This window comes from Gryllotalpicola ginsengisoli DSM 22003, from assembly GCF_000419445.1.
GTDB classification, from domain to species: Bacteria; Actinomycetota; Actinomycetes; order Actinomycetales; family Microbacteriaceae; genus Gryllotalpicola; species Gryllotalpicola ginsengisoli.
On record NZ_AULK01000003.1, the window covers coordinates 111,872 to 167,736 of the forward strand.

The 55,865-nt window shown below is 71.0% G+C and carries 54 protein-coding genes and 1 tRNA gene (2 of these 55 running past the window's edge); 34 read left to right on the top strand and 21 right to left on the bottom strand.

The genetic code is table 11. The annotated features are described in order from the left end of the window. From H563_RS0107265 to H563_RS15495, 3 genes are all read left to right on the top strand, one after another. Nucleotides 1–1,276 carry the 3' portion of a Gfo/Idh/MocA family protein gene (locus H563_RS0107265; protein WP_027479212.1) on the top strand. 50 nt of this gene lie to the left of the window's left edge, so the window shows 1,276 of its 1,326 coding nt (coding positions 51–1,326); its start codon lies off the left edge, out of view; its stop codon occupies nucleotides 1,274–1,276. A gap of 62 nt (nucleotides 1,277–1,338) precedes the next feature. Next, nucleotides 1,339–1,914: a DUF308 domain-containing protein gene (locus H563_RS0107270; protein WP_022881943.1), complete on the top strand. Its 576-nt coding sequence runs from the start codon at nucleotides 1,339–1,341 to the stop codon at nucleotides 1,912–1,914. After that, the gene (locus H563_RS15495; RefSeq protein WP_022881944.1) at nucleotides 1,911–2,219 is read left to right on the top strand and encodes a hypothetical protein; all 309 of its coding nucleotides are present in this window, start codon (nucleotides 1,911–1,913) and stop codon (nucleotides 2,217–2,219) included. The genes H563_RS0107270 and H563_RS15495 overlap by 4 nt, the downstream gene beginning before the upstream one ends. Before the next feature lie 160 nt (nucleotides 2,220–2,379). Here the strand turns inward: H563_RS15495 and H563_RS18375 are convergent, their stop codons facing one another. The 4 genes from H563_RS18375 to H563_RS0107295 form a co-directional block, all read right to left on the bottom strand. Next, the gene (locus H563_RS18375) at nucleotides 2,380–4,230 is read right to left on the bottom strand and encodes a hypothetical protein (protein WP_022881945.1); all 1,851 of its coding nucleotides are present in this window, start codon (nucleotides 4,228–4,230) and stop codon (nucleotides 2,380–2,382) included. 104 nt (nucleotides 4,231–4,334) lie between these two features. Next, entirely contained in the window at nucleotides 4,335–5,876 is a 1,542-nt protein-coding gene (locus H563_RS0107285) for a hypothetical protein (protein WP_022881946.1), read from the bottom strand. A 113-nt stretch (nucleotides 5,877–5,989) separates the two neighbouring features. After that, nucleotides 5,990–7,396 (bottom strand): adenylosuccinate lyase, encoded by a 1,407-nt coding sequence (gene purB / locus H563_RS0107290; RefSeq protein WP_027479213.1) that lies wholly within the window; start codon nucleotides 7,394–7,396, stop codon nucleotides 5,990–5,992. 8 nt (nucleotides 7,397–7,404) lie between these two features. After that, nucleotides 7,405–7,938 carry a low molecular weight protein-tyrosine-phosphatase gene (locus tag H563_RS0107295; protein ID WP_022881948.1) on the bottom strand — a complete coding sequence of 178 codons (534 nt, stop codon included), beginning with the start codon at nucleotides 7,936–7,938 and terminating at the stop codon, nucleotides 7,405–7,407. A 150-nt stretch (nucleotides 7,939–8,088) separates the two neighbouring features. Here H563_RS0107295 and H563_RS0107300 point away from each other — a divergent pair, with 150 nt between their 5' ends. Further along, a complete protein-coding gene (locus H563_RS0107300) occupies nucleotides 8,089–8,325 on the top strand; it encodes a hypothetical protein (protein ID WP_022881949.1) in 237 nt (78 codons plus the stop codon). Next, nucleotides 8,322–9,569 (top strand): alpha/beta hydrolase family protein, encoded by a 1,248-nt coding sequence (locus tag H563_RS17315; protein ID WP_022881950.1) that lies wholly within the window; start codon nucleotides 8,322–8,324, stop codon nucleotides 9,567–9,569. The genes H563_RS0107300 and H563_RS17315 overlap by 4 nt, the downstream gene beginning before the upstream one ends. Nucleotides 9,570–9,581: 12 nt before the next feature. Here the strand turns inward: H563_RS17315 and H563_RS0107310 are convergent, their stop codons facing one another. Beyond that, a complete protein-coding gene (locus H563_RS0107310; RefSeq protein ID WP_022881951.1) occupies nucleotides 9,582–9,980 on the bottom strand; it encodes a phage holin family protein in 399 nt (132 codons plus the stop codon). 40 nt (nucleotides 9,981–10,020) lie between these two features. On the opposite strand from H563_RS0107310, the gene H563_RS0107315 reads away from it, so the two are divergent. The 8 genes from H563_RS0107315 to rpsN all read left to right on the top strand — a co-directional run bounded on the left by H563_RS0107315 (nucleotide 10,021) and on the right by rpsN (nucleotide 15,252). Beyond that, on the top strand, nucleotides 10,021–11,079 hold the full coding sequence (locus tag H563_RS0107315) for a histidinol-phosphate transaminase (protein WP_022881952.1): 1,059 nt from the start codon (nucleotides 10,021–10,023) through the stop codon (nucleotides 11,077–11,079). Between the two features lie 97 nt (nucleotides 11,080–11,176). Further along, nucleotides 11,177–12,100, top strand: a complete 924-nt coding sequence (locus H563_RS0107320) for a metal ABC transporter solute-binding protein, Zn/Mn family (protein ID WP_022881953.1) — start codon at nucleotides 11,177–11,179, stop codon at nucleotides 12,098–12,100. Further along, nucleotides 12,090–12,968: a metal ABC transporter ATP-binding protein gene (locus tag H563_RS0107325; RefSeq protein WP_022881954.1), complete on the top strand. Its 879-nt coding sequence runs from the start codon at nucleotides 12,090–12,092 to the stop codon at nucleotides 12,966–12,968. The genes H563_RS0107320 and H563_RS0107325 overlap by 11 nt, the downstream gene beginning before the upstream one ends. Next, nucleotides 12,965–13,864: a metal ABC transporter permease gene (locus H563_RS15510; protein ID WP_022881955.1), complete on the top strand. Its 900-nt coding sequence runs from the start codon at nucleotides 12,965–12,967 to the stop codon at nucleotides 13,862–13,864. The genes H563_RS0107325 and H563_RS15510 overlap by 4 nt, the downstream gene beginning before the upstream one ends. After that, nucleotides 13,861–14,283 (top strand): Fur family transcriptional regulator, encoded by a 423-nt coding sequence (locus tag H563_RS0107335; protein ID WP_022881956.1) that lies wholly within the window; start codon nucleotides 13,861–13,863, stop codon nucleotides 14,281–14,283. Before H563_RS15510 ends, H563_RS0107335 begins: the two co-directional genes overlap by 4 nt. A gap of 254 nt (nucleotides 14,284–14,537) precedes the next feature. After that, on the top strand, nucleotides 14,538–14,774 hold the full coding sequence (gene rpmB, locus H563_RS0107340) for a 50S ribosomal protein L28 (RefSeq protein WP_022881957.1): 237 nt from the start codon (nucleotides 14,538–14,540) through the stop codon (nucleotides 14,772–14,774). Further along, a complete protein-coding gene (gene rpmG, locus H563_RS0107345; protein WP_022881958.1) occupies nucleotides 14,774–14,941 on the top strand; it encodes a 50S ribosomal protein L33 in 168 nt (55 codons plus the stop codon). The genes rpmB and rpmG overlap by 1 nt, the downstream gene beginning before the upstream one ends. A 5-nt stretch (nucleotides 14,942–14,946) precedes the next feature. Then, nucleotides 14,947–15,252, top strand: coding sequence for a 30S ribosomal protein S14 (rpsN, locus tag H563_RS0107350; RefSeq protein WP_022881959.1), 306 nt, complete (start codon nucleotides 14,947–14,949; stop codon nucleotides 15,250–15,252). A gap of 141 nt (nucleotides 15,253–15,393) precedes the next feature. Here the strand turns inward: rpsN and H563_RS0107355 are convergent, their stop codons facing one another. Beyond that, nucleotides 15,394–16,641 carry an amidohydrolase gene (locus tag H563_RS0107355; protein WP_022881960.1) on the bottom strand — a complete coding sequence of 416 codons (1,248 nt, stop codon included), beginning with the start codon at nucleotides 16,639–16,641 and terminating at the stop codon, nucleotides 15,394–15,396. A 168-nt stretch (nucleotides 16,642–16,809) separates the two neighbouring features. On the opposite strand from H563_RS0107355, the gene H563_RS0107360 reads away from it, so the two are divergent. The 4 genes from H563_RS0107360 to H563_RS15515 all read left to right on the top strand — a co-directional run bounded on the left by H563_RS0107360 (nucleotide 16,810) and on the right by H563_RS15515 (nucleotide 22,145). Beyond that, nucleotides 16,810–17,097, top strand: coding sequence for an HU family DNA-binding protein (locus H563_RS0107360; RefSeq protein ID WP_022881961.1), 288 nt, complete (start codon nucleotides 16,810–16,812; stop codon nucleotides 17,095–17,097). 117 nt (nucleotides 17,098–17,214) lie between these two features. Next, nucleotides 17,215–19,191 carry a cytochrome c oxidase assembly protein gene (locus H563_RS0107365; protein ID WP_027479216.1) on the top strand — a complete coding sequence of 659 codons (1,977 nt, stop codon included), beginning with the start codon at nucleotides 17,215–17,217 and terminating at the stop codon, nucleotides 19,189–19,191. A gap of 197 nt (nucleotides 19,192–19,388) precedes the next feature. Beyond that, nucleotides 19,389–20,690 (top strand): ATP-dependent DNA helicase, encoded by a 1,302-nt coding sequence (locus H563_RS0107370; RefSeq protein WP_022881963.1) that lies wholly within the window; start codon nucleotides 19,389–19,391, stop codon nucleotides 20,688–20,690. A 117-nt stretch (nucleotides 20,691–20,807) separates the two neighbouring features. Beyond that, entirely contained in the window at nucleotides 20,808–22,145 is a 1,338-nt protein-coding gene (locus H563_RS15515) for a serine hydrolase domain-containing protein (RefSeq protein WP_155865076.1), read from the top strand. A 30-nt stretch (nucleotides 22,146–22,175) separates the two neighbouring features. Here H563_RS15515 and H563_RS15520 read toward each other — a convergent pair whose 3' ends face one another. From H563_RS15520 to H563_RS15530, 5 genes are read right to left on the bottom strand one after another with little or no spacing between them, the layout of a single operon-like run. Next, the gene (locus tag H563_RS15520; RefSeq protein WP_081416188.1) at nucleotides 22,176–23,858 is read right to left on the bottom strand and encodes a cutinase family protein; all 1,683 of its coding nucleotides are present in this window, start codon (nucleotides 23,856–23,858) and stop codon (nucleotides 22,176–22,178) included. A gap of 50 nt (nucleotides 23,859–23,908) precedes the next feature. Beyond that, the gene (locus H563_RS0107385; RefSeq protein WP_022881966.1) at nucleotides 23,909–25,396 is read right to left on the bottom strand and encodes a DNA-3-methyladenine glycosylase 2 family protein; all 1,488 of its coding nucleotides are present in this window, start codon (nucleotides 25,394–25,396) and stop codon (nucleotides 23,909–23,911) included. Between the two features lie 42 nt (nucleotides 25,397–25,438). Next, nucleotides 25,439–25,975 carry a hypothetical protein gene (locus H563_RS15525; RefSeq protein WP_022881967.1) on the bottom strand — a complete coding sequence of 179 codons (537 nt, stop codon included), beginning with the start codon at nucleotides 25,973–25,975 and terminating at the stop codon, nucleotides 25,439–25,441. 56 nt (nucleotides 25,976–26,031) lie between these two features. Next, nucleotides 26,032–27,441 (bottom strand): MFS transporter, encoded by a 1,410-nt coding sequence (locus H563_RS0107395; RefSeq protein ID WP_022881968.1) that lies wholly within the window; start codon nucleotides 27,439–27,441, stop codon nucleotides 26,032–26,034. Continuing rightward, the gene (locus tag H563_RS15530; protein WP_022881969.1) at nucleotides 27,442–27,888 is read right to left on the bottom strand and encodes a MarR family winged helix-turn-helix transcriptional regulator; all 447 of its coding nucleotides are present in this window, start codon (nucleotides 27,886–27,888) and stop codon (nucleotides 27,442–27,444) included. Between the two features lie 97 nt (nucleotides 27,889–27,985). Between H563_RS15530 and H563_RS15535 the strand changes: the two genes are divergently transcribed. Further along, nucleotides 27,986–28,450 (top strand): YbhB/YbcL family Raf kinase inhibitor-like protein, encoded by a 465-nt coding sequence (locus H563_RS15535; RefSeq protein ID WP_022881970.1) that lies wholly within the window; start codon nucleotides 27,986–27,988, stop codon nucleotides 28,448–28,450. 160 nt (nucleotides 28,451–28,610) lie between these two features. Here the strand turns inward: H563_RS15535 and H563_RS0107410 are convergent, their stop codons facing one another. Next, entirely contained in the window at nucleotides 28,611–29,165 is a 555-nt protein-coding gene (locus tag H563_RS0107410; protein ID WP_022881971.1) for a YceI family protein, read from the bottom strand. 167 nt (nucleotides 29,166–29,332) lie between these two features. Here H563_RS0107410 and deoC point away from each other — a divergent pair, with 167 nt between their 5' ends. The 5 genes from deoC to H563_RS0107435 all read left to right on the top strand — a co-directional run bounded on the left by deoC (nucleotide 29,333) and on the right by H563_RS0107435 (nucleotide 34,128). Further along, complete coding sequence (gene deoC, locus H563_RS0107415) at nucleotides 29,333–30,043, top strand: deoxyribose-phosphate aldolase (protein WP_022881972.1); 711 nt, start codon at nucleotides 29,333–29,335, stop codon at nucleotides 30,041–30,043. Between the two features lie 97 nt (nucleotides 30,044–30,140). After that, complete coding sequence (locus H563_RS15540) at nucleotides 30,141–31,373, top strand: MFS transporter (protein ID WP_022881973.1); 1,233 nt, start codon at nucleotides 30,141–30,143, stop codon at nucleotides 31,371–31,373. A gap of 81 nt (nucleotides 31,374–31,454) precedes the next feature. Beyond that, the gene (locus H563_RS0107425) at nucleotides 31,455–32,426 is read left to right on the top strand and encodes a MetQ/NlpA family ABC transporter substrate-binding protein (protein WP_022881974.1); all 972 of its coding nucleotides are present in this window, start codon (nucleotides 31,455–31,457) and stop codon (nucleotides 32,424–32,426) included. Beyond that, complete coding sequence (locus H563_RS0107430) at nucleotides 32,426–33,472, top strand: methionine ABC transporter ATP-binding protein (RefSeq protein ID WP_022881975.1); 1,047 nt, start codon at nucleotides 32,426–32,428, stop codon at nucleotides 33,470–33,472. The genes H563_RS0107425 and H563_RS0107430 overlap by 1 nt, the downstream gene beginning before the upstream one ends. Next, nucleotides 33,469–34,128, top strand: coding sequence for a methionine ABC transporter permease (locus H563_RS0107435; protein ID WP_022881976.1), 660 nt, complete (start codon nucleotides 33,469–33,471; stop codon nucleotides 34,126–34,128). Before H563_RS0107430 ends, H563_RS0107435 begins: the two co-directional genes overlap by 4 nt. A gap of 9 nt (nucleotides 34,129–34,137) precedes the next feature. Here H563_RS0107435 and H563_RS0107440 read toward each other — a convergent pair whose 3' ends face one another. Then, complete coding sequence (locus H563_RS0107440) at nucleotides 34,138–35,172, bottom strand: LacI family DNA-binding transcriptional regulator (protein WP_027479217.1); 1,035 nt, start codon at nucleotides 35,170–35,172, stop codon at nucleotides 34,138–34,140. Nucleotides 35,173–35,328: 156 nt separating this feature from the next. Between H563_RS0107440 and H563_RS0107445 the strand changes: the two genes are divergently transcribed. The 5 genes from H563_RS0107445 to H563_RS15550 all read left to right on the top strand — a co-directional run bounded on the left by H563_RS0107445 (nucleotide 35,329) and on the right by H563_RS15550 (nucleotide 42,040). Further along, nucleotides 35,329–36,255 (top strand): carbohydrate ABC transporter permease, encoded by a 927-nt coding sequence (locus tag H563_RS0107445; protein ID WP_027479218.1) that lies wholly within the window; start codon nucleotides 35,329–35,331, stop codon nucleotides 36,253–36,255. 1 nt (nucleotide 36,256) lies between these two features. Continuing rightward, nucleotides 36,257–37,147, top strand: coding sequence for a carbohydrate ABC transporter permease (locus H563_RS0107450; protein WP_022881979.1), 891 nt, complete (start codon nucleotides 36,257–36,259; stop codon nucleotides 37,145–37,147). 63 nt (nucleotides 37,148–37,210) lie between these two features. Then, nucleotides 37,211–38,554, top strand: coding sequence for an ABC transporter substrate-binding protein (locus H563_RS0107455; protein ID WP_022881980.1), 1,344 nt, complete (start codon nucleotides 37,211–37,213; stop codon nucleotides 38,552–38,554). 73 nt (nucleotides 38,555–38,627) lie between these two features. After that, on the top strand, nucleotides 38,628–40,625 hold the full coding sequence (locus H563_RS15545; RefSeq protein WP_022881981.1) for a beta-galactosidase: 1,998 nt from the start codon (nucleotides 38,628–38,630) through the stop codon (nucleotides 40,623–40,625). A gap of 65 nt (nucleotides 40,626–40,690) precedes the next feature. Continuing rightward, nucleotides 40,691–42,040 carry a glycoside hydrolase family 6 protein gene (locus H563_RS15550; RefSeq protein ID WP_081416189.1) on the top strand — a complete coding sequence of 450 codons (1,350 nt, stop codon included), beginning with the start codon at nucleotides 40,691–40,693 and terminating at the stop codon, nucleotides 42,038–42,040. Nucleotides 42,041–42,077: 37 nt separating this feature from the next. On the opposite strand, the gene H563_RS0107470 is transcribed toward H563_RS15550, so the two are convergent. Both H563_RS0107470 and H563_RS0107480 read right to left on the bottom strand, forming a co-directional pair. Further along, nucleotides 42,078–43,649, bottom strand: coding sequence for a glycosyltransferase family 39 protein (locus H563_RS0107470; RefSeq protein WP_022881983.1), 1,572 nt, complete (start codon nucleotides 43,647–43,649; stop codon nucleotides 42,078–42,080). Between the two features lie 129 nt (nucleotides 43,650–43,778). After that, the gene (locus H563_RS0107480; RefSeq protein WP_022881984.1) at nucleotides 43,779–44,780 is read right to left on the bottom strand and encodes an SIS domain-containing protein; all 1,002 of its coding nucleotides are present in this window, start codon (nucleotides 44,778–44,780) and stop codon (nucleotides 43,779–43,781) included. Between the two features lie 175 nt (nucleotides 44,781–44,955). Here H563_RS0107480 and H563_RS0107485 point away from each other — a divergent pair, with 175 nt between their 5' ends. The 3 genes from H563_RS0107485 to H563_RS18380 all read left to right on the top strand — a co-directional run bounded on the left by H563_RS0107485 (nucleotide 44,956) and on the right by H563_RS18380 (nucleotide 48,920). Then, nucleotides 44,956–45,249, top strand: a complete 294-nt coding sequence (locus tag H563_RS0107485; RefSeq protein ID WP_027479221.1) for an antibiotic biosynthesis monooxygenase family protein — start codon at nucleotides 44,956–44,958, stop codon at nucleotides 45,247–45,249. 201 nt (nucleotides 45,250–45,450) lie between these two features. Continuing rightward, nucleotides 45,451–46,743: a bifunctional glycosyltransferase family 2/GtrA family protein gene (locus tag H563_RS15555; protein ID WP_081416190.1), complete on the top strand. Its 1,293-nt coding sequence runs from the start codon at nucleotides 45,451–45,453 to the stop codon at nucleotides 46,741–46,743. Beyond that, entirely contained in the window at nucleotides 46,740–48,920 is a 2,181-nt protein-coding gene (locus H563_RS18380; protein WP_022881986.1) for a glycosyltransferase family 39 protein, read from the top strand. The genes H563_RS15555 and H563_RS18380 overlap by 4 nt, the downstream gene beginning before the upstream one ends. Here H563_RS18380 and H563_RS15565 read toward each other — a convergent pair. Next, entirely contained in the window at nucleotides 48,917–49,708 is a 792-nt protein-coding gene (locus tag H563_RS15565; RefSeq protein WP_022881987.1) for an aldo/keto reductase, read from the bottom strand. The two genes, H563_RS18380 and H563_RS15565, sit on opposite strands and share 4 nt — an antisense overlap. Before the next feature lie 363 nt (nucleotides 49,709–50,071). On the opposite strand from H563_RS15565, the gene H563_RS0107505 reads away from it, so the two are divergent. After that, entirely contained in the window at nucleotides 50,072–50,422 is a 351-nt protein-coding gene (locus tag H563_RS0107505) for a hypothetical protein (RefSeq protein ID WP_155865078.1), read from the top strand. Nucleotides 50,423–50,537: 115 nt separating this feature from the next. After that, nucleotides 50,538–52,199, top strand: a complete 1,662-nt coding sequence (locus H563_RS0107510; protein WP_022881989.1) for an alpha-amylase family protein — start codon at nucleotides 50,538–50,540, stop codon at nucleotides 52,197–52,199. A 306-nt stretch (nucleotides 52,200–52,505) separates the two neighbouring features. Here H563_RS0107510 and H563_RS0107515 read toward each other — a convergent pair whose 3' ends face one another. From H563_RS0107515 to H563_RS0107535, 5 genes are all read right to left on the bottom strand, one after another. Then, nucleotides 52,506–52,907, bottom strand: a complete 402-nt coding sequence (locus H563_RS0107515) for a type II toxin-antitoxin system VapC family toxin (protein WP_022881990.1) — start codon at nucleotides 52,905–52,907, stop codon at nucleotides 52,506–52,508. Continuing rightward, entirely contained in the window at nucleotides 52,904–53,152 is a 249-nt protein-coding gene (locus H563_RS0107520; RefSeq protein WP_022881991.1) for a type II toxin-antitoxin system Phd/YefM family antitoxin, read from the bottom strand. Before H563_RS0107520 ends, H563_RS0107515 begins: the two co-directional genes overlap by 4 nt. Nucleotides 53,153–53,164: 12 nt before the next feature. Further along, nucleotides 53,165–53,238: transfer RNA gene (locus tag H563_RS0107525), tRNA-Gly, on the bottom strand. A 73-nt stretch (nucleotides 53,239–53,311) separates the two neighbouring features. Then, entirely contained in the window at nucleotides 53,312–54,766 is a 1,455-nt protein-coding gene (locus H563_RS17320; protein WP_022881992.1) for a signal peptidase I, read from the bottom strand. A gap of 64 nt (nucleotides 54,767–54,830) precedes the next feature. Beyond that, complete coding sequence (locus H563_RS0107535; RefSeq protein ID WP_022881993.1) at nucleotides 54,831–55,451, bottom strand: hypothetical protein; 621 nt, start codon at nucleotides 55,449–55,451, stop codon at nucleotides 54,831–54,833. Nucleotides 55,452–55,731: 280 nt separating this feature from the next. Between H563_RS0107535 and H563_RS17325 the strand changes: the two genes are divergently transcribed. Continuing rightward, on the top strand, nucleotides 55,732–55,865 hold the start of the coding sequence (locus H563_RS17325; protein WP_022881994.1) for a MarR family winged helix-turn-helix transcriptional regulator. The gene runs 424 nt beyond the window's last position; the window shows 134 of its 558 coding nt (coding positions 1–134); its start codon is at nucleotides 55,732–55,734; its stop codon lies off the right edge, out of view.

Here is a 55,865-nt window from a genome sequence, read left to right on the forward strand (position 1 = left end):
GCTGTACCTCGACGGGATCCTCGCCCGCCCCGAGCTCGCCCGCCTGGTGGCGTGGAGCGACCCGAACCCCGGCCGACAGGACTACTACGAGGCGAAGTTCCCGCCCGGCCGGGCGCCGCACCGCTTCGACCCCGCCGAGCTGGAGACCGCGATCGCCGAGCACGGCGTGCAGCGGGTCATCGTGACGACCCCCGACTTCACCCACGCCGAGTACGTCTCGCGCGCGCTGCTCGCGGGAGCCGACGTCGTGGTGGAGAAGCCGCTCACCATCGACGTGGACGGCGTGCGACGCATCCGTCACGCCTTGGACGAGTCGGGGCGCTCTCTCGTGACCACGTTCAACTACCGGTACAGCCCGCGCAATTCGGCGCTGAAGCGGGTGATCGCCTCGGGGCGCATCGGGCAGGTGACCTCGGTGCACTTCGAGTGGGTGCTCGACACGGCGCACGGCGCCGACTACTTCCGGCGCTGGCACCGCTACAAGAAGAACAACGGCGGGCTGCTCGTACACAAGGCCTCGCACCATTTCGACCTCGTCAACTGGTGGATCGACGCGGCGCCGGTGCGCGTGTTCGCGAGCGGAGGCCTGCGGTTCTACGGCGCCGAGAACGCGGCGCGGCGCGGGCTCGGTCCGCGGCCGGAGCGCGGCACCGGGCATGCGGCGGAAGACCCGTGGTCGCTCGACCTCACCCTCGACGCGAAGAACAAGGGGCTCTACTTCGACGCCGAGAAGTACGACGGCTACCTGCGCGACCGCGACGTGTTCGACCCGGGCATCACGATCGAGGACAACCTGTCGCTCGTCGTCGACTACGACACGGGCGCCTCGATGAGCTACTCGCTGAACGCGCACAGCCCGTGGGAGGGCTACCGCATCGCCGTGAACGGCACCGAGGGCCGGGCCGAGCTCGACGTGGTCGAGCGCGGCGCCGTGCTGCGCGGGCCGGACGGGTTCGTGGTCGTCGACCCCAGCGCCCAGCCGGGGCTGTTCCCCGCCGCCGACGTGCGCCCGCCGTCGGAGCGGCTCCTCGTGCAACGGCACTGGGAGCCGGCCGAGGAGGTGCCGATCGAGGCCGGCACGGGCGGGCACGGCGGCGGCGACGCCCTGATGCTGGACCACGTGTTCGGGCGGGTCTCCTCCGACGAGCCGCTGCACCGCATCGCCGGCGTCGACGACGGGGTGCGCGCGGTGTCCGTCGGCATCGCCGGAAACCGGTCGCTAGAGACGGGGGCCCCGGTCGTCGTCTCGGAGCTGGGGCTCGACGCCGCTCAGTGAAGCCACAACCGCACCGCAACTAGACTGGGGAGGATCCCCGCACGTCTCGAAGGAAGGTGCACGTGGCCGCCCGCTACTGGCTTGCTCAGTTCGCCCGCGCGGTCGTCGCACTCGCCGCCGGCGCTGCCATCACCTTCGATCAGGGCCACTCAGCGGCGCTCGGCCTCGGCGTCTTCTCCGCCTTCGCGATCCTCGGCGGTCTCGTGACCTGCTGGTCGGGTTTCCTGGTGACGGATGCCTCGTTCCGCGCGCTCTTCGCCGTGCAGGGTCTCGTCGGCGTCGCCGCCGGCGTCGTCGCCCTGGTGGTGCGCTCGGGCGGCCTCGGCGCCCTGCTCTACACCGTGAGCGTGTGGGCGCTGATCACGGGCGTGCTCGAGCTGCTGGCCGGCTGGCGGGCACGCCGCCGGCTCGACGAGGCGGCGGCCGTGTCGCGCGACTGGCTGCTCGCCGGCATCGCGACCGTGGTGCTCGCCATCGTCTATCTGGTCATCCCCCCGGAGCACCGTCTCGTCGTCGGGCTGCTCGGGGCCTACGCCGTGATCATCGGCGTGTACCTCGCGATCGGCGCCTTCTCGCTGAAGTGGGCACACCCCACCGCGGCGCTCGACGCGGATGAAGCAACGGAGTCCCACGCATGAGCAACCCTTCCCCGAAACCCGGCCGCACGCCCTCGCGTCGCGAGGTGCTGCGCCCCGCCGAACTGGTCGGAGGGGCGGCGCTGCTCGGAGTGTTCGCGGGGCTCGTCGTGCTGATCGCCGCGCGCTCCCTGGTGGATGCCGGCGTGGCGTTCGGCGTGGCGTTCATCGTCGCGCTGGTGGTCGTCGCCCTGTTCGTGCAGTCGCTGAAGCCCGACGCCGAGGAAGAGGCCGACATCGAGGAGCAGGACGCCGCTCACGGCGGCACCCGCCCGGTGCTCGGCCGCGACGACGAAGAGCACCGCTAGGGGCTTCTGAGCCCACCCTGCGAGTGGCGGGGTGCGCGATTCGTCACGTTTCGACGATGTGGCGTTCTGCACGAGCGCATTTCGACGAATCGGATGCGCGCGCGAGGGCCCGGCGCGACCGAGGTGTCTCGGCCGCGCCGGGCTCGCGCGTTTCAGCGCGTCAGCGGCGTGCCGCCTGACGTGCCGTGCCGGGGCGGCGGCGCAGCACCAGGGCCACAATGCCGAGCAGCAGCAGCGCCAGCGCGGAGCCGAGCATGCCGGCCACGTCGGTGCCGGTGCTGGCCAGGTCGCCCGCCGCGGCGGCGCCGAGCTCGGCGTCCGCGGTGAGGCCGGCGCCCGCGTCGGCGGTGAAGCCGAGGTCCGCCCCCGTGGCCTTCGCTCCGGTGATGTCGGCGGCGGTGACGCCGCTCACGCCGGTGCTGCCGGTGTTCCCGGTGTTGCCGGTGTCACCCGTGTTGCCGGTGTTCCCGGTGCTGCCGGTGTCGCCGGTGTTGCCGGTGTCGCCGGTGTCACCCGTGCCCCCGGTGCCACCCGTGTTGCCGGTGTCACCAGTGTCACCAGTGTTGCCGGTGTCACCCGTGCCCCCGGTGTTCCCGGTGTCACCCGTGTCGCCGGTGCCCCCGGTCCCGCCCGTGCCGGTGGAGGCCGGGTCGCTGTCGCCGAGCACATCCACGAGGGCGGTGTCGACCAGACCGGTGTCGGTGAGGGTGTCGCCGAGATCGCTCACGGCGTCGGTGACCAGCCCGGCCACGTCGCCCTCCTCGAGGTTGTCCACGGCGTCGGTGACGACGCCGTCCACCACCTGGTCGTTGACGCCGTCCACCGCGTCGTCCACGGTCTGCAGGGTGTCGTCCACGGCATCCGTCACGGTGTCGTCGAGCGCGTCGGCGAGGTCGCCGCCGGTGAGCACGGAGTCGAGCACCTCGTCGACGTTCTCGGTCGCGTCGCCGACGAGACCGCCTTCGACGATCGCGCCGTCGCCGACGACATCCGTCAGGCCCGAGTCATCGCCGAGCGCGTCGTCGACCAGGCCCGTGGTGTCGAGACCCGTGACGTCATCCACCAGGCCGGTGACCGGGTCGGTCACCTCGGAGACGACGCTGTCGTCGCCGAGCGCCAGCGGGTCGAGCAGGTCATCGCCCACCAGGTCGTCGACGGGCGAGGTCGACCCGTCAAGCAGGTCCTCGACCGGGGTCGAGCCGACCGCGTCGTCCACGGCGTCCGGAGTGAGGGTGTCGGTGACCTCGGTCAGCCCGGTGTCGGAGAGCACCGGGTCGGTGAGCTCGTCGACCGCGTCTCCGGCGGTGGCGCCCGGGTCGGCGGTCTCGCCGCCGGTCGTGCTGTCGCCGACCGTGTCGACGAGGGCGTCCGACACCAGCCCGGTCACGTCGCCCTCGGAGAGGTCGGTGGTCGCGTCGGACACGGTCTGCTGCACGTTGCTCACCGCATCCGTCACCGTGTCGGTGACCGCGCTGCCGGTGTCGCCGCCGGTCGTGAGCGAGGTCACCGTGCTGTCGACGTCGCTCGCGGCGTCGCCCACGGTGCCGCCCTCGACCAGGGCGCCGTCGCCGAGCACCTGGGTGACGGGGCTGGCGTCGCCGGTCGTGTTCTCGAGCACGTCGCCCACGGCGGTGCCCTGGGCGGCGTCGATCAGGCCGCCGGTGGCGCCGTCGTCGCCGAGCACCGGGTCGACCACGCCGTCGCCGACGGTGGAGTCGACGGGGCCCTGGTCGCTGACGGTGCCGGTCACGGTGCCGATGTCGGTCGGGTCGGTGACCGTGTCGGCGGCGTCGAGCACGCCGTTCACGGTGTCGGTGGTCTGAAGCGCGTCGCCCGTGAGCTGGTCGACGGTGGTGGTCACCGGGTCGGTGACCTGCGTGACGGTCGCCGTGAGACCGTCGAGGGACGATGAGCTGTCGCTCTCGGCCGCGTTCGCCGCAGCGACGCCGGCCAGAGACAGCCCGCCGAGGAAGCCTGCGAACAGCAGGGCCCGGCAGAGGTTCTTGTTCATGGAAAAGTCTCTCCTTGACTGGGTAGGAGGGATCGCAGAGGCGATCCGGGGTCTCGTCTCTCCGCCGCGCACCCGCATCGAGCGGGGGGCAGAGGGCGAGCTACCTAGTCAGGCGAGACGTCGTCGTCGAAGACGGGGGAAAGCGGCGCGGCGTCGGCGTCGGGCCGAGCCGTGAAGCCCGTGGCGAGCACGGCCTGGAACGAACCGCCGCGCACCGCGGCCGGGTCGGTGACGCCCCCGCGCCCGCCGGCGGAGGCGCCGGACGATGCCGCGGCGACCGCGGACTCGGGCGAGGCGGGCGACGGCAGCAGCGGCGCGCCGGGCGTGCCGCTGACGATGACGACGGATGCCGCGGCCGGCGCCGCCGGGACGGCGGCGGTGCTGACGGCCGTCGGGCCGAAGGGCACGACGAGGTCGGCGAACGCGGCATCCGTGGCGCCGGCGGCGTCTGGCGTCGAAGCGGCGGCGGCCTGAGTCGCGGCGGCGCCGGTCGCGGCGGCGACGTCCGCGGACGCGGAGACGCCCGGAAGCTCGGCGGTCGGGTCGGTGCCCGTGGGCGTGCTGACGACCGGCTCGGAGCCGGTCGCGCCGGTCTGATCGCCGGTTCCCGGATCGGGCGACTGCGGCCACGGCAGGGTCGGCAGCGGGGCGATCGGAAGGGCGGGGGCGTCGTCGGCGGTCGTGCCCTGCACGACGCCCGTGACGGTATCCGTGACGGTGCACACGGTCGAATCCAGGGAGTCGGCCAGCGACGACGTCAGCGATGAGACGGGGTCGGAGCCGACGAGGCCTGCGACCACGTCGCCCAGCACCGGAGCCTGCTCGACGGCGCCGACGGTGCCGTCCACGACCCCGGCGACCCCGCCCACGACCGAGCCCACGAGGTGCGCGTCGCCGACGGCGTCGAGGGTGTCGGTCAGCGGCGCGGTCGCGGAGTTCAGCGAGTCCTGCACGGGGGTCGGAAGCACGTTGGTCACGTCGGCGGCGGTGTTCTGCGCGAGCCCCGCCGTGGTGTCGACGGTGTCGTCGACCAGGCCGCCGACGGAGCCGAGGGCGTTCCCGAGGTGGTCGACGGTGCCGCCGAGCAGGGAGTCGTCTGAGGCGGTCGCTGCCGGTGCCGGGTCGGTGGCCGCGGCGGTGGAGGCGGCCGGAGTCGAGGTCTGCGTCGCCGCGTGCGTCGACGTCTGCGTCGCCGATGCGGCCGTCTGGGTGGTCTGGGCCGCGGGGTGGCTCGCGGGCGCTGAGCTCTGCGACGACGTGTGCGTCGCGGGCGCCGCGGCAGTGGAAGTCGAGGATTGCGTCGTCGTCGTGGTCGTCGACGTGCTCGGCGCGGGCGATGCCTTCGCCGGCGCCACCGTGGTGACGACCGAGGTCACCGTCTTGTCGAGTGCGCCGGTGGTGCCGGTGACGAGCTGGTCGACGGCTCCGCCGACGCCGGTGAGGGTCTTGCCGACCACGGCGCCGAGACCGCCGGTCGAGGTTCCGGTGGGCGTCGAGGTCGCCGTCGTCCGCGCTTCGGCGGCGGAAGCCGACTGAGGGGCGAGCGCCTGAGACGCGATGAAGAGTCCCCCGCCGACGGCGGCGGCGATCAGGGCACCACGAACAACGGCATTCAGCCGTGATCGTCCCGCCTGGTCGGCGCCCATCGTGTCCCCCCGTGGAATGTCGGTTCTACCCCAGAGGGTAACCCCGCCTTCGGGGGCAAGCAGCCGGAAGCATCCGCTTCACCCCCGCATTGGGGGTGGGACCATCGGTCTATTCAGAGGCTCTGATTCGCGACCGGGTCGGCGAGGTGGTCGACGAGCGCCGATGCCGCGCCGACGTAGCCGGCCGGGGTGAGCGCGAGCAGCCGCTGCTTCGCCTCGTCGCCGATGTCGAGCCCGGCCACGAACGCGGCGAGCTCGTCGGCGCCGACGCGGTGCCCGCGGGTCAGGTCTTTGAGCACGGCGTAGGGGTCGGCGATCGTGGAGCGGCCGGCGACGACCTCGGCGCGGATGACGGTCTGGATCGCCTCGGCGAGGACCTCCCAGTTGGCGTCGAGGTCCTTGGCGAGCGCATCCGTGTCGAGCGCGATCTCGCCCAGCCCGCGCTCGAGGTTGTCGAGGGCCAGCAGCGAGTGGCCGAAGGCGACGCCGATGTTGCGCTGCGTGGTCGAGTCGGTCAGATCGCGCTGCAGCCGCGTGGTGACGAGGGTCTGCGACAGCGTGTCGAACAGGGCCGAGGAGAGCTCGAGGTTCGCCTCCGCGTTCTCGAAGCGGATCGGGTTGATCTTGTGCGGCATCGTCGACGAGCCGGTGGCGCCGGCGACGGGGATCTGGCGGAAGTAGCCGAGCGAGATGTACGTCCACACGTCGGTGGCGAGGTTGTGCAGGATCCGGTTCGCGTGGGCGACCTTGCCGTACAGCTCGACCTGCCAGTCGTGCGACTCGATCTGCGTCGTCAGCGGGTTCCAGGTCAGCCCCAGAGACTCGACGAACTCCCGGCTGATCGCTGCCCAGTCGGCGCTCGGGTCGGCGGCCAGGTGGGCGGCGAAAGTGCCGGTCGCGCCGCTGAACTTGCCGAGATAGACGGATGCCTCGAGCTGGGCCACCACGCGGTTCAGCCGGTACACGAACACCGCGAGCTCCTTGCCCATCGTGGTGGGCGTGGCCGGCTGGCCGTGGGTGCGCGACAGCATCGCCGCGTCGCGGTGCTGCTCGGCCAGCGCGGCGAGCTTCGCGATCGCCGCGCGCAGCTTCGGCAGCCAGACCTGCTCGACGGCGCTCTTCACGGTGAGCCCGTAGGAGAGGTTGTTGATGTCCTCGCTGGTGCACGCGAAGTGGGTGAGCTCGGCGACGGCGTCGAGTCCGAGCCGGTGCAGCTCGCCGCGGATCAGGTACTCGACCGCCTTGACGTCGTGGCGGGTGGTCGCCTCGATCTCGGCCAGCGCCTGGATCTCGAGGTCGCCGAAGTTCGCGGCGAAGGCGCGCAGCTGCGCGACCTGCTCGTCGCCGAGCGGGGCGGCGCCGAACATCCCGCGCGAGGTGAGGTGGATCAGCCACTCGACCTCGACGTGCACTCGAGCGCGGTTCAGCCCGGCCTCCGACAGGTGGTCGCCGAGGGCGCTCACCGCGGCCCGGTACCGCCCGTCGAGGGGGCTGATCGGCTGGGGCGGCAGGGCGGGCAGCTGGTCGTTCATCGGGTGGTTCCTTTGTCGAGGGCGGGCGCGAGCTGCGCGACGAGTCCGGCGCAGGCGCGCTCGACGAGGGCGAGCACGGTGTCGAACATCGCCTCGTCGGAGTAGTAGGGGTCGGGCACGTCGAGGGTGCGCGCCCGCGGCGCGAAGCTCATCAGCAGGCGCACCTTGCTCTGCTGAGCGGGCTCGGGGGCCCAGTGGTCGAGGATGCGCTTGTGGCTGTGGTCGAGCGCCACGACCAGGTCGAGCGAGCCGAACCACTCGGGGTCGAACTGGCGGGCGCGGTGGCTTGCACCGTTGAAGCCATGGCGCTGCAGAGCGGCGACGGTGCGCGGGTCCGCCGGCTCGCCGACGTGCCAGTCGCCCGTGCCCGCGGACGTCGAGACGACCCGGTCGCCGACGCCGGCCTCCGCGGCGAGCTCGCGGAACACGACCTCGGCCATCGGCGAGCGGCAGATGTTCCCGCTGCACACGAAGCAGACGCGGAAGAGATCAGAGTCCGCCTCGTCGGCTGCGGCGGAGGCGAACGTCACGGGAACCATTGTGCCGCAGCGCCGGTGCGGCGCGACTCGCCCCGCACAGCCGGAGGGCGGCCCCGGTTCTCCACGATGCGCTGCGCCGCGGCATCCGATCGTCGCCGGCCTCGGAGACGATGTGAGTCCGTCCGCGCCGGATGAGGAGAAGTGACCATGATGCGCCTGCCCGACTCCGGGCCCGACCCGGCCGTTGCCCTGCGCGTGCGCCTGCGCGGCGTGCAATCCGAGTGCTATCCGCTGCGGGCGCTGCTGCCGCGACCCGACGGCTGGCACGGGGTGGCGAGCGCGGCTTTCGGGCGCCGCGTCGACGAGGTCGGCGATCGCGTGGTCGCGGTGATTTGGGCCCTCGAGCGCGCCGACGCGGTGCTGGCGGGTGCGTCATGAGCGGCATCGAGGTGTCGGGCGGCGGCAGCTTCGCGGTCACGACCGAGTCGCTGCTCGAGGCGCAACGGATGCTGCGCGAGCTCGCCCGGCGCACCGAGCAGCTCTCCGGCGACCTCGGTGCGGGGCCGGTGCCTCCCGGGGAGGTGGACTGGCTGCTGGCGACGGCCCGCCGCGAGCTGGCCCTCGCCGACGAGCAGGCCCGGGCTCTGGCCGACGGCCTCGGCGAGGCCGCGGTGCGCTACGGCATCGCCGAGCGGCTGTCGACGGCCCAGGCGTGGCTCGCCGCGCACGCGGGCGGCGGCGCCTTCGATCTGGCGGTGCTCGCGGCGCAGGCCGCCGCGCTCGCGCCGGCCGGCCGGAAGCCGTGGACCGACGAGCAATTCGACGCGTGGCTGCGGCGGTTCGCGGAGAGCGTCGACGTGCCGCTCGCGCTGTGGTTCGTGCGCGAGCTGCCCGGCCGCGCGCTCGAGGAGACCGACGTCACGGTCGAGTCGGTCGGCGATCCGGTCTCCGACTCGGCGCCCGCGGGGTTCGCCGACCTCGCCGCGCGCATCCCCGCCGCCGACGAGGGCGCACCGCAGGTGCGGGTGGAGCGCTATGACCAGCCCGACGGCTCTCGGCGCTTCGTCGTCTACGCCGGCGGCACCGTCGAGTGGAACGCGGTGGCCGACGACGAGCCGTGGGATCTCACCTCGAACGCGAGCGGCGTCGCCGGCGAGGCTGCCGCGTCCACGCGCGCGACGATGGCCGCGTTGCAGCAGGCCGGCTGGCAGCTCGGCGACGAGGTGCTCCCCGTCGGCCATTCGCAGGGCGGCATCGTCGCCGCGGGGCTCGTCTCCTCCGCGGCCGTGTCGGCGCCGATGCTGGTCACGTTCGGCTCGCCGACCGCCGGGGTGAGCGTGCCGTCCTCGACCACGAACGTCGCGGTGGAGCACGTCGACGACCCGGTGCCGACGCTCGGCGGTCTGCCGCGGGTGGGCGCGGGCGCCCTCGACCGCGTGGTCGTGCGCGAGAGCACGGATGCCTCGGCGTCAGCCGGCGGCGGCGGAGTGCCGCAGCATCGGATGTCGGGCTACCGGGCCACGGCCGAGCAGATGGACGCCTCATCCGATCGACGCCTGGTCGCCGCGCGGGAGCGGCTCGCAGCCTTCACGGGCGGCGGCACGGCGACCGTCACGCTGTGGCGCGGCGAGCGGGTGTATGTGGCGCCCGGCGCAGGTGCGGGCACGGCGAAGGTGCAGTGAGGGGGAGCGCCGTCAGTCCCTGTCGCGCCGGGTGAGCGGCCGGAAGAACAACCCGACGATCCAGCTGATGACGCCGAGCACGAGGGCGCCGAGCACGCCCCACCAGAAGCCGTCGATGCTGAGCCCGAACCCGAACCAGCTCGAGATCCAGGCGACGAGCAGCAGCAGGATGCCGTTCACGATCAGCGCGAACAGGCCGAGGGTGACGAGGTAGAGGGGGAAGGCGACGATGCGCAGCACGGTGCCGATCACGCCGTTGACGACGCCGAAGATGAGGGCGAGGAAGAGGTACGTCCAGAAGGTCGCACCGCCGGAGTCGGCATCCCACGGCGTCACGTGCACGCCCGAGACGATCAGCGTCGTCAGCCACAGCGCGAACGCGTTGATCAGCAGTTTCACGAGGAAGCGCATGGTTCACAGTGTGCCAGGGGCGCACCGCTACGGTTGAAGCGTGTCGGAGAACGTCAGACTTCGCCCCGAGATCGCCGCGCTGGGCTCGTATTCGCAGGGCCGCTCGCCCTCGCCCGAGGGGTTCAAGCTCTCGAGCAACGAGAACCCGTATCCGCCGCTGCCGGGCGTGCTCGAGGCGGCGATCGCGCGGGCCGAGTACAACCGGTATCCCGACGGGGCCGCGATCGCCCTGCGCACCCGGCTCGCCGACCGGTTCGACGTCGAGTTCGCCGAGGTGCTGGTCGGCGCCGGCTCGTCGTCGCTGCTGCAGCAGCTGATGCTCGCCGCGGCCGGCCCCGGCGACGAGATCCTCTACGCCTGGCGGTCCTTCGAGGCCTACCCGGCGTTCGTCACGGTCACCGGCGCGACGAGCGTGCAGGTGCCGCTCACCGACACCCTCGAGCACGACCTGCCCGCGCTCGCCGCGGCCGTGACCGAGCGCACCCGCGTGGTGCTGGTCTGCTCGCCGAACAACCCGACCGGCCCCACGGTCTCCGCCTCCGACTTCGAGGCCTTCATGGCCGCCGTTCCCGACGACGTGCTCGTCGTGCTCGACGAGGCGTACCGCGAGTTCGTCACCGACCCCGCTGCGGTCGACGGAGAGGCGTATCTGCGCCGCTTCCCGAACCTCGTCATCACGCGCACCTTCTCCAAGGCCTACGGACTTGCCGGCCTGCGGGTCGGCTACGCGATCGGCCCGGCCCGCATCCTCGACGCGGCGCGCGCGACGGCGATCCCGTTCGCCGTCACCGAGCTCGGCTACGCCGCCGCCATCGCGAGCCTCGACCGGCAGTCGGAGCTCGACGAACGGGTGGCCGACATCGTCGCCCGCCGCGACCGGCTGCGCGACGCCCTCATCGGCCAGGGATGGGCGGTGCCGGCGGCGCAGGGCAACTTCCTCTGGCTGCCGACCGGGGAGCACACGGCCGAGGCGACGGATGCTTTCTTCGACGCCGACATCGCCGTGCGCCCGTTCGGCGCCGAGGGCATCCGCATCTCCGTCGGCGAGGAGGAGGCGATCGAGCGCGTCCTCGCCGTCGCCGCGGCGCTTCCCCGCTGAGCGCCGCAAACGCTTTTGACAATCATTATCAATAAGGCGTAGCGTACGAAGCGGCGCGGGTCGCGCCATCCGTTCTCGACTTAGACAGGCCCCCTTCGTGCGCACCTCGAAGCGTTCCGCCCTCATCGTCTCCCTCGCCGCCGCGGGCCTCGCGCTCGCCGGATGCTCGAGCAGCGCCTCCGGGCAGCCCGGCTCGTCCGCATCCGACGGCACCGTCCAGGTCGTCGCCTCCACCGACGTCTGGGGCAGCGTCGCCGAGTCCGTCGGCGGCAGCCACGTGCACGTCACGTCGATCATCGACGACCCCGACAAGGACCCGCACGAGTACCAGGCCGACGCGCGAAATCAGCTCGCCATCTCGAAGGCCGACGTCGTCATCGCCAACGGCGGCGGCTACGACGACTTCGTCACGACCATGGTGAACGCCGCGAAGAGCACGGCGACCGTGCTCACCGCTGCGAAGATCTCCGGCTACGACCAGCACCCGGCCGACGGCGAGTTCAACGAGCACCTCTGGTACGACTTCCCGACCGTGCAGAAGGTCGCCGACAAGATGGCGGATGCCTTCGCAAAGGCCGACCCGGCCGACAAGGCCGACTTCACGGCGGCCGCGGCGAAGTTCGACGGCGAGCTGAAGACCCTCGAGTCGACCGAGGCGCAGCTCAAGAACAAGTACGCGGGCGAGAAGGTGACCATCACCGAGCCGGTACCTCTTTACATGCTCGACGCGATCGGCCTCGACGACGTCACGCCCGAGAAGTTCAGCGAGGCGATCGAGAACGGCACGGATGTCGCGCCCACGGTCCTCCAGAAGACACTGGCCCTGTACACCTCGAAGACGGCGAAGCTGCTCGCCTACAACGAGCAGACCACCGGGGCGCAGACGGAGGCCGTGCTGAAGGCGGCCAAGCAGAACGGCATCCCGGTCGTGCCGGTGACCGAGACGCTGCCGGCCGGGCAGAACTACATTGGGTGGATGACGGCCAACCTCGACGCGATCGGAGCAGCGCTTGCCCGCTGACGCCACGCGATCCGGCAGCGACCCCGTGCTCAGCCTGCGCGGGGCGACGCTCCGCTTCGACGACCGCACCCTCTGGAGCGGGGTCGACCTCGACGTGCAGCCGGGCGAGTTCGTCGCGGTGCTCGGCGCGAACGGCACCGGCAAGACGAGCCTGCTGCGCGTCATCCTCGGCCAGCAGCGGCTGACCCGCGGCGAGGTGCTGTTCGAGGGCGAACCGGTGCGGGCGGGAAACCCGGGCATCGGATACGTGCCGCAGCAGAAGCTTGCCGACGACGGCACCCCGCTGCGCGCGCGCGACCTCGTCGGCCTCGGCCTCGACGGCGGACGCTGGGGGTTCTGGCCCTCGCGGCGCAAGCGCGCCGTCGTCGACCGCCTGCTCGCCGAGGTCGGCGCCACCTCCTACGCCCGCAAGCCGGTCTCCCGCCTCTCCGGCGGCGAGCAGCAGCGACTGCGCATCGGCCAGGCGCTGGCCGCCGACCCGCACCTGCTGCTGGCCGACGAACCGCTCGCCTCGCTCGACCTCTCCAACCAGCGCGCGATCAGCGAACTGATCGACCGGCAGCGGCGTGAGCGCGGCTTCGGCGTGCTGTTCGTCACCCACGACATCAACCCGGTGCTCGGCATGGTCGACCGCGTGCTCTACCTCGCCGGCGGCCGGTTCCGCACCGGAACCCCCGACGACGTGCTGCGCAGCGAGGTGCTCAGCGAGCTCTACGGCTCCCCCGTCGACGTGATCCGCGCCCGCGGCCGGATCATCGTCGTCGGCACGCCCGACAGCGGGCACGCCCCGCACGACGAGCACCACGACGCCGGCCATGAGGAATTGTGCGACCACGACCCGTCCGACGCCGAGGCGGTCGCCCTGTGATCGCGGCCGTCGACTGGAGCCAGGTCTTCAACTTCGCCGACTACGGCGAGCTCATCGTGCTGCTGCGCAACTCGATCATCGCCGGCGCCCTGCTCGGCCTCGTCGGCGGTCTGATCGGCGTGTTCGTGATGAGCCGCGACATGGCGTTCGCGGTGCACGGCATCAGCGAGCTGTCCTTCGCCGGCGCATCCGCCGGCCTGCTGCTCGGCGTCGGCGTCGTGCAAGGGTCCATCATCGGCTCGCTCATCGCCGCGCTGCTGATCGGCCTGCTCGGGGCCCGCGCCCGCGAGCGCAACAGCATCACCGCCGTGCTGATGCCGTTCGGCCTCGGCCTCGGCATCCTCTGCCTCGCCCTGTATCCGGGCCGCAGCGCCAACAAGTTCGGTCTGCTGACCGGCCAGATCGTCGCGATCGACGACCCGCAGATCGGATGGCTCATCGCCGTCACCCTCGTCGTGCTGATCGGCCTCGCCGTGGTGTGGCGTCCGCTGATGTTCGCCTCCGTCGACGCCGACGTCGCGACCGCCCGCGGGGTGCCCGTGCGCGGCCTGTCCATCGTGTTCATGCTGCTGCTCGGGCTCTCGGTCGCGGTGTCGGTGCAGATCGTCGGCGCCCTGCTCGTGCTCTCGATCCTGGTCACTCCGGCCGCGGCCGCCCTCAAGGTCTCCGCGTCCCCGCTGGTCGTGCCACTGCTCAGCGTCGCCTTCGGCGTCACGGCCATGGTCGGCGGCATCCTGCTGGCCCTGGGCTCGTCGGTGCCGATCAGCCCCTACGTGACGACGATCTCGTTCGCCATCTACGCCGCGTGCCGCGCGATCGCCGCGGTGCGCACGCGCCGCTCGAGCGCCCCGCGCCCGGCCCCGGTGCGCGAGGCACAGGAGGGGGCGCTGGCATGAGCACCGCGAAACGCAACACCTGGCAGCGCGAGGCGGTGCGCAAGGCGCTCGGCTCGACCGAGGGATTCATCAGCGCGCAGGCCCTGCATTCGTCGCTGCGCGACCGGGGTTCGTCCATCGGACTCGCGACCGTGTACCGCACCCTGTCGGCGCTCGCCGACGAGGGCGACGCCGACTCGCTGCAGTCCCCCGAGGGCGAGGCGCTCTACCGTGCCTGCACCTCCGCCGGCCACCACCACCACCTGATCTGCCGCAACTGCGGACTCACCGTCGAGATCTCCGCCGATGAGGTCGAGGAGTGGGCGCAGGGCGTCGCCGCGGCGAACGGATTCACCCAGCCGCAGCACATCGTCGACGTGTTCGGGCTGTGCGCGAGCTGCTCCGCGGGCGGCGGCGGGGCGGAGCATCCGATCTCATAGCGGCAGCGCCGGTCCCGTCTCCGTTGACGGCTGCGCCGTGAGTCGACCCGCGGCGGGCGCGTACGGATAGCGCGGCCGCTGCGATTTGGCGGATCGACACGCCGCCCGGTAAGCTGGCTGTTTGTCTGGGTCGGACTCCTCGGCCCGGTTCGTGCATGCCAATCCCCCATTCGCAAGATCAGGTGCTTGGCGTGTGCCGACAAGAGATCTTGGGATGAGCCGTGAAGGCTCATCGGTAGTGATGGAGGAATCACATGGCAGCAGTGTGCCAGGTGACCGGCGCCGTTCCCGGCTTCGGTCACAACATCTCGCACTCTCACCGACGCACCAAGCGTCGTTTCGACCCGAACATCCAGAAGAAGACCTACTACGTGCCGTCGCTGCGTCGTAACGTCACGCTGAACGTCTCGGCCAAGGGCATCAAGGTCATCGACGCCCGCGGCATCGAATCGGTCGTCAAGGACATCCTGGCCCGTGGGGAGAAGATCTGATGGCTAAGCAGCAGGACATCCGTCCGATCATCAAGCTCCGCTCGACGGCCGGCACCGGTTACACCTACGTGACCAAGAAGAACCGCCGCAACGACCCCGACCGCCTCGTGCTGAAGAAGTACGACCCGATCATCCGCAAGCACGTCGAGTTCCGTGAGGAGCGCTAAGCACCATGGCTAAGAAGAGCAAGATCGCCCGCAACAAGCAGCGCGAGGCCGTGGTCGCCCGCTACGCCGCCAAGCGTCTCGAGCTGAAGAAGCAGCTCGTGAACCCGAACGCCACCGACGAGGAGCGCGAGGCCGCCCGCATCGGCCTGCAGAAGCTCCCCCGCAACGCGTCGCCGGTCCGCCTGCGCAGCCGCGACCAGATCGACGGCCGCCCCCGCGGCGTGCTGTCGAAGTACGGCATCTCCCGCGTCCGCTTCCGCGACATGGCGCACAACGGCGAGCTGCCCGGCATCACCAAGTCGAGCTGGTAGACCACAGCACAACGAGCGAAGGGCTCCCCTCAGGGGGAGCCCTTCGTCGTAGGTCGCCCTGCCAAGCCAGCCATCAGCGATTCGGCGGCGTGACGGCGAATCGCGCCAGCGACTCGCGCCGGGCGGGGACCGGCGCGACAATCAGAAGCGGGAGGACCGCTCGACGACCGCGCCGCCGGAGGAGGCATCCCACGTGTAGACGCGCGTGCCGGTGATGAACACCTGCTCGGCGCGGGAGTTCACGTCGAGCGGGTCGCCCGACCAGATCACGAGGTCGCCGTCGAGGCCGGGCTCGAGCGCGCCGACGCGGTCGCGCAAGCCCAGGAACGAGGCCGGGTTGACGGTGAGCGCCTCGATGGCGGTCTTGGGGTCGAGGCCCTCCTTGACGGCGAGCGACGCCTGGTGGATGAGGAAGTTGATCGGCACCACGGGGTGGTCGGTGGTGATGGCCACGCGCACGCCCGCCGCGGCGAGGCGCCCGAGGTTCGCGATCGCCCGCTTGCGCAGCTCGACCTTCGAGCGCGAGGTGAACAGCGGGCCGAAGATCACCGGAACGTCGCGCTCGGCGAGCACGTCGGCGAGCTCCGCCCCCTCGGTGCCGTGGTTGATGACGAGGCGGTAGCCGAACTCGTCGGCGAGCCGCAGCGCGGTGGCGATGTCGTCGGCGCGGTGCGTGTGCTGGTCCCAGGCGAGTTCGCCGTCGAGCACGCGAACGAGCGTCTCCTTGGCGAGGTCGCGGTCGAACGGATCGCCCTTCGCGGCGGCCGCATCCCGCTTCGCGCGGTAATTCTGCGCCTCGACGAACGCGGCGCGGATCACGGCGGCGACCCCGAGCCGGGTCGAGGGCAGCTGTTTCTTGTCGCCGTACACCCGCTTCGGGTTCTCGCCCAGAGCCGACTTGACCGACACGGCGTCGGAGATTACCTGCTCGTCCACCGTGCGCCCGCCCCAGGTCTTGATCGCGACGGTCTGGCCGCCGATGGGGTTGCCGGAGCCGGGCTTGATCACGGCGCTGGTCACCCCGCCGATCAGCGCGTCGCGGAAGCCCTCGTCCTCGATGTTGATGCCGTCGATGGCGCGCAGACCGGCACCGTTCGGGTCGGTCATCTCGTTGGTGTCGTTGCCGGCCCAGCCCTCGGCCTCCTCGTGCACGCCGAGGTGGCCGTGCGCCTCGATGAAGCCCGGGTAGACGGGCTTGCCGCCCGCATCGACGACGGGAACGCCGTCGGGGACGGGCACGTCGGCGCCGAGCGCCGAGATGACTCCGTCGGTGACGACGATGGTGCCGTTTTCGATCTCGTCGGAGGCGACGGGCACGAGGCGGGCGTTGACGATGGCAACGCTGCCGCGCGCGGTACGGATGCCGGATGAGGTGTCTGCTGAGGTCATGAGGCCATCCTTCCATGGCCGCAACACGCCGAACTTCCGCGTGTTTCCGCGGTTCTCTGCTACTTTGGCCGTGGCCAAACCGGCCCGAACGAACCGGCCCGACGGGCCATTACGTTTCACTTCTCAATACGCTGCGGAACGCAGCAGATCGTCCGAGGAGGACACCCCATGGCTGACAAGTCGCTGAACAAGACCGAGCTGGTCGCCGCACTCGCCGGTGAGACCGGTCTGAGCCAGACCGCCGTCAGTGGTGTGATCGACGCGTTCTTCACCACCGTCGCCAAGACCGTCGCCGCCGGCGGCAAGGTCACCATCCCCGGCTGGCTCGCCGCCGAGAGCACCGAGACCGCTGCCCGCACCGGCCGCAACCCGCAGACCGGCGCCGAGATCAAGATCCCGGCCGGCAAGCGCGTCAAGCTGACCGCGGGCTCGAAGCTCAAGGCCGCCGTCAAGTAAGGCAGCACGCGACGCAAAAGGCGCTCACCCAGTGAGCGCCTTTTTGCATGCCTTCCCCACGCGCCGCCGGGCTCCGCGCGGGGCGCCCTCCAAGGTGCCCCGGCCTAGGCTGGTGCGGTGAAGAGCAGAGTGCAGCGTGTCGCAGGACCTGCGGCGCTGGTGCTCGGGGCGCTCGCCGCCGTGATCGCCGCGCTCGCCTTCGGCGGGGCCAGCGCCCCGCTCGCACTGAGCGATCCGGGCCCGGTGGTGCGCTGGGGTCTGCCGATCGCGAAGCTGTTCGTCGACCTCTCCGCGGCCGGCATGATCGGAGCGCTCGCCCTGTCGGTGTTCGCCCTCGCGCCGGGAAAGCCCGAGTTCGACAAGGCGCTGGACGTGGCCGCCGGGTCCGCGGCCGTGATGACCGTGGCATCCGCTGTCGTCACCGTGCTCTCGTTCTGCGACACGGCCGGCACGCCGTTCTCGTTCACCCAGTCGTTCAGCGACCAGCTGAGCCAGTTCGTCACGCAGATCGCCCTCGGGCAGGCGTGGCTGGTCACGACGCTCACCGCGGCGGTCGTGACCGTGCTGTGCTTCGCCGTGCGCGGCCAGATCCTGCTCGTCTTCGTCACGGCGCTCGCGATCGGCTCGCTGGTGCCGATCGCGCTGCAGGGGCACGCCGCCGGAACAAGCGGCCACAACCTCGCCATCACCTCCCTCGGCCTGCACATCGTCGCCGCGACGGTCTGGGTGGGCGGGCTGCTCACCCTCGTGCTGATCCGCGGTGCGCTGCCCGGCGAGCGGCTCGTGGCGGTGCTCACCCGCTACTCGAGCTTCGCGATCGTCTGCTTCGTCGTGGTCGCCTACAGCGGGTACCTCAGCGCGGAACTGCGGGTCGGCACCTGGGCGGCACTGCTCACGCCGTACGGCGCGCTGGTGCTCGGCAAGGTGACCATGCTGATCGTGCTGGGCCTGTTCGGCGCGACCCAGCGCAACTGGCTGATCCGGCGGCTGAGGGAGTCGAACGGCGCCGCTCGGGGACCGTTCTGGGGCATCGTCGTCGCCGAGCTCGTCTTCATGGGCTTCGCCACGGGGATCGCCGCCGCGCTCGCCCGCACGGCGACGCCGGTGAAGCAGGTCGCCGAGGGCACGAGCCCGGCCGAGACCCTCACCGGCCAGCCGCTTCCGCCGCCGGAGACGCTGCACACCCTGCTCTTCGGCGCCGACGTCGACCCGCTCTGGCTGCTCGTGGCGGGCTTCGGCATCTTCTTCTACCTCGCCGGGGTGTGGCGGCTGCACCGCCGCGGCGACCGCTGGCCCGTCGGCCGCACCATCAGCTGGATCTTCGGCATGCTCGTGCTCGCCTACATCACGAGCGGCGGCATCGCCATGTACGTCGACTACCTGTTCTCGGCGCACATGACGATGCACATGGTGCTCACCATGCTGGTGCCGCTGCTGCTCGTCCCTGGGGCGCCGGTCACGCTGGCGGCGCGTGCGATCCGGAAGAGAACGGATGGCTCCCGCGGCGGCCGCGAGTGGATCCTGCTCGCCGTGCACAGCCCCGTCGCGAAGGTGCTGGCCAACCCGTTCGTCTCGGCGCTGCTGTTCGCCGGCAGCCTCTGGGTGTTCTACTACTCGCCGCTGTTCCGCTGGGCCACGGCCGACCACATCGGCCACGAGTGGATGATCGCCCACTTCCTGATCACCGGGTACCTGTTCGTGCAGTCGCTGATCGGCATCGACCCGGTGCCGTACCGCCTCGCCTACCCGTTCCGCCTGCTGCTGCTGCTCGGCACCATGGTCTTCCACGCCTTCTTCGGGCTGACCATCATGTCGGCCTCGGGCATGTTCCTGCCTGAGTGGTTCGGCGCCATGGGCCGCACCTGGGGCCAGACCCCCATGCAGGATCAGGTCACGGCCGGCGGCATCGCCTGGAGCATCGGCGAGATCCCGACGTTCGCGCTCGCCGTCATCGTGGCCGTGCAGTGGAGCCGAAGCGACGCCAGGGAGACGAAGCGGCGGGACCGCGCATCCGATCGCAGCGGCAACGCCGACGTCGCCGAGTACAACGCGATGCTCAAACGGATGGCCGAGCGGGACTCCGCGCACCGCTAGGGCCGTGCGCTACTCGGGTCCGCCGTGCGCGCCTCGGTTCCGTGAAGCGCAATGCGGATCCGAGTAGCGCAAACGCGGGCGGACGTGCGGCGAGACGCTCTTCGAGCCGGCGACTTGCTCGCCGGCGGACGTCGGATTTGCACAAGCCGACCGCGGCGCGCCGGGCGGGGACCGGCGCGCAAAACTAACATGGCACGGTGGCCCCGGCACTCTCGCGCGAACAGCAGGCCGTCTTCGACCTGATCGAGCACGGCCGGGATCACGTGTTCGTCACCGGGCGCGCGGGAACCGGCAAGTCGACGCTGCTGAACCACCTGGCGTGGAACACCGAGAAGCAGCTCGTCATCTGCGCGCCGACCGGGGTGGCCGCGCTGAACGTCGGCGGGCAGACCATCCACTCGCTGTTCCGGCTGCCGATCGGGGTCATCGCCGACCACCCCATCGACCAGTCCGACGAGCTGAAGAAGCTGCTGAACACCATCGACACCCTCGTGGTCGACGAGGTCAGCATGGTCAACGCCGACCTGATGGACGCGATCGACCGCAGCCTGCGTCAGGCGCGCAAGCGGCAGACGCCGTTCGGCGGCGTGCAGGTCGTGCTCTTCGGCGACCCGTACCAGCTGGCGCCCGTTCCGGGCAGCACGGAGGAGCGCGCCTACTTCGCCGACACCTACCGCTCGATGTGGTTCTTCGACGCCAGGGTCTGGCGCGAGGCCGAGCTCAAGATCGTCGAGCTGGTCGAGGTGCACCGGCAGCACGAATCCGAGTTCAAGTACATGCTCAACGCGGTGCGGCACGGCATGGTCACCAAGCAGATCGCGGACCGGCTCAATTCCGTGGGAGCCCGGCCCGCGCCATCCGATGGGGTCATCACGCTCGCCAGCCGCAACGACGCCGTCACCCGCATCAACCAGAGCCGGCTGGTCCGGCTGCCGGGGCGCATGCAGACCGCGAAGGCCGAGATCTCCGGCGACTTCGGCGGCCGCAACTACCCGGCGGAGGAGACGCTCGACCTCAAGGTGGGCGCCCAGGTGATGTTCCTGCGCAACGACACGCAGGGGCAGGGTGAGATGCGCTGGGTGAACGGGTCGATCGGCACGGTCACGCGCATCGCCAGCAATGTGCACGTGGAGGTCGAAGGCACCGTGCACGAGGTCGAACCGGTCACGTGGGAGCGGCACAAGTACAGCTACGACCCGGCCACGAAGAAGCTCAGCAAAGACGTCGTGGCCGAGTTCACGCAGTTCCCGCTGCGGCTCGCGTGGGCGGTGACCATCCACAAGTCGCAGGGCAAGACCTACGATCAGGCGATCGTCGACCTCGGTGCGCGCGCGTTCAGCCCCGGCCAGACCTATGTGGCGCTCAGCCGCATCACGGCGCTCGACGGGCTGTACCTGAGCCGGCCGCTGCGCCCCTCCGACATCATGGTCGACCGCGACGTCGAGCGGTTCATGGCCGACGCGGGGCGAGCCCCGCGCGTGGCGCAGACGGCAACATAACGAGCACGTCACGCCGTCAGGGCATCCTCGGGAAGCCCGTCGCCCGGTCTCATAGACTCGTTCGGGACGGCGACTTCCAGGGGTGGAGACCACATGCGGGCAATGATCGGACGGCGGGTGAGACGCGCGCTCGCGGCCGTGTCGATCGGGTTGACCGCTGTGCTGCTCGCCGGCTGCTCGCTGGGCGACGACAAGCCCACGGTCGACGCGATCGGCTCGCAGGACGAGGGGCGGATGCCCCAGGCCACCGCCGACTCGCTCGACAAGGCGCTGAAGAGCGCGCTCGAGATGAGCGGGGCGACCGGGGCGATCGCCGGTGTCTGGGCTCCGTGGTCGGGCGAGTGGAAGGCGGCGGAGGGGGCCGCGGCCGAGCCATCCGATTCGAAGTCCAAGAAGTCCGGCCCCGACATGACCACCTCGATGTCCTGGCGCATCGGCTCGGTCACGAAGCCGATGACCTGCACCGTGCTGCTCAAGCTGGTCGAGGCGGGCAAGGTCAAGCTCGACGACAAGGTCACGACCTATCTGCCCCGGCTCGTCGGCATCGGCGACTACACGCTGGAGCAGCTGTGCCAGAACACCAGCGGCATCGCCGACTACTGGAGCGAGCTCTACCCGCAGGCGGTCACGAACCCGCAGCGCACCTGGGACGAGGTCGAGCTCATCAACAGCGCGCTCGGCACCCCCGTCGGCAAGCCGGGGCAGCGCTTCGGATACAGCAACGCCGGTTTCGTGCTGCTCGGCATGGCGCTGGAGGCGGTGACCAACCAGTCCATGTCCGAGCTCTACGCCGAATACGTCGAGAAGCCGCTCGGGCTGACCTCGACGGGCGTGCCCTCCGGCACGAGCCTGCCCTCGCCGGCCGCGCACGGCTACGCCGCCGACGAGGATCCGATCACCGGCCACCGGGATTGCACGGCGACGGTCGACGTGACGGCCCTGTCGCCCACCTTCATGCAGGCCTCGGGCGCGGTGGTCAGCGACCTCGACGACACCGCCTCCATCGCGCATGCGGTCGCCGCCGGCGACCTGGTGAACTCGGGCCTGGCCAAGCAGCAGCAGACCGCCATCACCATCTCGAGCAAGGCGCCGTCCTGGGCGACCTATGGCCTCGGCGTCGAGAAGATGGGCCCGCTCGTCGGGCATGCGAGCGCGGTGCCGGGGTATCTCACCGCCGCCTACAGCGACCCGGCCACCGGCCTCACCGTCGTGGTGATGCTCAACGACTCGACGAACGGCGCCGCGTTCGTGCGCACCCTCGCCCTCGAACTCGCCTCGATCGCCTCCAAGGCGAAGGCGAGCGACGGCAAGAAGACGCCCGTGGTGGGGCTGCCGTGGACGGCCACGCAGATGCAGCAGGCGCTCCCCTACCTCGACGTGTGCGGGAAGAGCTACGGCAAGACCTCGTCGAACAGCACGGTCGCCGCGATCACGCGGATCGGGCCGGCGTACTGAGCCGCTGCGGGGTCGTGAGCGTCGGCGCGCTCAGCGCCGGCCCGGGCGCCCCGGTCCGCCGGAGCGACCCGCCACCAGCGTCACGACGAGCACGGCGACGATGAGGCCGAGGCCGACGGCCCACGCGAGTTCCGGGTCCACGAGGGTGGTGCGCGGGACCGGGAGTGCCAGCGGCCGGTCGCCGTCGGCGTCCGAGTCCGTGTCACGGGCGTGCGGGGTGACCGTGACCTGCCGCGACGCGTCGCTCGCGCCCACGCTGTTGACGGCGTAGACGCGGTAGTCGTGCCGTGAGCCGTTCTTCAGGCCCGTGTCCGTCCACGACACCGTGTCCTGGCCCGGCGTGAGCGGGGTGAACGCGGCGAGGAGCTTTCCCGGTCCGTCGCGCACCGCGTAGAACGCCGCGCCGTCGACGACGGGCCAGCTGAGCGTGGCCGTGCCGTCGCCGGATTCGCCCTTCACCTGCGTGGGGGCGGACGGCGAGATCACGGGCGTCGCGACCACCTGCACGTTGACGGATGCCCCGCTCGTCGCCCCGCTCGTCGTCGTGACCGACACCCGCACGGTGTGCTCGCCGCGCTCGTCGAAGGTGGTGGTGAGCACAGGGTCGGCGGTGTACAGGTCTCGGGCATCGGCGGTCCCGGCGTCGATGACCCAGTGGTAGCTCACCACCGGGTCGGCGGGATCGCTCAGCGTGCCGCCCGCGTTGAACCGTGCCGGTGCGCCGACCTCGGCCGAGCCATCCGCTGTGATCGTCGCCGTGGGCGCATCGCCGCTGGAATAGATCGGCAGCCCCATCGCCTGCCGCAGGTACTGGGCCGCGTTCAGCGTGTCTCCGCGCAGGTACGTCGTGTGCTGGCTGAAGATGCTCGGGTGCCCGTCGTCGTCGGCGCTCGCGGTCACGATGTGGGCGAAGTCGCGCACGGGGTAGTCCACGCCGTCGATGGTGCGGTCGTCGACGAGGCCGCAGATCGGGTCCCCGTTGTGGCAGTAGTCGAAGATCGGGGTGTCGCCGAAGGCGTCGGCCCAGTTCTCGCCGGACGGGGTCGACGGGCCGCCCAGGTCCCCGCCCGTGTGCACGAGGTAGCCGTCGAGGTCGGGGTCGTAGTTGCCGTAGTCGTGCGCGGTGGCGGATGCGGTGAAGTAGGTGCTGCCGAAGAACACGGCGGCGCGCAGGGATTCGCGCGCCGCGGCGGTGGTCTCGTTGACGGCGTCGACGATGACCTCGGCCCCCTGCGAGTAGCCGCCCACGATGATGCCCGTGTCAGGGCACTCCCGGTGCACCCGCTCGATCTCGGCCGCCGCCGCGTGCGCGCCGAGCTCGGCCGACTTGAGGTAGGCGGCGGCCGTGTCGCCGAACAGCGCGCCGGTGCTCAGCACGTCGACGCCGATCGCGGGGTACGGCACGCCGTAGGCGGCGACGGTCACCCCTTGGGCGCTCGCCGTGTGCTCGATGCGCTCGTACACGTCGTGCAGTTCGCCGCCCATGCCGAGGTTCCCCGTCGTGTACCGCGTCGCGGCCGGGGTCGAGTTGTCCTCCCCGGAGCCGCGGGCGGCGATGAACTCGAAGTCGGCGCAGTCGGGCGGCGCGGTGCCGCTCACGGGCGCGGCGGCGTCCGGGCTGGGCGCCGCGATCGCCGGCGGACCCGCGACGAGCGCGCCGGCGCATGCGAGCAGCGCGGCGGATGCCGCAGCGAGCAGCCGTGTCACACGCATCCAGGCCACGGTACCCGGCGTTGCTCAAGGGGTGATCCACCCGGGCCCGCTCACACCAGGTAGGCGGCCTGCGTCCACAGCTGCATGAGGGCGTAGCCGCGCCAGGGCGACCAGGCGGCGGCGATGACGGATGCCTCGCGCGCCGTCTTCACCCCGAGGGACTTCTTCAGCACGAGGTCGTCGGGGGTGAACGCGTCCGGATCGCCGAGGGCGCGCAGCGCGATGTAGTCCGCGGTCCACGGGCCGATGCCGGGCAGGGCGAGCAGCGCCGCGCGGGTCGCGGTGCGGTCGGCGCCGGGGTCGAGGGTCAGCCCGTCGGCGATGGCGGCGGCGAGCGTGCGCAGCGCGGCGGTGCGCGGGCCGGTGAGGCCGATGCCGCGCAGCAGTTCGGGCGGAGCATCCGCCGCCGCACTCGCCGCGGGGAAGGCGTGCAGGCCCGACTCGCCGACCGGCTCGCCGAGCGCGGCGACGAGCCGCGCGGCGAACACGCGGGCCGCTTTCAGCGAGACCCGCTGACCGATGACGGTGAGCAGCGCCGTGGCGGCTCCGTCGAGCGAGCCCGGCACGCGCAGGCCGGGCCGCCGGGCGAGCAGCGGCCCGATGCGCGGGTCGCCGCCGAGCGCCTCGGCGATGAGGTGCGGGTCGGCGTCGAGGTCGAGCCAGCGGCGCAGCCGGGAGACGATGAGGGTGAGGTCGGCGATGTCGGCGGGGCGGATGCGCACCGTGAGGTGTTCCTCCCCCGAGCCCTCCCAGTCGACGGTCGCGAGGGCCGGGCCGTGGGGCGCGGGCACCGGGGTGGTGAACGAGCCGTCGGCATCGAGCAGGTCCATGCCGCTGACGGCATGTGCCCGCTGGAACGCCCGCAAGGCCTGCGCGTCGTAGGGAGCCCGGTGCCGCAGGCGCAGCACGATGGTCGGCGCGGCGTCGGAGGCGGGGCCGCCGAGAAGGGGCGCGCCGGCCGAGGCATCCGTCGTCGGCCGTGCGAAAGCGGACGGCGGCGACCCGAACTCGGCGCGCATGACGTCGTTGAACTGGCGCACGCTGCCGAAGCCCGCGGCGAACGCCACGTCGACGAGCGGCAGGCGGGTCTGCTCGATGAGGGTGCGGGCGGTCTGGGCGCGCCGCGTGCGGTTCAGTTGCGCAGGCGAGGCGCCGACCTCGGCGACGAGGATGCGGTGCAGGTGACGTTCGCTCACCGACAGGCGCCGGGCGAGGCCGGAGACGCCGAGCTCGTCGACGGCGCCGTCGCGGATGGCGCGCACCGCGCGGGCCGCGAGGTCGCCGCTCGCATCCCAGTGCCGGGAGCCCGGCAGGGAGTCGGGCCGGCAGCGCTTGCAGGCGCGGAAGCCGGCGGCGACCGCTGCGGCCGCGGTGGGGAAGAACACGGCGTTGCGGCGCAGCGGCTTGCGCGCCGGGCACGACGGGCGGCAGTAGATGCCCGTCGTCGTGACGCCGAGGAAGAACCGGCCGTCGAATCGCGGGTCGCGCCCGGAGGCGGCGCGGTAGGCCACCTCGGGGTCGATGGTGCTCGGGATCACGACTTCATCTTCGCGCCGCCGCGGTCGCGCGGGTGGCGGGAATCAGACCTCGGGATCGCCGGAGCCGGAGCCCCTCTTGCGCCCCGGGCGGGGCCGTCGCTCCGGCCGCGCGTGGCCGGCCGCCTTCTCGCTCTGCACGACGGAGTTCACCGTGAAGAAGAGGCACAGCACCGGCATGAGGACGACGAGCAGCCAGAAGACCCAGACGGGCCAGTCGTACGCCTCCGCGAGCTCCCACGTCTCCTTCCCGGCGATCAGGTAGGCGCCCGCCGCGACGATGAGCCAGCCGCGGGCCTTCTGCGCGAATCCGACGAACTGCTCGCGCAAGTCCTGCGGCAGGGCCGCCATGGCCGCCTGCCGGTGGTCGCTCTGCGCGCGCTGCATCAGCACGTAGGCCACGGGAGGGAGGAGCCACCACCAGCCCGAGACCCGCTTCGGCTGCGGCACGTCCCGGGTCGCCGCGACGATGCTCTCGCGGTCGAGCTGCTCTTCGCGCAGCTCGATCGAGGCCTGGAAGACCGGGCCGGCCACCAGCAGCCAGGCGCCCGCGAAACCGACCCAGAGGATGAAGAGCTCCACGGCGACACAGTAGCGCGGCGCGGGCGCGGGGGCTGGCGCCGCGGCTGCCGCTCAGGTCACTCGGGCGCCGGGCCCTCACCCACGCGTTCCGACTTCGGCGACCGCAGCGCGGGGTCGACGAGGGCGAGCAGGGCGGCGAGCCCCACGATCACCGCGATGGCCAGGCCGAGGGCGTGCAGCCCGCCGTCGGTCGGCGCGGTGGGGAAGGCGAGCCCGATCGCCGCCGACGACAGGATCGACCCGAGGTAGACGGCCGTGCGCGAGAGGCCCGAGGCGGTGCCGAGCTGGTCGCCCGGTGCCTGACGGTAGAGCGCCTGCTGGTTGCTGACCGACGCGAGTCCCTGCGGCACCCCGAAGATCGCGGCGGCGAGCAGCAGCAGCCACAGCGGGCTGGAGGCGTGCAGCAGCATCAGCAGCAGTCCGCCGAGGAAGGGGATCGCCCCCGACAGCACGAGCGGCAGCTTGAGGCGCCGGTTGCGCGCCACGGCGACCGAGGTCAGTGCGGCGAGCACCGCGGTCGGCAGCTGCAGCCAGCCGGCCTGGTCGGCCGAGTAGCCGGCCGAACCCTGCGTCCATTGGCTGAAGCCATACATCATCGTGTACGCGCCGAAGTAGATCAGCAGCATCCGCAGGTAGGTGCGGCTGAGCGCGCCGTTGCGGCGCAGCATGCGCACGTCGATGAACGGATGCGTGCGCCTGAGCGACCACCACAGCAGAACGCCGAGCAGCACCACGGTGAGGCCGACCAGCCACAGGTTCGCGACCGACAGGTCGAGCAGGAACACGAGCAGGGCGGCCAGCGCCCCGGCGAACAGGGCGACGCCGAGCGGGTCGACGTCCTTCAGGCGGGGCTTCGGTCCGGAACGCTCCGGGCGGGTCGCGTCGGAGGGCACGCCAGCGATGGTCAGTACCAGGGCGATCGCGGCGAGAGGGATGTTCACCAGGAAGATCGACTCCCACCCGAAGGCGCCGATGAGCAGCCCGCCGAGCACGGGGCCGACGGCGGCGGTGGTCTGCGCGGCGATCGAGATCGCCGAGAGCAGCGCGGGCGGCGTCTGGCGCGCGAGGCGGATGCTCTGATCCCGGATGAGCGCCATCGCCGAGGGGTAGGCGGCCGAGGTGCCGATGCCGATCAGGATGCGCGCGACGAGCACCGCTGGGAAGGTGTGCCAGAGGTTCGGCAGGATGCCGGCCACGAGCACCACCACGAGGCCGACCAGGTAGACCCGCCTCGGCCCGAAGACGTCGGCCAGTTTGCCCATCGTCGGCTGGGCGATCGCGCTGGCGAGGTAGAGGCCCGCGACGAGCCACACGACCACCGAGGTGGCCACGTGCAGGTCGCGGCTGATGGGCACGAGCGCGACGGCGATCATGCTCGTGTTGATCGGGTTGAGCACGGGCCCGATCAGCACGGGCGTGATGAAGCGCCAGCTGAATCGGCCGGTACCAGCCGGCGCGTCGGTCACTTAGGAGGACTCCTCTTCGATTTCGATCTTCTTCATCACGCCCAGGCTGCGGGCGACGAGCTCGCGGTCGGCCTCCGTCAGGCGCGTGGCGAGCAGCGCGACGAGGTCGGCGCGCCGCGCTTCGTCGGTGCGCATGATCACGGCGGCACCGGCATCGGTCAGGGCGAGCAGTTCGCGTCGGCCGTCGTCGGGGTCTTTCGTCTTGAGCACCCAGCCGCGCTCGACCAGCTCGGCGACCACGGCGCCCATCGACTGCGGCGTGATCTGCTCGCGCCTCGCGAGCTCGGCCGTGGTGAGCCGGCTCTTGCGGCGCAGCCAGGCCAGCACGGCCTCGTGCCGGGGGGCGAGCCCGCCGACGCTGCGGCCGCTGCGCATGGCGCGGCGCAATCCGTTCATCATGTCGCGGATCTGGTCGGCGAGCTCCTCGGGGTCGATCGGGGTGCTCACCGTGTCAGTATAGTAAGGAAGCCTTCCAATATTCCGTGCCGTAAGGTTCCCTGTCGTAACCGTCTCTGCCGTAACCATCCCTGTCGATCGGAGGACCATGGGCATCGCATCCCCCATCGGCCGCGCCCTGCGCTCGCGGCGCGCCGGCGAGCAGGCGCTCGCCTGGTACCGCCCCGAGCTGCAGGGGCCCGAGACCCTGACCCTGACCAGCCCCGCCTTCGAGCACGGCGGTCGTATGCCGGCCTCGACGGCCGCGGGGCGGGCGGGCGGCAACACCTCGCCCGAGCTCGCCTGGTCGGGCGTGCCGACGGATGCCGCATCCCTGATGCTTCTCGTGCAGGACTACGACGTTCCGCTGCCGAAGCCCATCACCCACGCGCGGGTGAACGGAATCGCGCCCGACATCACCCGGATCGCCGAGGGCGGCATCCGCGGCTGGCACGGGCCGGGACCGATCCCGGGGCACGGGCCGCACCACTACGTGTTCCAGCTGTTCGCGCTCGACGAGTCCGGGCGGGTCGTCGCGCGCGGCCGGCTCGACGGCCTCTACGAAAGGGACTGACCTCATCGAGCGGGGTCTCCTCGAGGCGGCGCCGTTCGCGCTCGGGTCGTTCCAGCCCGCGCAAGCTGATGGCCGTCGCGATCGACGCCGGCGGGCCGGCCGCGCGAGGGGTTCATCCGTCGATTATCGTCGGCGACCCCTCGCGCGCCGTCGCCAGGGCTCAGGCCTGGAGCGTCGCCTCGAGGTCGATGTTGATCGTGACCTCGCTGCCGATGAGCACGCCGCCGCCCTCGAGCGCGGCGTTGTAGGTCAGGCCCCAGTCCTCGCGCTTGATCTTGGCGGTCGCGGTCGCGCCGGCCTTGTAGTTGCCGTACGGGTCCTGCTGGAAGCCGGCGAACTCGAAGTCGAAGGTCACCGGCTTGGTGGTGCCCTTGATGGTCAGGTCGCCGTCGACCTTGAAGTCGCCGCCCTCGACGCGCACGCCGGTGGAGACGAACTCGATGAAGGGGAACTTGTCGGCCTCGAAGAAGTCGCCGGTGCGCAGGTGCTGGTCGCGGTTGGCGTCACCGGTGTTGATGGAGGCGACCTCCGCCTTGGCGGTGACCGAGCTCTCGAGCGGGTTCTCGGCGGTGACGAACGTCGCCTCGAACTTCTCGAACTTGCCCTTCACCTTGGCGATCATGAGGTGGCGGACGCTGAAGCCCACCTCCGAGTGGGTGGGGTCGACGGTCCAGGTGCCGACTTTGTAGCCGGGGATTTCGATCGTGTCGGTCATGCTTGCTCCCTGATGGTGTCGTGGCCGAGGCGAATGCCCCGCTGCATGCATGCAAGGGTATCGAAGTGATCGGTATTCCCTACGATCTGTGATGAAGATCAAATGGTGAAGTTCTGGCGACGGGTCGGCGCGAGCGCGGCCGCGGCGCGTGGGGGACAATCGGGAGCATGACCGGATCCGCCGCCGAAGCCGCCGCCGAACTCACCCCGACCGAGGTCGCCCGCTACATCGACCACACGCTGCTGAAGCCGGAGGCGACGCACGCCGACGTCGCGGCGCTCGTCGCCGAGGCGATCGAGCTCGGCACCTACTCGGTCTGCGTCTCGCCCTCGATGCTTCCGGTCGAGGTGCCCCTCGAGGCCGACCTCAAGGTGGCCGTCGTGTGCGGGTTCCCGAGCGGCAAGCATTCCTCGACCGTGAAGGCCGTCGAGGCGGCGGAGGCCGTGAAGCTCGGCGCCGACGAGATCGACATGGTGATCGACGTCGGCGCGGCCAAGGAGGGCCGCTTCGACGCGGTGCGCAGCGACATCGCGGCCGTGCGCGCCGCGGCTCCGAGGCCGATCGTGCTGAAGGTCATCATCGAGTCGGCCGTGCTGAGCGACGACGAGATCGTGGCGGTGTGCCGGGCGGCCGTCGATGCCGACGCCGACTTCGTCAAGACGTCCACCGGCTTCCACCCGGCCGGCGGCGCGAGCGAGCACGCCGTGTGGCTGATGCGCGAGACGGTGGGGCCGGACTTCGGCGTGAAGGCCTCGGGCGGGGTGCGCACCATCGAGCAGGCTCGCGCGATGATCGCCGCGGGCGCCACCCGGCTCGGCGTCTCGGGCACGCGGGCGCTGCTGGCGGGGGCGGCGGCGGCCGGCGGCTCGAGCTACTGACCGCACGCCTGCGCCGAGCGGTGCGAAATCACCCTTCACGCCGTCGCTCAAGGGTGATTACTGAGCTTTCGGCGGGCGCCCCGGCAGAATAGTTAGCGTGAGCGAAGAATTCCGCCTGCGCTCGATCGCGGTGTCGGCCTACGGGCCGGCGACGCTGTTCGGGCTGGCCGAGGGTTCGATGCTCCCCGTCATCGCGTTGAGCGCGATCGACCGCGGCGCGACCACGTCGATCGCGGCACTGGTCGGGGCGCTGCTCGGCATCGGGTCGATCGTCACGAACATCCCCTCGGGCATCCTCGCCACCCGGATCGGCGAGCGCCGCTCGATGATCGTCGCGGCCGTCGTCACCCTGGTCGGTCTCGCGTTCTGCCTCGTCGATCTGGGCGACGGGCCGGCGTCGCTGCTGCTCTACGGCGCGGGGGTGCTGCTGATCGGCGCGGCGAGCTCGGTGTACAACCTCGCGCGCCAGTCGTACCTGACCGAGATGGTGCCCGCGCACATGCGCGCCCGCGCCCTGTCGACCCTGGGCGGCACGATGCGCATCGGGGTCTTCCTCGGCCCGTTCATCGGCGCCGGTGCCATGCAGCTGTGGGGGCTGCCGGGCGCCTACTACGTGAGCATCGTGGCGATCCTCGCCGCCGGCGTCATCGTGTACCGCGTGCCCGACCTCGAGATCTCCGCGGAGCGCCGGGCGGCCGCCGCGCAGGTGACCACCTGGGGCATCACGAAGCAGTACTGGCGCACCTTCGCGACCCTCGGCATGGGCGTGCTGCTGCTCTCGGCGATCCGGCAGACCCGGCAGACCGTGATCCCGCTCTGGGCGGCCCACCTCGGGCTCTCCCCCACGACCTCGTCGATCATCTACGGCATCGCGGGCGCCATCGACGCGCTCACCTTCTACCCCGCGGGCAAGGTGATGGACCACTACGGCAGGCGCTGGGTCGCCGTTCCGTCGACCTTCGTGCTCGGCATCTCGTTCGTGCTCATGCCGCTCACGCACGGCGCCGTCACGCTCGCGCTCGCCGCCATGGTGATGGGCTTCGGCAACGGCATCGGCTCGGGCATCGTCATGACCCTCGGCGCCGACACCTCGCCCGCGATCGGCCGGCCCACCTTCCTCGGCATCTGGCGTGAGCTGGCGGATGCCGGCAGCGGCATCGGCCCCGTCATCCTGTCGGTCGTGACCGCGGCAGCCGGACTGGGCCTCGGCATCGTGGTCAGCGGCGCCGTCGGATTCGCCGCGGCCGCGGCCCTCTGGGCCTGGGTGCCGCGGCGCCCGCCGAGCCGCGAACGGGTCGCCGGCGCAACCTTGCGGAACACTGCTACATAGTTCGCAACACGTTTTCACCGGGCCGCGCCGGCCCTCGCATAGTGGAGTCCTCCCACCCGAGAACCACCGAGAGGACCACCCATGTCCGAGCCCGTACTCCCCCCGAAGCTGCCCGAGAAGCCCCGCCGACGCACCGGCACGATCGTCGGCGTCGTCATCGCCGCGGTCGTCGTCATCGTCGCCGCCGTGATCATCGTCGTGAACGTCGCGAAGCCGGATTCCTCGAGCGCGGCCGGCACCCAAGCATCCGATGCGAAGCCCCAGACCGTGTCGATCGGCGTCACCGACGCCTCCCAGCCGTACTGGAAGATCTACACCGAGCTCGCCAAGAAGAAGTACAACGTCACGGTCAAGCTCGTGAACTTCAGCGACTACAGCCAGCCCAACCCGGCGCTCAAGCAGAAGCAGACCGACCTCAACGAGTTCCAGCACATCGAGTTCCTCGCCGACTACAACGTCAAGAGCGGCGACGACCTGCAGCCGATCGGGCCCACCGCGATCTACCCGCTGCCGCTGTACTCGCTCAAGTACCAGGACCCGTCCGACCTGCCCGCGAACGCGCAGGTCGCGATCCCCAACGACGCGATCAACGAGGCGCGCGGACTGCTCGTGCTGCAGTCGGCCGGGCTCCTCGAGCTCAAGGACGGCGGCTCGCCGTTCTCGACCACCGCCGACATCACCTCCTCGAAGGTGAAGATCACCACGCTCGACGCCGCCCAGACCGCGCGTGCGCTGCAGTCGGGTTCGGTCGTGGCCGCGATCGTGAACAAGAACTACGCGACGGATGCGGGCCTGCCGAAGTCCGACATCATCGCGAAGGACGACCCCACCGATCCCTCCGCCCAGGCGTACGTCAACGCGTTCGTCGCCCGCGCCGAGGACAAGGACAACAAGCTGTACCAGAAGCTCGCCGCCCTCTACCTCGACCCGCAGGTGAAGAAGTCGGTCGAGCAGGTCAACGGCGGCGACGCCGTCTTCAGCGACCTGACCGCGAAGCAGCTGCAGGACCTGCTCAAGAAGACCGAGCAGCAGGAGAAGGCGGCGCTGAAGTAATGAGCGCACTCGTCCGACTGGAGGCGGTCAGCAAGAGCTACGCCACCCCGGCCGGAACGGTCACCGCCGTGCAGGATCTCTCCCTCGAGGTGGCGCAGGGAGAGATCCTCGGCGTGATCGGCTATTCCGGCGCGGGCAAGAGCACGCTCGTGCGGCTGGTCAACGCGCTCGAGAAGCCCACCTCGGGCCGCGTGTTCGTCGGCGACGACGAGCTGACCGCGCTGCCGGAGAAGCGGCTGCGCGAGGTGCGGCGCGAGATCGGCATGATCTTCCAGCAGTTCAACCTGTTCCGCTCGCGCACGGTCGCCGGCAACGTGGCGTTTCCGCTCAAGCTCGCCGGCGTGAAGCAGCCCGAGCGGGATGCGCGGGTGGCGCGCCTGCTCGACTTCGTCGGCCTGCTCGAGAAGGCGCACGCCTACCCCGAGCAGCTCTCGGGCGGGCAGAAGCAGCGCGTGGGCATCGCCCGGGCGCTCGCGACCGACCCGAAGCTGCTGCTCGCCGACGAGGCGACGAGCGCCCTCGACCCCGAGACGACGGCCGACGTGCTGGCGCTGCTGAAGCGGGTGAACCGGGAGCTCGGCGTGACCATCATCGTCATCACGCACGAGATGGAGGCGATCCGGGCGATCGCCGACCGGGTGGCCGTCATGGACTCCGGGCGGATCGTCGAATCGGGTCCGGTGTACGACGTGTTCGCGCATCCGTCGACGACCGCGGCCGCGCGCTTCGTCGCGACCGTGCTGCACGACCGGCCGTCGGCCGACACGCTGACCCGCCTGCGCGCGGCGCACCCGGGCCGGCTGGTCACCTTCGCGGTGCCCGAGCAGAAGGGGTTCACCGGCCAGCTGTCGCGCGCGTTCGCCGACCACGGGGTGGAGAACGAGATCGTGTTCGGCGGAATCGGCGAGCTGCAGGAGCGCTCGATCGGCGCGCTCACCTACGAGCTGACGGGTGCGGATGCCGCGATCGACGCCGCGCTCGACGCGCTGCGCGCGCGCGGCGTCGACCTCGTGGAAGAGGTCGAGCTGGAGGAGCAGACGGCATGAACGACTTCATCGGATCGATCGACGTCTACCTCAGCGCGATCTGGCAGACGCTGTTCATGGCGCTGGCCTCGCTCGTCGTCTCGGGCATCCTGGGGCTCGCGATCGGGGTGCTGCTGTACGCGACGCGCCCCGGCCACCTGCTGGAGAACCGGGTGGCGTACACGGTGATCAACGTGGTGGTGAACATCATCCGGCCGATCCCGTTCGTGATCTTCCTGATCGCGATCGAGCCGCTGACCATCAGGGTGATCGGCACCTACATCGGCGTGTACGCGGCGACGTTCGCGATCGCGATCGGCGCCTCGTTCGCCGTGGCGCGCATCGTCGAGCAGAACCTCGTCGGCGTCGACCCCGGCGTCATCGAGGCGGCGCGCGCGATGGGCGCGGGGCCGCTGCGGATCATCGCGACCGTGCTCATCCCCGAGGGTCTCGGCCCGCTCACGCTCGGCTACACCTTCCTGTTCGTGGGCCTGATCGACATGTCGGCCCAGGCCGGCGTGATCGGCGGCGGCGGGCTCGGCGAGTACGCCATCACCTGGGGGTCGCAGCGGTACAACTGGACGATCGTGTACATCGCGGTCGCGACGATCATCGTCATCGTGCAGCTCGGCCAGTTCGTCGGCAACCGGCTCGCCCGGCGCGCGCTGCGGCGGTAGCAGCCGGTCTCAGCGGTACGGCGCGGTGGAGTCGCGCACGATCAGGGTGTTGGGCAGGGCGCGCAGCCCCGGCTCGTGCCGCTCGCCGTCGATCGCCTCGAGCAGCAGCTCGATGGCCAGGGCGCCGACCGCCCGGAAATCCTCCCGCACCGTGGTCAGCGGCGGCCAGTAGTACGCGGCGTCGGGGCTGTCGTCGAAGCCCACGACGCTGACCTCGTCGGGCACCCGTCGCCCGCATTCGTGCAGCGCGCGCATGAGGCCGAGGGCCATCTGGTCGTTGGCCGCGAAGACGGCGGTCACCGACGGGTCCCTGGCGAGCCGCAGCCCCGCCCGGTAGCCGGATTCGGCGCTCCAGTCGCCGAGCACGGGCGGGGGCACCGGCCGCCCCTCCGCTTCGAGCAGGCGCCGCCACGCGAGCTGGCGATCGGATGCCGCGTTCATCCGGTGCACGGGCCCCGAGACGTGCCACACCGTCGGATGACCCAGCTCGAGCAGGTGGCGCACGGCGAGCTCGGCGCCCTGGGCCTGATCGGCGTTGACCGACACGCGGTCGTCGTACTGCTGCGAGTCCACGAGGATCGACGGGATGCGCGTCGGGAAGCGGATGGCGTGCTCGAGGATCTGGTGGGCCTCGAGCACGATCACGATGCCGTCGACGCGCTCCTGGTCCAGCCGCTCGAGGGCCTTCGTGATCTCGCCCGTCGACGGGTCGCCGATCGTCACCAGGTCGAGCGAGTAGTCACGCGCCGTCGCGGCGTTGCTCACGCCCTCCAGCACGTGCACCGGGCCGAAGTTCTCCAGGCTGAACATCAGCACGCCGATGCTCTGGAACCGGCCGCTCTTGAGCGCCCGAGCGGCGCTGTTGGGCCGATAGCCGAGCGTGCGCATCGCGGCGAGCACCCGTTCCCGGGTGTCCGCGGCCACGGCCTCGGAGCCGTTGGTCACCCGGGAGACGGTCTGCCCGGACACGCCGGCCAGGCGCGCGACGTCGAGCATGGACGCGGGGCGGGGAGCCTGGGGCCGGGTCATCCGATCGCTGCTCATGCCCGGCGCCTCTCTCGTTATGCGTCTCGTTATGTGTTCGTCATGCGAGGCGCGCGCGACGATGCTTGACACGCGCGACTGGCCACATGCTACGCTCGCGGCCATTCGATGTTTACGTAAACAGTTCGCGTAAACGTTCCTGCGACGGAAGTAGCGATGACAACGATGTCAGCGGCCGCGCCACAGGTGGCGCACGAGCGGCGCCGAGCGCGCCTGAAGACCAGACTCAATCTCGCGGGCGCGGGGTTCGTGACCCCGTTCCTGATCGGCTTCGCGCTCCTCGTGATCGCGCCCGTGCTCTACTCGCTGTACCTCAGCCTGTTCCGCACGCAGCTGATCGGCGGCACGAGCTTCGTCGGCCTGGAGAACTACACGCAGGCGTTCACCGACCCGAAGTTCTGGTCCGGCGCGCTCCGGGTGCTCGTGTTCCTCGTGGTGCAGGTGCCGATCATGCTCGTGCTCGCCCTGATCGCCGCGCTCGCCGTCGACAGCGGCCGGCTCTACGGGCGCTCGTTCTTCCGCCTCGCGATCTTCCTGCCCTACGCCGTGCCGGGAGTGGTGGCGGTGCTCATGTGGGGCTTCATGTACAGCGACCGGATGGGGCTGACCGGGTACGTGAACGACCTCTTCGGGGTGCAGCTGATCACGCCGTACACGCGGCAATGGATCCTCACCGCGATCGGCAACATCGTGACCTGGGAGTACGTCGGCTACAACATGCTGATCTTCTACTCCGGGCTGCGCAGCGTGTCGACCGAGCTCTACGAGGCGGCCGCGATCGACGGCGCCGGGCAGATGCGCACGATCTTCTCGATCAAGCTGCCGGCCCTGCGCGGCTCGATCGTGGTGGCGACGATCTTCTCGATCATCGGCAGCTTCCAGCTCTTCAACGAGCCGAACATCCTGAAGACGATCGCCCCCACCATCGTGACGACGAACTTCACCCCCAACATGTACGCCTACAACCTCAGCTTCGTGGGCCAGCAGGTGAACTACGCGGCGACCATGGCCATCATCATGGGCGTCGTCACGGCCGTGATCGCATACGTCGTGCAGCTGCGCGGCAGCAGGCAGGAGTTCTGAGATGTCCGCCGCCACTCCGCGCCTCGCGCGCAAGCAGTTCACGCCGCTGCGGCCGAAGAAGTCGGTCGGCCTCACGGTGGTCATGCTCCTCTTCGTCGTCTACTCGCTGATCCCGCTCGCCTGGCTCGTGATCAGCTCGACCAAGACTCAGGACGCCCTGCTGAACTCCTTCGGCCTGTGGTTCTCGGGCAAGTTCGCCTTCTTCGACAACATCGTCTGGGCCCTGACCTACGAAGACGGCATCTTCGTGCGCTGGCTCCTCAACACGCTGATCTACGTCGTGGTCGGCGCGGGTCTCGCCACGATCCTGGCGACGCTCGCCGGCTACGGCCTGGCCAAGTACGACTTCCCCGGCAGGAAGGTGGTCTTCGGCGTGATCCTCGGCGCGATCGCCGTGCCCGGGACGGCCCTGGCGGTGCCGACGTTCCTCATGTTCAGCAAGCTGGGGCTGACGAACACGATGTGGGCGGTGATCCTGCCCTCGGCGATCTCGCCCTTCGGCCTCTACCTGATCTGGGTGTACGCGACCGACGCGGTGCCGACCGAACTGCTGGAAGCGGCGCGGGTCGACGGAGCGGGCGAGCTGCGCACCTTCCTCACCATCTCGCTGCGGCTGCTCGCGCCCGGCGTCGTGACGGTCTCGCTGTTCGCCATCGTCGCGACGTGGAACAACTACTTCCTGCCGCTGATCATGCTCAACGACCCCAAGCTCTACCCCTTGACCATCGGTCTGCAGAAGTGGAACGCCGAGGCCGTCGGCATCGGCGCCCAGCCCGTGTTCACGCTGGTGATCACCGGCGCACTGCTCACCATCGTCCCCATCGTGATCGCGTTCCTGTTCCTGCAGCGCTACTGGCAGACGGGACTGACCGCGGGCGGCGTCAAGCAGTAACACCCACCACCCACGCCATCCATCCCCATCCCCTCCAACGACGAAGTGGAAGGAAACACAGCAATGAAGACCAACATCGCGCGGGCCCTCGCGGCCGGCGCACTGGCCGCCCTCCTCGGCGGCACCCTGGTCGCCTGCTCCGGCGGCGACACCGATGCCGCCGGCGGCGGCAAGAGCGACGCGGCCGCGCTCGACGCAGCTCTGAAGAAGGGCGGCACGATCGAGTACTGGACCTGGACGCCACAGGCGAAGGACCAGATCGCGGAGTTCGAGAAGGAGTACCCCAAGGTCAAGGTCAACCTGACCGACACGGGCGGCGCCGGCGACTCGAACACCAAGCTGCAGAACGCCATCTCGGCGGGCAAGGGCATCCCCGACGTGGTGCAGGTCGAGTACCAGTCCGTGGGCCAGTTCCAGCTGCCCGGCTACCTCACCGATCTCACCCAGTACGGCTTCGCCGACTTGAAGAGCAAGTACACGGCCTCGACGTGGGCGAACGTCACGCAGAACGGCGGCATCTGGGGCCTTCCGCAGGACAGCGGCCCCATGGCGCTGTTCTACAACAAGGACGTCTTCGAGAAGTACGACCTGACCGTGCCGACGACGTGGGACCAGTACATCGCCGACGCCAAGAAGCTGCACGAGGCCGACCCCACCAAGTGGCTGGTCAATGACACCGGCGACGCGGGCCTGGCCACCAGCCTGATGTGGCAGGCGGGCGGCAAGCCGTTCAAGATCAACGGCCAGAAGGTCACCATCAACACCGACGACGCCGGCGTCAAGAAGTACTCCGACATGTGGAGCCAGCTGATCGACCAGGGCCTGGTGGGCAACATCTCGGGCTGGTCCGACGAGTGGTACAAGGCGCTCGGCGACGGCACGATCGCGACCGTGACGCTCGGCGCGTGGATGCCCGGCATCCTCACCTCCGGCGCCCCGGACGGCGCCGGAAAGTGGGCCGTGGCCCCGATGCCGACCTACGACGGCGGCGAGGCGGTCACCGCGGAGAACGGCGGCAGCACCGAGGTCGTGCCGAAGGGCGCCTCGAACCCCGTGCTCGGCGCGGCGTTCCTGCGCTGGCTGAACTCCAACGAGAAGAGCATCAAGGTGTTCATGGACGACGGCGGATTCCCCGCCACCGTGGCCGACCTGCACTCGGACGACTTCCTCAACTACAAGAGCGACTACTTCGGCGGTCAGCAGATCAACAAGGTGCTCGCCGCGGCGGCCGACTCGGTGATCAGCGGCTGGCAGTACCTGCCCTGGCAGGCGTACGCCAACACCATCTACACGGATGACGTCGGGCCGGCCTTCCAAGACAAGTCCGATCTCTACGCCGGCATCCAGAAATGGCTGAATGACAACGTGAAGTACGGCAAAGAGCAAGGGTTCACCGTGAACGGATGACCCTGCGGGCGCTGCCCTCCGAGCATCGCCCTGACCCGAGCACTGCCCTGACCAGCGACCCAGGAGAAGAACGTTGACCTCACCCTTCCCGTCCTCACCGTTCCCGTCGTTCCGCTTCGGCGGCGATTACAACCCCGAGCAGTGGGACCCGTCGGTGTGGGACGACGATGTGCGGCTGATGACGGCCGCGGGCGTCACGACCGCGACGGTCGGCGTCTTCTCCTGGGCCAAGCTGGAACCCGAGCCGGGCCGGTTCGAGTTCGGCTGGCTCGACACCGTGATCGAGAAGCTGCACGCCGCGGGCATCCGTGTGCTGCTCGCGACCGCGACCGCGTCGCCGCCCGCGTGGATGGCGGCGCGCCACCCCGAGACGCTGCCCGTCGACGAGCGCGGCGTGCGGCTCGGCTTCGGCAGCCGGCAGCAGTACAGCCCGCACTCCCGCGTCTACCGCGAGTTCGCCGAGCGGCTCGTGCGCGAGCTGGCGGGCCGGTACGGACGGCACCCGGCCGTCGAGGCCTGGCATGCGAACAACGAGTACGGATGCCACGTCAGCGAGTCCTTCGACGAGGAATCCGTCTCCGCCTTCCGTGCCTGGCTCGAGGCGAAGTACGGCACGATCGAGGCGCTGAACCGCGCCTGGGGCACGTACTTCTGGTCGCAGGCGTACGCCTCCTTCGACGAGGTCGACGCCCCGCGCGCGGCGCCCACCTTCAGGAATCCGACGCAGCAGCTGGACTGGAAGCGGTTCAACTCCGACGGCATCCTGGAGCTGTTCCTGATGGAGAAGGCGGTGCTCGCCGAGCTGTCGCCCGGGGTGCCGGTCACCACCAACTTCATGGGGTTCTTCGGCGAGCTCGACTACTGGAAGTGGGCCGAGCGCCTCGACTTCGTCAGCGACGACGAGTACCCCGACCCGGCCGACCCGCGCGCGCACGTGCACCTGGCCGCGACCCGCGACCTGATGCGCTCGCTCGGCGGCGGCAAGCCGTGGCTGCTGATGGAGCAGAGTCCGAGCGCCGTGAACTGGCGGCCCCGCAACCTGCCGAAGCCCCCCGGCGCGAACCGGCTGCACGGTTTGCAGGCCGTGGCCCGCGGCGCCGACGGGGTGCTGCACTTCCAGTGGCGCCAGGCCGAGGCCGGCGCCGAGAAGTTCCACGCCGCGATGGTGCCGCACGCCGGCCCCGACTCGCGCGTGCACCGCGAGGTGCAGGCGCTCGGGGCGGAGCTCGCCGAGCTGTCGCAGGGGCCGGTGCTCGGCGCATCCGTCGACGCGCAGGCCGCGATCCTCTGGGACTGGGACACGCTGTGGGCGCTGCGCCAGGATGCGAACCCGGCCCGGATCGACTACCTGGCCACCGTCATGCACTGGTACGGGGCGCTGCTGCGGCGCGGCGTGGTCGTCGACTTCGCCCGGCCGGGCGCGCGGCTCGACGGCTACGGCGCCGTCTTCGTGCCGGCGCTGCACGTCGCCGCGCCCGATGAGCTCGACGCGCTCGCCGCATACGCGGAAGCGGGCGGCCAGCTGGTCGTCGGCTACCAGACCGGCATCCTCGACCGCGATCTGCACGCGTATCTCGGCGGATACCTCGGCGGGGCGGGCTCGGCGCTGCAGCGCACGCTGGGCCTGCGGGTCGAGGAGTTCGCGCCCCTGCCGGCGAGCGCGCTGGCCGGCGACGAGGGGCCCGGGTCCGAGGCATCCGTGGTCGGAGAGTTGGCCGGCACGGCGACCGAGTGGCAGGAGTTCACGGTCGTCGACGACGCCGAGGTGCTCGCCCGGTTCGACGACGGCGCGGCCGCCGGCGAGGCGGCGATCACACGCCGGCCTGCCGGCGGGCGCGGCGCCGCCTGGTACGTGGCGACGCAGCCGGGAGCGGAGCTGTTCGACGCGCTCGCCGACCGCGTGCTGACGGATGCCGAGATCGAGACCCCCTTCGCCGCACCGGTCGTCGGGGTCGAGACCGTGGTGCGCGGCGGGGTGCGCTTCGTGCTCAACCACACCCCAAAGCCCGCCGAGGTCGAGGTGCTCGGCCGCACGGTCACCGTGCCGGCGTACGGAGTCATCACCCTCTGAGCTTCCTCCGACCTGACTGAGCACGGTTGCGGCCCGCCCGCGCCCTCCCGGTAGCGTGGCTGCCGATGAGGAGACCCATCGCCGCCGTAGCGGCAGCCGTGTGCGCGGCCGTGCTGCTCGCAGGATGCACGTCGGGAGCGGATGACGGGGGTGATCGGCACGGGGAATCCGTGTCGCCCTCGCCCGGCCAGACGGGGGCCGCGCCCACGACGGCGCCCGACGACAAGGTGCGCGGCTTCAGCTCGGATGCGAAGCTGTACGCCCCCGAGCCGGCCGCCGACATCCAGAAGGCGGTCGACGCGGTGAAGAAGAGCGACGCCGCCGACGGCCGCAAGCTGCAGCAGATGATCGACACCCCGCACGCCGTGTGGCTGAACGGCGGCGACGAGTCGCACGTCTACCAGCAGGTGCACCAGGCGGTGACCGCCGCCGCCGCGCAGAACGCGGTGCCCGTGTTCGTGGCCTACAACGTGCCCGGGCGCGACTGCGGCGACTATTCGGCAGGCGGCGCGAAAGACAACGCCGAGTACAGCGGCTGGATCGGCTCGCTCGCCTCGGCGATCGGCGACGCGCACGCCGTCGTCATCCTCGAGCCCGACAGCCTCGGGCTGCTGCCGTCGGCCTGCGACCATCCCGACAAGTCGATCGACGACGACAGTCGCTACCAGGCGCTCGGCGAGGCGGTGCGCCGCCTCGAGAAGCAGCAGCACACGGCCGTCTACCTCGACGGCACCAACAGCAACTGGCTCCCCGTCGGCACCGCCGCCGAGCGCCTCGCCAAGGCCGGGGTCGCCGAGGCGCAGGGCTTCTTCCTCAACGTGTCGAACTTCGAGTCGACCGACGACCAGCTGCGCTACGGTCGCTGGGTGAGCGAGTGCCTCGCCTACGTGGCGGCGGGGCGCGGCGGCTACAGCGACTGCGCGAACCAGTTCCACTCCGCAAGCGACCAGCGCGCGGCGCAGACGGATGCCTGGTACCGGGCCAACACCACGGGGCTGAAGGCCGAGACCCACTTCGTGATCGACACGAGCCGCAACGGCCGGCCGGTCTCCGACATGACGCAGTACGGGTCGGGCACGAAGTACGGGCAGAGCGCGGACGTGGTGAAGACGCTGCGCGCCGGCCGGTGGTGCAATCCGCCGGGCGCGGGCCTCGGCGCGCAGCCGCAGGTCGCCCCGTCCGCCCTCGTCGACGCCTACCTGTGGGTCAAGACGCCCGGCGTCTCCGACGGGCGCTGCGATGCGGCCGGCGGCGCCCGCGCCTGGGACTACAGCGCCTACTCGGCGTCCGGCTGGCCCACCACGCCCGCGGCTCAGCGCACCTTCGATCCGCTCTGGGGCGTGGAGGATCCGCCGGCCGGCACCTGGTTCACGAAGGCCGCGCTGGGGCTCGTGCGCAACGCCGCGCAGGGGTGACCGCGGTCGACGGGTCGCGGTCGGGCCGGCGCGCGCCTCAGCCGCCGGTGGCGTCCCGGTGCAGTTCGAACACCTCGTCGCTGTGCAGGCTCCAGTGCCGCACGACCCGGTAGCCGGCCGCTTCGAGCGAGCGGATCCCGTCGGCATCCACCAGCCCCTCGCCGGGGAAGTCGGACTCGACGGCGAAGACGCGGCGCGCCGTGAACCGGCCCTGCTCGGCCGCGTGCTCGATGGTCATCAGGTCGTCGTGCCAGCTCGCGGTCTCATACCAGGGCGCCACCAGCTGCGGTGCGGCGAGCCCCCGGTAGTCCGCGGGGTACAGCCGCATCGAATTCACCGGACGTCGGCTGGATCGCACCACGGTGTCGAAGGCGAGCTGGTCGCCCGCCCGGGCGTGCGCGCCGATCAGCTCGGCCACCTGCGCCCAGTCGCTCTCGTTCTGCGCATACGGGGTGCGCCAGTGCGCATAGGCGGGCACGGATGCCGCGACCGTCAGCGCCAGCGCCGTGATGCCCGCCGCGCGCCAGCTGCGGAACACCGCCTCGATGCCGAGCGCGATCAGCAGCACGACGGCCGGGGTCGCGAAGGTGATGTAGCGCGGCGCGTAGTTGTGCAGCACGGGGATCGTCGCGACCAGCCCGACGAACGGGATGCCGCCCCACAGCGCCGCGAGCGCGGTGAGTCCGGGGCGCCGGCCGAGCCGCGGTCCGGTCAGGTGCAGGTGGGAGTGCTCGACGAGATGCGCGCCGCGCAACCGGCCGCGCACCGCGACCGCGAGGGCGAGCGCGACCAGCGCCCAGCCGATCACGGCGGCGATCGGGTCGGCGTCGAAGAACCCGCTCTGCAGCCAGGTGACCGGCGGCGTCGGCCGGTGCGCGAGGAAGGCGACCTGTTGCCGCTGCAGCGCGGCGAGCACGAGCACCGGCGACGCGCACAGCAGCGCGGCGGCCGAGGTCGCGGCCCAGGCGCGCAGCAGCACCGCGCGGCGGGGGTGGAGGGCGGCGAAGCATCCGATCGCCAGAGCCAGCGACGCCGTGAAGACGTTCAGGGCCGTGCCCGCGGCCAGCAGCCCGCCGTAGACGAGCCAGGCGCGGCGCGGCTCGGCGCGCCCGCGCACGGCCGCGACGCCCGCGATCGCGATCCAGGTGGCGAACGCGGCGGTCCAGGCGTAGCTGCGCGCCTCGGTGCCGGCGTAGTCGAGCCGGGGCGAGAGCGCCGCGAGCGTCGCGGCGACCAGCTGCAGCCGCCGGCCGCCGCCGAACTGCCGCACCAGCACGATGAGACCGGCGACCGTGACGCCGATCGCGATCGCGCTGGGGAAGCGGAGCGAGAAGGCGCTCGCGCCGAACACCGCGACCCAGAGGTGCAGCGCCGCGTAGTACACGGCGTGCACGGCGTCGACGTGCACGATCTCGTGCAGGAACGACGGCAGCGAGCGCTGGGCCGACAGCGCACTGGCGGCCTCGTCGCCCCACAGCGACGGGATCCACGTGCCGAACGCCGTCGCGATCACCGTCGCCGCACCGGCCGCCGCGGGCAGCGCGGCTGCGGTGGAGCGTCGCCGGGTGCGGGGTGCGGCGGCGGTGAGGGTCGACGTCACGGTGGTCACACAACCACCGGTCTCCTCAGATTCCTCTGATGATGCCTTTCACGACCCTTTGATCGTGCCCCGGATGCCGGGTGATCCTGCCCCGGATGCCGGCTCTGATGCCGCCTCCGGCGCGGAGACGTCGCTCCGTCAGTGCACGGCGACGACGGGCGATCCGGCGCGCCACAGCGAATCCGCGCTCCAGCAGCCGACGATCGCGACGTCCGGGTCCTGCCCGCGGCGGGTCGCGAATTGCGCGGCCAGCAGCTGCAGCCGCGCGGTCAGCGGGAACTGCGCGTAGAACGGATCGGCGGGCGCCCGCTCGTCCTCCAGCGTGGCGACCGTGACGCCCTCGGCGTGCGCGGCCGCGGCGAGCGAGTCGACGAGTCCGTCGGGGTCGGCGCCGGGCTGCAGGGCGAGCACGGTATCGCCGGCGCGCAGCGGCACGGCCGAGCCGTGCAGCAGCAGTTCGCTGTCGTAGCCCTCGGCGAGCACGCGGGCGGCCTCGCGTACCTTGAGCGCGCCCTCCCGCGCCGTCACCGCCCACGGGCCGGTGCCGACGATCACGAGTGCGCGGTCGGGCACGGCGATGCGGTCGATCTCGGGTGCGGCGACGGATGCCTCGACCCGGTCGGCCGCGTCGAGCAATGCCAGCATCCCGGGTCGTCCGGCGGCGGTGCCGAGCGCCCGGTCGATCCCGTCGGCGAGGCGGGAGAGCACGCCGAGGGTCGCGAGGTAGCTGGCGGAGTAGGTGTCGCTCTGCTCGCGCACGGGCGTGACGATCGCCTCCGGCCAGCCGGCGCCGCTGCCGGTGATGCTCACGAGCGGGACGCCGCAGGCGAGCGCGTCGGCGCGCACGCGCTGCGTGTAGGCGGTGCGGCCGGTGTGGCTGATGACGACGAGGGCGTCACCGGCGCGGGGCGCGGGTTCCCACCGCGCCTGGTCGAGCGAGGAGAGAGCGCGGGCGTCGAGGCCGTGGCGCCGCAGCAGCCAGGCGCCCAGCTGGGCGGCGTGCAGGCTGCTGCCGGTGCCGACGAGGGTGATGCGACGGGCGGCGGCCAGCAGGGCGGCCTGCTCGTCGAACGACGTCGCCGCGAGCTCACGCAGCACGCGACCCTGCATGCTGATGGTCCGGGCGAGTCGGGTCTCCATGCAACGAGAAAAGCCGAGAATCCGGGAGCCTACAACCGGTTTCGCGGTGTTGCGTGATGAATGCGACCGAAACGGTCACTGAACAGTTCAGCGATGCCCCTCGTGCGGGGGCGGGGGTTGCCGCGGGGCGAGGAACGGTCACGAGGTGCACAGGTGCGGCCGGAAGGATGGCGGCATGTCAGTCGTGAAGATCAACGCCATCGCCGTGCCCGAGGGTGCGGGACCGGAGCTCGAGAAGCGGTTCGCCGCGCGCAAGCACGCCGTGGATTCGGCCCCGGGCTTCCAGGGCTTCCAGCTGCTGCGCCCCACCGCCGGGGAGACCCGCTACTTCGTCGTCACCACCTGGGACTCCGAGGAAGCCTTCCAGGCCTGGCGCCGGGACGGCGCGGCCCAGGCCCACCACGGCGGCGGACAGTCGCCGGTCGCCTCCGGCGCCGAGCTCCTCGAGTTCGAGGTCGTCGACCTCTGATCCCTCCTCGACCCCGGCTCCGGTTGCGCTACTCGCATCCGCGTCCCGCCACTCGGCTCCGAGGCGCGACGGCGGATGCGAGTAGCGCACCGGTCCGGGACCCGGGACCCAGGCGACGAGTGGCGGCGCATAGGTCACATTTAGGGCGCGCATGGGGTCGGCAAAGCCCCTTTGGTGACGCACCCCCCACCGTAGGGACTTATGACCGAGACAACCCCACCGGAGACACCGTTGGACCTCGACGTCGTCGTGCCGGTCTACAACGAGCAGGAGACGCTCGAGACGAGCGTGCGGCAGCTGCACGCCTACCTCAGCGGCGCCATGCCCGAGTCCTGGCGCATCACCATCGCCGACAACGCCAGCACGGACGAGACGCCGCGGATCGCGGACCGCCTGGCCGCCGAACTGCCGGGCACCGTGGCGGTGCACCTGCCCGAGAAGGGCCGCGGCCGCGCGCTGAAGGCCGTCTGGTCCGCCTCCCCCGCGCGCGTGCTGGTGTACCTCGACGAAGACCTCTCCACCGGGCTCGAGGCGCTGCGCCCGCTCGTGGCGCCGCTGCTGTCCGGCCACTCCGACCTCGCCATCGGCACCCGCCTCGCCGCCGGCTCCCGCGTGGTGCGCGGGGGGAAGCGCGAGTTCATCTCGCGCAGCTACAACCTGCTGCTGCGCACCCTGATGGACGCGCGCTTCTCCGACGCGCAGTGCGGGTTCAAGGCGATCCGCTCAGACGTCGCACGGCGCCTGCTGCCGTACGTGCAGGACACCGGCTGGTTCTTCGACACGGAGCTGCTGGTGCTGGCCGAGCGCTCCGGCCTGCGCATCCACGAGGTGCCGGTCGACTGGGTGGACGACCCGCAGAGCTCGGTCGACATCGTGGCGACCGCCGTCGCCGACCTCAAGGGCATGCTGCGCGTGAGCCGCGACCTCGCCCGCGGCCGGGTGCCCGTCGACGAGCTGTACGCCGAGTTCGGCCGGCACCCGCTGGCCGAGCGCGACGCCCGCCCCGGCCTGCTCGGCCAGCTGCTCAGCTTCGGTGTCATCGGCGCCCTGTCGACCATCGCCTACGCCCTCCTCTACCTGGGGCTCGCACACACCATGCCCGCGCAGGCCGCGAACTTCACCGCGCTGCTCGTCACGGCCGTCGCCAACACGGCGGCGAACCGCCGCTTCACCTTCGCCGTGCGCGGCCGGCGCCGCGCCGCCACTCACCACGCGCAGGCCCTCCTGGTCTTCGGCATCGCGTGGGCGATCACGAGCGGATCGCTGGTCGGCCTGCACGCGCTCGCCCCGCACGCGTCGGTGTTCACCGACGTCGGCGTCCTCACGATCGCGAACGTGGTCGCCACCCTGGTGCGCTTCCTGCTGCTGCGCGGCTGGGTCTTCCGGCGCACGGATGCCGCAGGCCGACGACCTTCCGAGGCGCCGCCGGCGCCGGCATCCGTCGCCCCCACCACTCTTCGAATCCCCTCCCCCGAGAAAGCGAGCCGACGATGAGCACCGCGACTGCGACCACGACCCTCGTCGTGCCCGAGGCGCACGACGTCGAACGACCCCGCACCCGCACCCGCGCCCGCTGGGAGTGGCCCGCCTTCGGCGGCCTGCTGCTGCTCTCCGGCGTGCTGTACCTGTGGGATCTCGCCGCCAGCGGCTGGGCGAACTCGTTCTACGCCGCCGCCGTGCAGGCGGGCACCAAGAACTGGGAGGCGTTCTTCTACGGCTCCTCCGACGCCGGCAACTCGATCACCGTCGACAAGCCGCCCGCCAGCCTCTGGGTGATGGAGCTCTCCGCTCGCATCTTCGGCTTCAACTCCTGGAGCATGCTCGTGCCCGAGGCGCTGATGGGCGTCGCGACGGTCGCGATCCTGTTCGTCGCGGTGCGGCACCGCTTCGGCGCGGTCGCGGGCCTGGTCGCGGGCGGCACGCTCGCGCTCACGCCGGTCGCGGCGCTCATGTTCCGCTTCAACAACCCGGACGCGCTGCTCCTGCTGCTGCTCACGACCGCGGTCGTGTTCACGCTGCGCGCGATCGAGCGTGATCGGATGCGCTGGCTGCTGCTGGCCGGCGTGGCCGTCGGCCTCGGGTTCCTGACCAAGCAGCTGCAGGCGTTCCTGATCCTGCCCGTGCTGGCCGGCCTCTACTTCGCGTTCGCCCGCACCCGCATCGTCACCCGGCTGTGGCACCTGCTCGCCGCGCTCGGCGCGATCATCGTCTCGGCCGGGTGGTGGGTCGCGATCGTCGAGCTGGTGCCGGCGAGCATGCGGCCCTACATCGGCGGCTCGCAGACCAACAGCTTCCTCGAGCTCACCTTCGGCTACAACGGCTTCGGCCGGCTCACCGGCGAGGAGACCGGCAGCGTCACCGGCGGCATGGGCGGCAACGGCGGGAGCATGTGGGGCGAGACCGGCCTGTTCCGCCTGTTCGGAAGCGAGTTCGGCGGCCAGATCTCGTGGCTCATCCCCGCCTCCCTGGCCCTGCTCGTGGCCTCGCTCGTGCTGATCGGCCGCGCGCCGCGCAGCGATGTGCGGCGCATCGCGATCATCGCCTTCGGCGGCTGGCTGCTCGTGACGCAGCTCGCGTTCAGCTTCATGGCCGGCATCTTCCACCCGTACTACACCGTCGCGCTGGCGGCGCCGATCGCCGGCCTGGTCGGGTCGGCGGGCGCCGTGGTCTGGCAGGCGCGGGAGCGCTGGTGGGTGCGCGGCGTGATCGCCGCCTGCTCGCTCGGCACCGCCGTGTGGGCGTGGGTGCTGCTCGAGCGGTCGAGCGACTGGCTGCCGTGGCTGAAGGTCGTCGTGCTTGTGCTCGGCATCCTGGGGGCGGCGCTCGTGCTGCTGCCCTGGCGGGTGCGGGGCCTCGCCCCGGCGACGCTCGCCGTGCTGCTGGCCGGGGGCCTCCTCGCCCCCGCCGCGTACACGATCGACACGGTCGCCACCCCGCACACCGGCGCGATCCCGAGCGCGGGGCCCTCCGTCACGACCTCGTTCGGCGGCGGCGGCTTCGGCGGGCGCGGCGGCGGCATGCCCGGCGCCGGCGGCAACGGCCCGGGCGGCGGAATGCCGGGCGCGGGCGGCAACGGCCAAGCCGGCGGCAACGGCCAGGCGCCCGGCAACGGGCAGGCCGGCGGCATGCCGGGCGGGTTCCCGGGCCAGAACGGCCAGGGAAGCCAGAACGGCCAGGGCGGCCAGAACAGCCAGGGCGGCCAGAACAGCCAGACCGACGGATTCGGCGGCGGCTTCGGCGGCGGCATGGGTGGCGGCGGCATGGGCGGCCTCCTCGGCGGCTCGTCGGTGAGCAGCGAGCTCGTCGAGAAGCTGTCGGCGGACGCATCCGATTACACGTGGGTCGCCGCGACGACCGGATCGAACAACGCCGCCAGCTACCAGCTCGCGACCGGAGACCCGGTGATGCCGATCGGCGGATTCAACGGCAGCGACCCGTCGCCGACGCTGAAGCAGTTCGAGAAGTATGTGGCCGAGGGCAAGATCCACTACTACATCGGCGGCTCGGTGGGCCCGTCCAACGGCGGCAGCGACGCGGCGAGCAAGATCTCGGAGTGGGTGGCCGACCACTACACCGCCGAGACGGTCGACGGGGTGACGGTGTACGACCTGACCCAGGCGCCCACCGACGCGAGCTCCGACACGTCGACGAACTCGACGGTCGACTCCTAGCGCGCGAGGCCTGCCAGCCGGCCGAGCTCCTCGTCGCTCAGCTCGAAGCCGAACACGTCCAGGTTCTCCCGCTGGTGCTCGGCCGAGCGCGAGCGCGGAATCGGCAGCAGCCCGTTCTGGAGGTGCCAGCGCAGCACGACCTGGTTGGGGGTGGCGCCGTGCGCCTCGGCGATGCCGGTCACCACCGGGTGCGACCGCCACTCGGCCGCGTGCTTCAGGGGGCTGTAGCTCTCGGTCAGAATGCCGTGGGCCGCGTTGGCCTCGCGCCACTCGGGGTGCTGCCCGAACAGGTCGACCGGGATCTGGTTCACCGACGGGGTCACCCCGGTCTCGCCGATGATGCGCTCGAGCTGGTCGGGGTGGAAGTTGGAGACGCCGATCGACCGGGCGCGCCCCTGCTCCCGGAACTCGACGAGCGCCTTCCAGGTGTCGACGTAGAGGCCGTCCTCGGGCTCGGGCCAGTGGATCAGGTAGAGGTCGACGCGGTCGAGCCCGAGCGTCTCGAGGGTCGTGTCGAACGCGCGGCGGGTCTTGTCCAGACCGTGGTGGCCGTTGGGCACCTTGCTGGTCACGAATACCTCGTCGCGCGCGATTCCCGAGCGACGGATGCCGGCTCCCACGGCGTCCTCGTTGCCGTAGCTGTACGCCGTGTCGATGAGCCGGTAGCCGAGACCGATCGCCGTCGCGATCGATTCGGCCCCGGCGTCTCCGTTGAGGCTGTAGGTGCCGAGGCCGATGGCCGGCAGGTACGTGTCGTCATTGAGTCGGTACTGCGGGATGTCTGCCATGTCGCCAGGCTATGCCCGTGTGCGCCGGTGCCGGGCGGCCGGCCTTGCGGCGGTCGACTGTTGGCACTCGAGGGCGGAGAGTGCTAATACTGAAGGTGACGCCGCGGAGCCTGCGCGAAGCGGCGTCCACCGGCGGTTCCGCGCCCGGCGCGGGCCGCGCTGCCTGACCTGCCGGTCCGGATGCCCGGGTTCACGACGACCCGAAGACTCCGCCCCGCTCGCGAGCAGCAGACGCCGCCACCGACTCGGAAGCGGTGCAGGGCGATCTGGCATCCGATGCGGGAACCCGGGCTCTGGATCGGCGCGCTTCGCCGCCGAACGCACCCGAACCCGAACGCATCCGATCCCGAAGGAGTCGCCCCCGTGACCGCCCCGGTCGCCACCCGCCCGCCCCGTCGCCCGGCATCCCGTTCCGCTCGCTCCGCCTCCGCCGGCGGAACCGCCCACCTCGCCCGGCCCCGCCCCGTGCGCAGTCTGCCCCCCGAGCTGCTGTGCGTGGACCTCGCCGACCCCGGCACCGATCCTCTCGCCGACCGGGCCGTCGAGCCCGTCTTCGACCGCGCCGAAAGCGAGACGCGACTCGACTTCGCCCCGGCGCCGTGCGAGCCGAGCGCGCGCCTCCTGCTCACCTGCAGCGCGATCGTCGCCGGCGTGGTCTCGGCCGCGGTGATCACCGGTGCGGCCATGGTGCACATGACGGTGCTGATCCACTGACGGTGCTGATCCACTGACCGCGGTCGCCCACTGCTGCGCGCACTCGCCGAGCGCCGACGCCTGCGACAACGGATGCGACGTGTCGCCGCCTGCCCGGCGGGGAACTTCTCCCGCCATGAAGATCACAGACACCGGCGACGTGTGGTGGAAGACCGCCGTCGTCTACTGCCTGGACGTCAAGACGTTCCTGGACTGGAACGGCGACGGGTGCGGCGACTTCGTCGGGCTCGGGCAGCGCATCGACTACCTGGCGAGCCTCGGCGTGACCTGCCTGTGGCTCATGCCGGTGCACCCGGCCGGCGGCATCGACGACGGCTACGACGTGAAGGACTACTACGCCGTCGACGAGCGGCTCGGCACCCTCGGCGACTTCGTCGAGATGGTGCGGGTCGCGCGCGACCGGGGCATCCGCGTGATCCTCGATCTCGTCGTGCAGCACACCTCGGACGAGCATCCGTGGTTCGTACAGGCGCGCGAGAGCGTCGACTCGCCGCTGCGCGACTTCTACATCTGGCGCAAGGAGGTGCCGCAGGAGAACCCGCAGGACAACGCGTTCCCCGGCGCGGAGGACGGCGTGTGGAACCTGGACGAGAAGACCGGCGAGTACTACCGGCACCAGTTCTACGGGCACGAGCCCGACCTCAACCTCAGCAACCCGCAGGTGCGCGACGAGATCGCGAAGCTGGCCGGGTTCTGGCTCGAGCTCGGCATCTCGGGGTTCCGTGTCGACGCCGTGCCGTTCCTGCTCAGCGGCGACGCGCCGGGGGCGAGCGCGAGCGAGATTCACGGCTACCTGCGGGCGCTGCGGTCCTTTCTCGGCCGCCGCCGCGGCGACGCGATGCTGCTCGGCGAGGTCAACCTGCCGCGCGACGAGCAGCTCGAATACTTCGGTGCCGACGAGGCCGACGAGCTGACCATGCAGTTCGACTTCATCGGCATGCAGGCCATGTACCTCTCGCTCGCCCGGCGGGATGCCGGGCCGCTGCGCACGGCGCTCGAAGGCCGGCCGCCGCTTCCGCCCGACAGCCAGTGGGCGAACTTCGTGCGCAACCACGACGAGCTCACCCTCGACAAGCTGTCGCCGGAGGAGCGGCAAGAGGTCTTCGACGCGTTCGGACCGGAAGAACGGATGCAGGCCTACGGGCGGGGCCTGCGCCGCCGGCTGCCGCCCATGCTGGACGGCGACCAGCGCCGGCTGCGCATGGTGTACAGCCTGCTGTTCGCGCTGCCGGGAACGCCCGTGCTCTTCTACGGCGAGGAGATCGGCATGGGCGAGAACCTGAACGCGAAGGAGCGCCTGGCCGTGCGCACACCGATGCAGTGGACCGCCGCGCCCGACGGAGGGTTCTCGACCGCGGACACGCTCGTCGCCGACGTGGTCGAGGGCGATTTCGGGCCCGAGAAGGTCAACGTCGAGGAGCAGCGCAACGATCCGGGCTCGCTGCTCACCTTCGTCACGCGCCTCGCCCAGCGCTACCGCGAGTGCCCCGAGCTCGCCTGGGGCGACGTCGTCGTGCTCGACCAGCCGAATTCGGCGGTGCTCGCCCTGCTTTGCCGCTGGGACGACGAGGCGATGGTCACCCTGCACAACTTCGCGGACGAGCCGGGCGACATCGAGCTGCAGCTCGACGGGGTGCCGCAGGACTCGCGCCTCATCGACCTGTTCGAGAACGAGCCGCTCGACATCGGCGAAGACGGTCGGACCACCGTGCCGCTCGAGGGCTTCGGCCACCGCTGGCTGCGCATCGTCGAACCGGGCAGCCGCCGCCTGCTCTAGCCGCGGTGCCGCCGGCGACTCACCGGTCGACGCCAAGCGGTCCTGCTGGTCGACTCACGCCATAGGCGTGAATGGAGACCCGCGGCACGCCGACCAGCGCGCCACGACTGGTCATTCTGGTCTCTCGCCGTCAATGTGGTTTGCGTCCCTCTTCGCCTGCGCCCCGGAGAGCCGTTCGCGGATGTCGCATCTTTGCATTTCCCCACTTGCCATACTGCGAATGGGTCATGCCAGAGTCGTATCTTCAACTCGAGAAGTCGAGCGTGTACTTCGGGTCGAAGGCGAATACGGCCGGTGCTAGCACGTTCAGGCCTCGTCTACCGGGTCGTGCCACGGGTAGCCAAGACGCTCTGCCGCGGCTTTCATGCCGGCGTCGTGCGTCACGATGGTCGCGTCCAAGCCGGCTGCGATCACGGAGCCAAGGTGGATCGCGTCGAGAGTCTTGACGTGTGGTTCGATCGCCTCGGCGGCGGCCAGTACACCTGCACCGACGGGGACAAGAGCGAGTACGTCGAGGATCTCGTCTCGGAGCGTCACTGGCAACTGCTCGCGGCGCAGGACCCGGGTGAGTTCCGTGCGCAGTAGACGCGAGGAGATGAGGTCATGCTCAGGATCGGCACTGACCCGGTCGATCCATTCGGCAGCCGACGACGAGTGCCCCAGCAACGCCCTTAATGCGACGGAGGTGTCCAGGTAGTACGTCGTCACCGGTCGCGCTCGTCATCAAGGAGTTCATCGACGTTCTGTGCTGTTCGCAGAACATGCGGCGGCAACTGCGCCAGCCGTGAGCCGCTCCTTCGCTTTCGCGCAATGAGCGGAACTCCGGAACCAAGCGGCACGACCCGTGCGACCTCGTGGTCGTGCCGAGTGATCGTGTAGGTCTCTCCCGCTTCGACGTCGGCGAGCATCGCCGTGGGGTTCTGCCGCAACTGCCCGACCGTGATCGTCTTCATGATTCGAGGATATGGAGCCGCTGACGGGAATCGAACCCGCGCTGTCTGCTTGGGAAGCAGAAGTTCTGCCATTGAACTACAGCGGCATCGCCCCGAGGGGCTCGACCTATGTTAGCCGCACCCTCTGAGACATGGGCAATCGGGCCCCGGCCGCGGCGGTCAGTCGCTCGGTGTGACCGTCGAGGTGTACATGGTGACGGCGCCGGTGTAGGACACGACGCGGCCGGTGAGGGTGATGCCGCGCACGTTCGCGGCGCCGTTCACGAGGTAGTTGCCGACGGCGGCGGTGGCGGCTCCGAAGAGGGTGGTGTTGGTGCCCAGTGTGGCGCTGGTGCCGACGATCCACCACACGTTCGAGGCCTTCGCGCCACCGGTGAGAACGACCTTGGCGCCCTCGCTCATGGCCAGGGTGGAGGTCGTGCGGAACACGAACCGAGCCGAGCTGTCGCCCTGGGCGTCGAGGGTGACGGTGCCGGGCAGGGTGAACGCGCCCGTGGTCGAGGCGTACACGCCGCCGGTGAGCGTGCCCGAGAGCGTGGGCGAGATGGTCTGGGTCACGGGTCGTTGACCGACGGCGGTGCGCGCTGTGGTGGCCGCGGCCATCGCCCGGGTCGCGGCGGCGTTGTTCTTGTCCGTCGTGCCGCTCACCGTGACGTTGGACACGGTGGTGCCCGGGGTGGTCGCCGCGGAGCCGTAGATGGTGGAGAAGTGCAACAGGAACGACGCATCCGTGATGGAGGTGTTCGCGATCGCGCCGTACCCGGCCATCGCGCCGACGGAGATGGGCGAGTACGACTGGGCCGTCCACGACGCGGTCGCTCGAGTCTGCGCGGTGAAGACCCCCTGCGCCTGAGCGACACCCGGAACGGCGAGCGTCAGCGCAGCGACGGCGACGGCGCCGATTCCCAAGCGGGACAGCACCGGGCGCTTTCGCTTTTCCGGCACGGATGCCGCAGCATCGCTGCCGTCGTCGACCGGGTGTGCCGTCGTCACGTCCGGCTCGGTGTCATCCGGCTCGGTGTCACCGGGCTCGGTGTCATCGGGCTCAGCGCCGTCCGGGCCGTCGCGGCGGTCGTCGCGCTTGAGCGTGCCGGCCGCGATGACGATCGCGAGGAGGGTCAGGCTGCCCCATAGCGCCAGCGGGAGCGCCTCGTGATGGCTGAGCCAGAAGCCCGGCAGTCCGACATAGCGCACCAGCAGCCGGCCCTGCCCCGTGATGTCGTCTCGCGTGGCGGACCACGGATCGACCTCGGGGTTGGCGTCGCCTTTGGTGACGAGCGAGTCGTCGTCGTTCACGCCGACGAGGCGGTGCACCACGAGCTCGTCGTCGGCGTGGAACGTGATCACGCGGCCGATCGGCAGCGGCGAATCGGCCGGCAGCGGGGTCGTGAGCACCACGTCGCCTGCGCTGACGTTGGGCTCCATGGAGCCGGATTGCACGACCGATCCCGTCCAGCCGAACAGGGTGGGCAGGAACGCGGTCGCCGCCATCGTGGCCAGGAAGACCAGGTAGGAGCGAGCAACGGCCGAAGCGACGAGCTCCACCCATCCGCCCCGCAGCGTGGGACCGCCGGAGCGGCCCGCGCGCTGCGGGGCGGATGCGGTGAGAGTCATCTCGGTTCCTGTCGCTGGTTACGTGGGGGCGTATTGGGCGGCTGTGCCGACTGAACGGCTGTGCTTACTGCGCGGCGGCGGTGGTGCGGAACTCCCACACCAGGTCGGCGGTGAAGCCGGTGCCCTGCAGGGCGTCGATCTGCTGCTGGGTCATGCCGGTGGTGTCGAACTTCCAGGAGACCTTGTACGTGCGCGACTCCGGCGCGGACCCGCTGACGCTCCACACGTGACCGCCGTGGTCGTAGTCGTACGAGCTCGCCGCCACGGTCGACATCGGCGCGAAGGTGTCGCCCGTAGACGTCGCCTGGAAGCCTTCGCAGCTGTTGAACGAGCCGCCGGTTCCGGCCTGCATCATGAAATCGATGTGCTCTGCCAGGCCCGTCGTCGAGCTGACGTTCGCGGCGTAGTCCTTGACCACGCCGGCCACATTCGAGTTCGACGTGACGACGATGCACTTCTCGCCGCTCTGGCCCGGCACCAGGTTGGTGACGTCGAAAGCGGCGGCGCCCTTGTCGTCGTCCGTGAGGGCGACCGAGCCGGTCGACCAGGAGTCGCCGGCGTTGCGGGTGGTGGCGGTGAAGGCGGCGTACGAGGACTGCCAGACGAGGCCGCCGGCGAGGGCGATGGCGAGCGGAACGGCGCCGAACCCGACGAGGGAGCGGACGCGCGCAGAGGGCTTCTTCATGAGAGTTGATTCCTTTCACATGCCGAGGGTCGGTGGCGGCATGCCGATTCGGTCCCGAAAGAAGGGGAGCGAAAGCCAGGAACCAGGTGGGTGAGAAGGCCCGGAAGCCCTGCGATCCTGTACGGTAATCAAGCTACTTGGGCACCGTGCTGGACACAAGCCGTCCTACTACCCCATAGCGGGTCACCCCAGCGCGGGGGGAGTAGTCCGGCCGCCGTAATGTGTGACAATGAAGCAACATGATGAATGGGGTCCCCGCGATCCCGGAGAGGCCGAGCGCATGAGCCGCACCCCGAAGTCCGCTAAGAAGTCCGCGAAGACTGCAACCGCGGCGACCTCCTCAGCGGATGAGGCCCTCCTTGCCGCGGTCGCGGGCTTCGCAGCGCTGGAGCAGCGGAACCTGTACGTCCTCGA

What these genes read in the sequence shown, in the direction of transcription:
- H563_RS15495 (WP_022881944.1), top strand. Translation starts at nt 1,911, where the DNA reads ATGAGCAACCCTTCCCCGAAACCCGGCCGCACGCCCTCGCGTCGCGAG.
- H563_RS18375 (WP_022881945.1), bottom strand. Translation starts at nt 4,230, where the DNA reads ATGAACAAGAACCTCTGCCGGGCCCTGCTGTTCGCAGGCTTCCTCGGC.
- H563_RS0107285 (WP_022881946.1), bottom strand. Translation starts at nt 5,876, where the DNA reads ATGGGCGCCGACCAGGCGGGACGATCACGGCTGAATGCCGTTGTTCGT.
- H563_RS17315 (WP_022881950.1), top strand. Translation starts at nt 8,322, where the DNA reads ATGAGCGGCATCGAGGTGTCGGGCGGCGGCAGCTTCGCGGTCACGACC.
- H563_RS0107310 (WP_022881951.1), bottom strand. Translation starts at nt 9,980, where the DNA reads ATGCGCTTCCTCGTGAAACTGCTGATCAACGCGTTCGCGCTGTGGCTG.
- H563_RS0107335 (WP_022881956.1), top strand. Translation starts at nt 13,861, where the DNA reads ATGAGCACCGCGAAACGCAACACCTGGCAGCGCGAGGCGGTGCGCAAG.
- rpmB (WP_022881957.1), top strand. Translation starts at nt 14,538, where the DNA reads ATGGCAGCAGTGTGCCAGGTGACCGGCGCCGTTCCCGGCTTCGGTCAC.
- rpmG (WP_022881958.1), top strand. Translation starts at nt 14,774, where the DNA reads ATGGCTAAGCAGCAGGACATCCGTCCGATCATCAAGCTCCGCTCGACG.
- rpsN (WP_022881959.1), top strand. Translation starts at nt 14,947, where the DNA reads ATGGCTAAGAAGAGCAAGATCGCCCGCAACAAGCAGCGCGAGGCCGTG.
- H563_RS0107355 (WP_022881960.1), bottom strand. Translation starts at nt 16,641, where the DNA reads ATGACCTCAGCAGACACCTCATCCGGCATCCGTACCGCGCGCGGCAGC.
- H563_RS0107360 (WP_022881961.1), top strand. Translation starts at nt 16,810, where the DNA reads ATGGCTGACAAGTCGCTGAACAAGACCGAGCTGGTCGCCGCACTCGCC.
- H563_RS15520 (WP_081416188.1), bottom strand. Translation starts at nt 23,858, where the DNA reads ATGCGTGTGACACGGCTGCTCGCTGCGGCATCCGCCGCGCTGCTCGCA.
- H563_RS15535 (WP_022881970.1), top strand. Translation starts at nt 27,986, where the DNA reads ATGGGCATCGCATCCCCCATCGGCCGCGCCCTGCGCTCGCGGCGCGCC.
- H563_RS0107410 (WP_022881971.1), bottom strand. Translation starts at nt 29,165, where the DNA reads ATGACCGACACGATCGAAATCCCCGGCTACAAAGTCGGCACCTGGACC.
- deoC (WP_022881972.1), top strand. Translation starts at nt 29,333, where the DNA reads ATGACCGGATCCGCCGCCGAAGCCGCCGCCGAACTCACCCCGACCGAG.
- H563_RS0107425 (WP_022881974.1), top strand. Translation starts at nt 31,455, where the DNA reads ATGTCCGAGCCCGTACTCCCCCCGAAGCTGCCCGAGAAGCCCCGCCGA.
- H563_RS0107430 (WP_022881975.1), top strand. Translation starts at nt 32,426, where the DNA reads ATGAGCGCACTCGTCCGACTGGAGGCGGTCAGCAAGAGCTACGCCACC.
- H563_RS0107435 (WP_022881976.1), top strand. Translation starts at nt 33,469, where the DNA reads ATGAACGACTTCATCGGATCGATCGACGTCTACCTCAGCGCGATCTGG.
- H563_RS0107440 (WP_027479217.1), bottom strand. Translation starts at nt 35,172, where the DNA reads ATGAGCAGCGATCGGATGACCCGGCCCCAGGCTCCCCGCCCCGCGTCC.
- H563_RS0107445 (WP_027479218.1), top strand. Translation starts at nt 35,329, where the DNA reads ATGACAACGATGTCAGCGGCCGCGCCACAGGTGGCGCACGAGCGGCGC.
- H563_RS0107450 (WP_022881979.1), top strand. Translation starts at nt 36,257, where the DNA reads ATGTCCGCCGCCACTCCGCGCCTCGCGCGCAAGCAGTTCACGCCGCTG.
- H563_RS0107455 (WP_022881980.1), top strand. Translation starts at nt 37,211, where the DNA reads ATGAAGACCAACATCGCGCGGGCCCTCGCGGCCGGCGCACTGGCCGCC.
- H563_RS15550 (WP_081416189.1), top strand. Translation starts at nt 40,691, where the DNA reads ATGAGGAGACCCATCGCCGCCGTAGCGGCAGCCGTGTGCGCGGCCGTG.
- H563_RS0107480 (WP_022881984.1), bottom strand. Translation starts at nt 44,780, where the DNA reads ATGGAGACCCGACTCGCCCGGACCATCAGCATGCAGGGTCGCGTGCTG.
- H563_RS0107485 (WP_027479221.1), top strand. Translation starts at nt 44,956, where the DNA reads ATGTCAGTCGTGAAGATCAACGCCATCGCCGTGCCCGAGGGTGCGGGA.
- H563_RS15555 (WP_081416190.1), top strand. Translation starts at nt 45,451, where the DNA reads ATGACCGAGACAACCCCACCGGAGACACCGTTGGACCTCGACGTCGTC.
- H563_RS18380 (WP_022881986.1), top strand. Translation starts at nt 46,740, where the DNA reads ATGAGCACCGCGACTGCGACCACGACCCTCGTCGTGCCCGAGGCGCAC.
- H563_RS15565 (WP_022881987.1), bottom strand. Translation starts at nt 49,708, where the DNA reads ATGGCAGACATCCCGCAGTACCGACTCAATGACGACACGTACCTGCCG.
- H563_RS0107510 (WP_022881989.1), top strand. Translation starts at nt 50,538, where the DNA reads ATGAAGATCACAGACACCGGCGACGTGTGGTGGAAGACCGCCGTCGTC.
- H563_RS0107520 (WP_022881991.1), bottom strand. Translation starts at nt 53,152, where the DNA reads ATGAAGACGATCACGGTCGGGCAGTTGCGGCAGAACCCCACGGCGATG.
- H563_RS17320 (WP_022881992.1), bottom strand. Translation starts at nt 54,766, where the DNA reads ATGACTCTCACCGCATCCGCCCCGCAGCGCGCGGGCCGCTCCGGCGGT.
- H563_RS0107535 (WP_022881993.1), bottom strand. Translation starts at nt 55,451, where the DNA reads ATGAAGAAGCCCTCTGCGCGCGTCCGCTCCCTCGTCGGGTTCGGCGCC.